Origin of the sequence: Chitinophaga sp. Cy-1792, assembly GCF_011752935.1 — a bacterium.
Lineage (GTDB): Bacteria > Bacteroidota > Bacteroidia > Chitinophagales > Chitinophagaceae > Chitinophaga.
In genome coordinates this window covers 230,686-288,356 of sequence record NZ_VWWO01000002.1, presented here as the reverse complement: position 1 = coordinate 288,356, position 57,671 = coordinate 230,686, and the positions used below count along the sequence as shown (strand labels likewise).

At 44.3% G+C, this 57,671-nt stretch carries 42 protein-coding genes and 1 tRNA gene (2 of these 43 only partly in view); 12 read left to right on the top strand and 31 right to left on the bottom strand.

What is annotated here, in order from left to right:
- Positions 1-170: the 3' portion of a hypothetical protein gene (locus tag F3J22_RS15545; protein WP_167018877.1), read on the top strand. It extends 181 nt beyond the left edge of the window; only the last 170 of its 351 coding nucleotides appear in the window; its start codon lies beyond the left edge, outside the window; it ends in the stop codon at positions 168-170.
- A 209-nt stretch (positions 171-379) separates the two neighbouring features.
- Here the strand turns inward: F3J22_RS15545 and F3J22_RS15540 are convergent, their stop codons facing one another.
- From F3J22_RS15540 to F3J22_RS15515, 6 genes are all read right to left on the bottom strand, one after another.
- Positions 380-2,599, bottom strand: coding sequence for a peptidase domain-containing ABC transporter (locus F3J22_RS15540; RefSeq protein ID WP_167018876.1), 2,220 nt, complete (start codon positions 2,597-2,599; stop codon positions 380-382).
- A complete protein-coding gene (locus F3J22_RS15535) occupies positions 2,596-3,111 on the bottom strand; it encodes a redoxin domain-containing protein (RefSeq protein ID WP_167018875.1) in 516 nt (171 codons plus the stop codon). Before F3J22_RS15535 ends, F3J22_RS15540 begins: the two co-directional genes overlap by 4 nt.
- Before the next feature lie 2 nt (positions 3,112-3,113).
- Entirely contained in the window at positions 3,114-3,755 is a 642-nt protein-coding gene (locus F3J22_RS15530; protein WP_167018874.1) for a hypothetical protein, read from the bottom strand.
- Between the two features lie 18 nt (positions 3,756-3,773).
- The gene (locus F3J22_RS15525) at positions 3,774-4,478 is read right to left on the bottom strand and encodes an ATP-binding cassette domain-containing protein (RefSeq protein ID WP_167018873.1); all 705 of its coding nucleotides are present in this window, start codon (positions 4,476-4,478) and stop codon (positions 3,774-3,776) included.
- Positions 4,479-4,480: 2 nt separating this feature from the next.
- The gene (locus tag F3J22_RS15520; RefSeq protein WP_167018872.1) at positions 4,481-5,974 is read right to left on the bottom strand and encodes a DUF5687 family protein; all 1,494 of its coding nucleotides are present in this window, start codon (positions 5,972-5,974) and stop codon (positions 4,481-4,483) included.
- Positions 5,975-6,112: 138 nt separating this feature from the next.
- Positions 6,113-6,256: a hypothetical protein gene (locus F3J22_RS15515; protein WP_167018871.1), complete on the bottom strand. Its 144-nt coding sequence runs from the start codon at positions 6,254-6,256 to the stop codon at positions 6,113-6,115.
- A 525-nt stretch (positions 6,257-6,781) separates the two neighbouring features.
- Here F3J22_RS15515 and F3J22_RS15510 point away from each other — a divergent pair.
- Positions 6,782-7,444 (top strand): hypothetical protein, encoded by a 663-nt coding sequence (locus F3J22_RS15510; RefSeq protein ID WP_167018870.1) that lies wholly within the window; start codon positions 6,782-6,784, stop codon positions 7,442-7,444.
- A 32-nt stretch (positions 7,445-7,476) separates the two neighbouring features.
- Here F3J22_RS15510 and F3J22_RS15505 read toward each other — a convergent pair whose 3' ends face one another.
- On the bottom strand, positions 7,477-9,027 hold the full coding sequence (locus tag F3J22_RS15505) for an alpha/beta hydrolase-fold protein (protein ID WP_167018869.1): 1,551 nt from the start codon (positions 9,025-9,027) through the stop codon (positions 7,477-7,479).
- Positions 9,028-9,348: 321 nt separating this feature from the next.
- Here F3J22_RS15505 and F3J22_RS15500 point away from each other — a divergent pair, with 321 nt between their 5' ends.
- From F3J22_RS15500 to F3J22_RS15490, 3 genes are read left to right on the top strand one after another with little or no spacing between them, the layout of a single operon-like run.
- Positions 9,349-10,323, top strand: coding sequence for a YjgN family protein (locus tag F3J22_RS15500; RefSeq protein ID WP_167018868.1), 975 nt, complete (start codon positions 9,349-9,351; stop codon positions 10,321-10,323).
- An 11-nt stretch (positions 10,324-10,334) separates the two neighbouring features.
- Complete coding sequence (locus tag F3J22_RS15495) at positions 10,335-11,396, top strand: M48 family metallopeptidase (RefSeq protein ID WP_167018867.1); 1,062 nt, start codon at positions 10,335-10,337, stop codon at positions 11,394-11,396.
- A gap of 53 nt (positions 11,397-11,449) precedes the next feature.
- Positions 11,450-12,049, top strand: a complete 600-nt coding sequence (locus F3J22_RS15490) for a hypothetical protein (protein WP_167018866.1) — start codon at positions 11,450-11,452, stop codon at positions 12,047-12,049.
- A 3-nt stretch (positions 12,050-12,052) separates the two neighbouring features.
- Here F3J22_RS15490 and dxs read toward each other — a convergent pair whose 3' ends face one another.
- Positions 12,053-13,987, bottom strand: a complete 1,935-nt coding sequence (gene dxs / locus F3J22_RS15485) for a 1-deoxy-D-xylulose-5-phosphate synthase (protein ID WP_167018865.1) — start codon at positions 13,985-13,987, stop codon at positions 12,053-12,055.
- A gap of 79 nt (positions 13,988-14,066) precedes the next feature.
- Between dxs and F3J22_RS15480 the strand changes: the two genes are divergently transcribed.
- Together F3J22_RS15480 and F3J22_RS15475 are read left to right on the top strand one after the other, a co-directional pair.
- Entirely contained in the window at positions 14,067-15,473 is a 1,407-nt protein-coding gene (locus F3J22_RS15480; protein ID WP_167018864.1) for a PLP-dependent aminotransferase family protein, read from the top strand.
- 84 nt (positions 15,474-15,557) lie between these two features.
- Entirely contained in the window at positions 15,558-16,064 is a 507-nt protein-coding gene (locus tag F3J22_RS15475; RefSeq protein WP_167018863.1) for an N-acetyltransferase, read from the top strand.
- A 59-nt stretch (positions 16,065-16,123) separates the two neighbouring features.
- Here F3J22_RS15475 and F3J22_RS15470 read toward each other — a convergent pair whose 3' ends face one another.
- Together F3J22_RS15470 and F3J22_RS15465 are read right to left on the bottom strand one after the other, a co-directional pair.
- Positions 16,124-18,121 (bottom strand): hypothetical protein, encoded by a 1,998-nt coding sequence (locus tag F3J22_RS15470; protein WP_240155109.1) that lies wholly within the window; start codon positions 18,119-18,121, stop codon positions 16,124-16,126.
- A 10-nt stretch (positions 18,122-18,131) separates the two neighbouring features.
- Positions 18,132-20,315, bottom strand: a complete 2,184-nt coding sequence (locus F3J22_RS15465) for an alpha-galactosidase (protein WP_167018862.1) — start codon at positions 20,313-20,315, stop codon at positions 18,132-18,134.
- 213 nt (positions 20,316-20,528) lie between these two features.
- Here F3J22_RS15465 and F3J22_RS15460 point away from each other — a divergent pair, with 213 nt between their 5' ends.
- Complete coding sequence (locus F3J22_RS15460) at positions 20,529-21,650, top strand: hypothetical protein (RefSeq protein WP_167018861.1); 1,122 nt, start codon at positions 20,529-20,531, stop codon at positions 21,648-21,650.
- A 75-nt stretch (positions 21,651-21,725) separates the two neighbouring features.
- On the opposite strand, the gene F3J22_RS15455 is transcribed toward F3J22_RS15460, so the two are convergent.
- The 9 genes from F3J22_RS15455 to F3J22_RS15415 form a co-directional block, all read right to left on the bottom strand.
- Positions 21,726-22,043 (bottom strand): hypothetical protein, encoded by a 318-nt coding sequence (locus tag F3J22_RS15455; protein WP_167018860.1) that lies wholly within the window; start codon positions 22,041-22,043, stop codon positions 21,726-21,728.
- Positions 22,044-22,355: 312 nt separating this feature from the next.
- Positions 22,356-22,877, bottom strand: coding sequence for a hypothetical protein (locus F3J22_RS15450; RefSeq protein WP_167018859.1), 522 nt, complete (start codon positions 22,875-22,877; stop codon positions 22,356-22,358).
- 116 nt (positions 22,878-22,993) lie between these two features.
- Positions 22,994-23,437: a hypothetical protein gene (locus tag F3J22_RS15445; protein WP_167018858.1), complete on the bottom strand. Its 444-nt coding sequence runs from the start codon at positions 23,435-23,437 to the stop codon at positions 22,994-22,996.
- A 7-nt stretch (positions 23,438-23,444) separates the two neighbouring features.
- A complete protein-coding gene (locus F3J22_RS15440; protein WP_167018857.1) occupies positions 23,445-23,849 on the bottom strand; it encodes an Imm8 family immunity protein in 405 nt (134 codons plus the stop codon).
- A gap of 94 nt (positions 23,850-23,943) precedes the next feature.
- Positions 23,944-24,393 (bottom strand): hypothetical protein, encoded by a 450-nt coding sequence (locus F3J22_RS15435; protein ID WP_167018856.1) that lies wholly within the window; start codon positions 24,391-24,393, stop codon positions 23,944-23,946.
- Positions 24,394-24,536: 143 nt separating this feature from the next.
- Complete coding sequence (locus F3J22_RS15430; RefSeq protein ID WP_167018855.1) at positions 24,537-26,150, bottom strand: RagB/SusD family nutrient uptake outer membrane protein; 1,614 nt, start codon at positions 26,148-26,150, stop codon at positions 24,537-24,539.
- A 19-nt stretch (positions 26,151-26,169) separates the two neighbouring features.
- A complete protein-coding gene (locus F3J22_RS15425; protein ID WP_167018854.1) occupies positions 26,170-29,178 on the bottom strand; it encodes a TonB-dependent receptor in 3,009 nt (1,002 codons plus the stop codon).
- Positions 29,179-29,523: 345 nt separating this feature from the next.
- Complete coding sequence (locus tag F3J22_RS15420) at positions 29,524-31,251, bottom strand: RagB/SusD family nutrient uptake outer membrane protein (RefSeq protein WP_167018853.1); 1,728 nt, start codon at positions 31,249-31,251, stop codon at positions 29,524-29,526.
- Between the two features lie 18 nt (positions 31,252-31,269).
- Entirely contained in the window at positions 31,270-34,275 is a 3,006-nt protein-coding gene (locus tag F3J22_RS15415) for a SusC/RagA family TonB-linked outer membrane protein (RefSeq protein WP_167018852.1), read from the bottom strand.
- A 376-nt stretch (positions 34,276-34,651) separates the two neighbouring features.
- Here F3J22_RS15415 and F3J22_RS15410 point away from each other — a divergent pair, with 376 nt between their 5' ends.
- Complete coding sequence (locus F3J22_RS15410) at positions 34,652-36,265, top strand: DUF6377 domain-containing protein (RefSeq protein WP_167018851.1); 1,614 nt, start codon at positions 34,652-34,654, stop codon at positions 36,263-36,265.
- Between the two features lie 132 nt (positions 36,266-36,397).
- Here F3J22_RS15410 and F3J22_RS15405 read toward each other — a convergent pair whose 3' ends face one another.
- The 3 genes from F3J22_RS15405 to F3J22_RS15395 are packed head-to-tail and all read right to left on the bottom strand — an operon-like array spanning position 36,398 to position 40,635.
- The gene (locus tag F3J22_RS15405) at positions 36,398-38,689 is read right to left on the bottom strand and encodes an AAA family ATPase (protein WP_167018850.1); all 2,292 of its coding nucleotides are present in this window, start codon (positions 38,687-38,689) and stop codon (positions 36,398-36,400) included.
- Entirely contained in the window at positions 38,676-39,353 is a 678-nt protein-coding gene (locus F3J22_RS15400; protein WP_167018849.1) for an ABC-three component system middle component 1, read from the bottom strand. The genes F3J22_RS15405 and F3J22_RS15400 overlap by 14 nt, the downstream gene beginning before the upstream one ends.
- Complete coding sequence (locus F3J22_RS15395) at positions 39,346-40,635, bottom strand: ABC-three component system protein (protein ID WP_167018848.1); 1,290 nt, start codon at positions 40,633-40,635, stop codon at positions 39,346-39,348. Before F3J22_RS15395 ends, F3J22_RS15400 begins: the two co-directional genes overlap by 8 nt.
- 382 nt (positions 40,636-41,017) lie before the next feature.
- Between F3J22_RS15395 and F3J22_RS15390 the strand changes: the two genes are divergently transcribed.
- Positions 41,018-41,539 carry a hypothetical protein gene (locus F3J22_RS15390; RefSeq protein ID WP_167018847.1) on the top strand — a complete coding sequence of 174 codons (522 nt, stop codon included), beginning with the start codon at positions 41,018-41,020 and terminating at the stop codon, positions 41,537-41,539.
- Between the two features lie 4 nt (positions 41,540-41,543).
- On the opposite strand, the gene F3J22_RS15385 is transcribed toward F3J22_RS15390, so the two are convergent.
- The 6 genes from F3J22_RS15385 to F3J22_RS15360 all read right to left on the bottom strand — a co-directional run bounded on the left by F3J22_RS15385 (position 41,544) and on the right by F3J22_RS15360 (position 51,976).
- On the bottom strand, positions 41,544-43,811 hold the full coding sequence (locus F3J22_RS15385) for a hypothetical protein (protein WP_205195326.1): 2,268 nt from the start codon (positions 43,809-43,811) through the stop codon (positions 41,544-41,546).
- Positions 43,812-45,536: 1,725 nt separating this feature from the next.
- Positions 45,537-46,391 carry a hypothetical protein gene (locus F3J22_RS15380; RefSeq protein WP_167018846.1) on the bottom strand — a complete coding sequence of 285 codons (855 nt, stop codon included), beginning with the start codon at positions 46,389-46,391 and terminating at the stop codon, positions 45,537-45,539.
- Between the two features lie 5 nt (positions 46,392-46,396).
- Positions 46,397-48,049, bottom strand: a complete 1,653-nt coding sequence (locus F3J22_RS15375) for an AAA family ATPase (RefSeq protein ID WP_167018845.1) — start codon at positions 48,047-48,049, stop codon at positions 46,397-46,399.
- A 175-nt stretch (positions 48,050-48,224) separates the two neighbouring features.
- Positions 48,225-48,297 (bottom strand) — tRNA-Lys (locus F3J22_RS15370).
- A 99-nt stretch (positions 48,298-48,396) separates the two neighbouring features.
- Positions 48,397-50,820: a penicillin acylase family protein gene (locus tag F3J22_RS15365; protein ID WP_167018844.1), complete on the bottom strand. Its 2,424-nt coding sequence runs from the start codon at positions 50,818-50,820 to the stop codon at positions 48,397-48,399.
- Positions 50,821-50,872: 52 nt separating this feature from the next.
- A complete protein-coding gene (locus F3J22_RS15360) occupies positions 50,873-51,976 on the bottom strand; it encodes an 8-amino-7-oxononanoate synthase (RefSeq protein WP_167018843.1) in 1,104 nt (367 codons plus the stop codon).
- A 79-nt stretch (positions 51,977-52,055) separates the two neighbouring features.
- Here F3J22_RS15360 and F3J22_RS15355 point away from each other — a divergent pair, with 79 nt between their 5' ends.
- Positions 52,056-52,652 carry a tRNA-(ms[2]io[6]A)-hydroxylase gene (locus F3J22_RS15355; RefSeq protein WP_167018842.1) on the top strand — a complete coding sequence of 199 codons (597 nt, stop codon included), beginning with the start codon at positions 52,056-52,058 and terminating at the stop codon, positions 52,650-52,652.
- Here F3J22_RS15355 and F3J22_RS15350 read toward each other — a convergent pair.
- Positions 52,649-54,907, bottom strand: a complete 2,259-nt coding sequence (locus F3J22_RS15350; RefSeq protein WP_167018841.1) for a patatin-like phospholipase family protein — start codon at positions 54,905-54,907, stop codon at positions 52,649-52,651. The genes F3J22_RS15355 and F3J22_RS15350 overlap by 4 nt on opposite strands.
- Before the next feature lie 128 nt (positions 54,908-55,035).
- Between F3J22_RS15350 and F3J22_RS15345 the strand changes: the two genes are divergently transcribed.
- Positions 55,036-56,532, top strand: a complete 1,497-nt coding sequence (locus tag F3J22_RS15345) for an MFS transporter (RefSeq protein WP_167018840.1) — start codon at positions 55,036-55,038, stop codon at positions 56,530-56,532.
- A 111-nt stretch (positions 56,533-56,643) separates the two neighbouring features.
- Here F3J22_RS15345 and F3J22_RS15340 read toward each other — a convergent pair whose 3' ends face one another.
- Together F3J22_RS15340 and F3J22_RS15335 are read right to left on the bottom strand one after the other, a co-directional pair.
- Positions 56,644-57,627, bottom strand: coding sequence for a GSCFA domain-containing protein (locus F3J22_RS15340; RefSeq protein ID WP_167018839.1), 984 nt, complete (start codon positions 57,625-57,627; stop codon positions 56,644-56,646).
- 9 nt (positions 57,628-57,636) lie between these two features.
- Positions 57,637-57,671 carry the final stretch of a hydroxymethylglutaryl-CoA lyase gene (locus F3J22_RS15335; protein ID WP_167018838.1) on the bottom strand. Its footprint extends 817 nt past the window's final position, so the window shows 35 of its 852 coding nt (coding positions 818-852); its start codon lies off the right edge, out of view; its stop codon occupies positions 57,637-57,639.

Below are 57,671 nucleotides of genomic sequence, written 5' to 3'. Positions count from 1 at the left end.
AACGGGCACGTGCCACCAATAGCGCCTGTCCGGAAGGCATTACCACAGATTCCCTGGTAGAAGATTACGAGTTCCTGGAATTCGTTCAGTTCATTATGTTCACCAAATGGACAGAAGAGCAAGGCGCCAGCCATACTGAAATAGCTTACGGACAGTTACGCGCCAGCTGAGGCTTATTTCCGGGAAACCATAAAGACACAAAACCATATAGCGCGAACGTGTGAAGATAAATGTTACTGTCGTAGCTTAGTTCAGGACGATTAGAGAATGCCAGCATAGTCAACATCGGATCTCTATAAATATTTATTTAACCAGGAAATGCAGGAAGGAGATTCCCGCAGGGGCTTTTATTTCTATATCCTGATCTCACCTGAAGACGTTATCCCTGGCTATTATCTGTCATGTTAGCATAGAAATCTTTCCAGTAATTACTATAAAGATTGGAGGTCGTTAAAAGATGGGAATGGGCGCCATAGTGAACCGTTTCCCCATTCTCAAGGATGTAGGTTCTGTCGCTGAATGTCTGTAACAAATGTAGCCTGTGTGTTATAAAGATAATACCCATCTTTTCTTTTAACCGGAGGAGCAGGTCAATCACCATCTTCTCTGTATTCCGATCCATGGCGGCGGTGACCTCATCCAGTATCAGCAATTCCGGCTGATGGAAAAGCGCACGGGCCAGTCCGATCATCTGGCGCTGTCCGCCGGAGAGGTTAACCCCCTCTTCCCCCACCATGGTATACCAGGCATGAGGTAAGTCGTTAAAAAATGTTGTCAGGCCATTATTATTCAAAAATAACATTACCTCTTCAGGCGAGCTGGCGGCATCATTCAGAGTGACATTATCCAAAATGCTACCATTAAAAATATGTACCTGCTGAGGCACAACTGTAATGATTTTACGCCATTGCCCCAATGGAAAATCCTGTAAATTCATAGCTTCATTAATGATAACAGCTCCATTTTCCGGCGTATAAAATCCCTGCAGTAATTGCAGCAATGTACTTTTACCACAGCCACTTTCGCCGGTAACAGCGATAATTTCACCTTTACGGACTTCCAGCGACACAGCTTTTAACAATAAGCTCCGTCCCGGAAAACGGAAGGAAAGTGCCTTTACCTGTAACAATGCAAAGGGTGGCTGTGCATATGGCACTAGCTGATCATGGTGGAGCTTTTCTTTTTCAACCGTCAAAAATTCGAACATTCTGTTGAATGCGACTACCGCTTCATTAAAAGAAATAGACGCCAACGCCAGATCAGCCACAGCCGGCAATAATATACTGGCGCCTCCGAGGATAGCCATTAACTCCCCCATTCTGATATGGCCGTTCATCACCCCCATGCCGGTAAAGAGAATTACGGCAATAAGGAAAAGTATACCTGCGGTATTGGCCAGAAAACCAAGCCTGATACGAATACCGCCGAGCCGAAAAACACTATCCTGATAGTTGGTATATACCTGCTGGTTGAGCGCTGTAAATAATGGCTCTTTCCCGAAATTCTTGATGGCTTCCACCCCCGACAAAGTAGAAATATAGAAGCTCTCACTCTGTGCATAATCCTGCATAACATGCTGCTGGGCCCTGCTGACAGGTTTATAATAATACCTGATCAGGTAGAAATAGACAGGAACAAAGACCAGCGCCATCAATCCAACTATGATGGAGTAGAAAAACAGAAAGATCGTAAAAACGACTACAACAATTACATCGATGATAGTTACAGCAGCAACCTGGTTCACCACCTGCTGAATGCGGGTGGTGTCGTTCAGCCTGGACACCAGTTCACCAATCTTTCTGCTATCAAAAAAATATTTTTTGAGGAACAACAGGTTACCGTAAAACACATGGATGATACGACTGTTAAAGTTTTTCCCTTGTATCAACAGCAGGTGCTGTCGCAGGTAATTCAATAACTCTTTAATCATCAGCACAACTAATACCAGGCCTGTAATCAGTAAAAAATCTTTTACTTTTTTATCCGGTAAAATATGATCGATGAGTCGCTGCGTAAAAACAGCCATAACAGTTTGCATTGTAGCGGCCGCAGTTCCCAGCAAGGCGGCAATGCCCAGTAAATGACTATCCGGGATGAGTAATTTTTTCAGCCAGTCAAGTTTCAATTTATTGGCATCACCCACTTTAGCAAATCCATCTGTGGGAGTCAGGGTCAGACAGGCCTTTGACTTCCAGCAATGTTCAAGCGTTTCCGGCGAAAGTAAGGTAAGTCCATTTGCCGGATCACCGATGATAAATCCGGGGTTGGCCACCTCATTATTGGGGCCGTAGCAAACAACATAATGATGATCTCCTGGTTTCAGCTCCACATGTAATATTACGGGCGTTGTTTGTACCGCCAGCGCCCCAATCGTACCCCGTGCTCCTGCTGCATCAAAACCACATGCAGTAGCTGCCTGCTGCATTCCCAGCAAAGTAGTGCCACTAATGGTGGTACCACTTTTACGGCGTAATTCATTTAGTGTATGATCACCGCCATGGTAGCGGATCACCGATAATAAACAAGCCACTCCGCAATCGCTTTTCTCTAGCTGTTTTGTAAACGTACTGGAAATACGTTTGGGGAAAGCAGTTTTCATAATAAGCTTTTTAAAACAAGGTCCATTCTGGTTTCGCCGTTATATTGGTTTACGAGGTGCCTGTCGCTATTATAAATAAGGAAAGAAGGCGTCAGGACGACACCAAAATACCGGTATATATCTCCCGGGCCTGCTTTCAGCAAGGTAATGCCGCTCATAGCAGAAAAACCGTATTTGTCACCAAATTGCTTCATCGCAAGGATAGAACAGTCTGACACCAGTAGCAGGTGAATACTATCCAGTGAGGATTTATGCTGAAGAATATCTTTCGCTTCCTGGTTACAACTTTCACAGTCCGGCTGGTAAAACACAAACACCGTAGGGCCGTTCCAGTTAATATCCTGTGATGTAAAAGGAAGACTATCGACCGTATAGCAGCGGAATGCAGGCATTTCCTTTAATTTCGTTGTCATCTTTTTCTTCCACTGCAGCTGCTGAAATATTTTAAACGATAGCAGCAATACCAGCAGAAAGAGCAGCAAGGCGATTATTACTTTGAGACTTTTCTTCATGGTCATTGGATTGATACAGTAAAAAATACAATGATCAGTAACCAGATCAATAATCCAACACCATAGGTACAGCAGACAAACAACAAATTGGAGAGAAAGGGTTTGCTATTATTGTACGACAATAATTTTGCGAGCAGCAAAGCATAAAAAACCTCCCAGATATTGATCGTTTGCAGGGGATATAGCTGCCATTTTTCCAGGTGATGTTGCTTTAAGAGGTCGTAAAGCGAAAAGGGGATGATATTCAATTCTATGAGATCTGCCGGCATCCGGATGCATCCGAAGATAAACAGTTTGGTCAATAACATGAGTGCGAAGACGGCTTCAGCTTTAAGGCTGATGTTAAAGTACTTCATAAATGCCGCCTCATCGGATTTCAGGATACCACCGATGCTCAGGCATACTGCAGTATAAAGTACGCGGGATATTATCACCAGAGGTAGAAAGAGCAGCGATATCCATGCCCATCTTTTGCTTGTTTCCAGCACTGCTGCCACATTATCATCGGATAGTTGTGTGATGTAGGTCTGATGGATGATATCATAGTTTAAATAGTAAATATTGATGAGCAATGCATAAAGCATTGCCACAAAACAGATCATCCCAAAGTAGAAGTATCTGTTGGCAGCATTCAGGGTATCCATAATATAGGGATGGAAATGTTATTTAACTTGTTGCATAAAGTAATCTGTCAGCTCAGCAAGTGTGTCCGCATCTGTTGGCACATCTTCAATTATCTTTCCATTTTCCAGTAAAATAATTCTGCTGCACAATTCAGCAACATGTAACAGGTCATGACTGGATAAGAGTATGGTGATGCCCAGTTGCTGATTCATCTGCCGCAGGATTTGTTTTAGTCTGATCTGTGAGCTGGGGTCCAGGTTGGCAAATGGCTCATCCAGCACCAGGTACGGACAACCTCTTAACATAGCGCCGACAATGCCTATTTTATGTTTATTTCCGGTAGAGAATTCGCGTATATACTTCGTACCTGTTTTGAATGATTCATCGGTAAATGGTTCGATCAATTTCCAGGCTGTGTCCAGGAAAGTCTTGTCTGTTGCAGATATAGCAATGATAAAGTCGAAATATTCCTGCGGAGTGAGGTACCCGATTAAAAAATTTTCGTCCAGGTAGGCGGCCACCATTGACTTCCAGTCTTCCGTTATCCAGGTATTTAATTTTTCCACAAATACTTCTCCGGTGTCTGGCTGTGTCAGCCCCAGGAGTGTCCGTAGCAGCGTAGTTTTTCCGGCACCGTTATTACCGACAATGCCCAGCACCTGACCAGCTGGAATATCTAGTGATGCTATATTTAATACCGTTCTGCCTGAATAGCTTTTTGATATATCTTTTATGTTGATCATAATTATTTACCGTTTGATTTAAATGCGGCTGTCAGGAATTGTTTCTGTTCCATTAAATCCTTATGCAAGGATTTAATCACCGGCCTTCGTAGCACCAGTCCGGCAAGGCCAACAGTGAGTATGGCCATAATGCCGGCTTCTGGCTTTCCGGTCAGCCATTTTACCACAACGTATAATAGTAACTGTCCACACAACATGGACATATAAAATACCGTCTGATACAGCGTACTTTCTCCCCAGTTGATAATAGAACCTTCATTCAGTTTTATTTTCCGCTTATTTCTGTTGGCCATAAAAAGAATACATGGCGCAGAGATGCCAAGATTAAAAATAAATACGGCAGTACTTATCAACAATATATGATACCCTATAAAAGCAAAAGGGATGGCGACTATATACATAATACCGTAGAGTATATACAGCAACAGGATTTCTGCCTTTATGAAATTAACCGAGTTTCCGGGGAGCAACATTAACAGGTCCATGTATTCTCCTTGCCAGCCATACATGTACTGTCCGTAATTTAGTGCCAGCACACTATTCAGCAGGAAGGAGAAAAAGCATAGCTGCCCCCAGCTACTGGTGAGGCTATGTTTCGAGAGCATATAAAACAGATAAATACATAGTACCAGGGCCACCGCAAAAATCTGCCTGGTACGCTTATTTCTTACAATCAGTTTCAACTCATTACCTAAGTATAAACCAACGGGGGTATTGTTATTCCGGAAAATAGCGGAAAAATTAAGATGTAGCCATTTACGCCGGGGTTCTTCCTGCAACTTATCCCAGTTATGTAATACATACCTGAGCCTGTGGCTGACCATCAACCAGATCAATCCGGCCAGCATCCATATTACTGCAATGAGGCAGACAGTAAAAGTTATATTTTTCGAGAAAATGACCAGGTAATTTTTAATAGGCAGTAGCTGGAAATGATCTGTCAGCAGGAGTATTATAGTCAGGATAGGAATACCTGAAATAAAAACAATCGTTTTTTTGTTCTGGAGCTTTATCCACACCATCAATAGATGATTGAGCAGGGCCACACTCATGATAGCTGTAATCCATAAGGCAGACAGTCCAATTCCATATGCAGGCAGCAGCATTGAAGGCAGCATTCCTATCAGTGGAAAAAGGATATAGATATTGAGATAGGAAAATAGTCCAATCGCCATAAACACCGCTGCTATGGTAGCCCGTTTGACAGGTAGTAAGGTATACAGTTTAAAATTAAATTCAGGCAATTGTTGCAGCAACAACCGGATGTTGATATCTAACAGGAGGAAGTAGAAAAAAGACCGGTTCATTAAAATCAACGGATCTTCTCCCGGAAACATCATTTGGAATAAGGGTTTCACGGCTGTGCCGAATAGCCATAACTCCAGGCTTACCAACAGGTAAATTCCCAGCCTGACCCACATCATAACACTCTTACCACCTCCGCTTAAACTTCTGATGAATGCTTTTCTTTCTACCGACAGCATTGTCTTCAGCATATATATCTAGTAGTTACAGGTTAATACAGCAATAATGGTTATCTGAAAAGGGTTTATAAACAGCTGATTACAATGCCCTTTACATTGTAAGAGGACCCGGTGTATTTAAATCGGTACACCGGGTCGGGGCTGATTGAATTACTTCAACTTGGTTGTCAGCATACAACCTAATGTTGTGAGGCCACCAACCAGGGGATTCATGCCAGCGCCAATACCAGCGGCCAGGCCAAGCATTGCACAGCCATAAGAAGCACCTGCTTCGCCACCTAAAATAGTTTCCATTTGGGATAATTCAAGTTTCTGCATTTTTTACAGGATTTAAAAAGTATACGGGTCGTCTTTATTAGGCATACACCCAATACTCCCTTACAATGGCCATTGAAAAACTTTTGCTATAATATAATACTAGTAAAGAAGAAGGTTAAACTGGGTTAAAAAATCCTCTCGCCGCTCAGGAACGATAACGATATTAAAATTTGATTAAAAAGCAATTCAGATAATGGTTTTAATATGACCAAAATAAGCTAATTGTTTTGTAAATGCCAAAAAACAAACAGGCTTGATAATTATAAAATAGAAATAAAAAATATATAATCAAAATACGCACTCCTAACTAATTTCAAATACAATATCAATACATTCAAACGCAACAAAAGAAAAACAATACATCAATATGTAAGCAATAGCATATCTTAAAAGATGTATGAACAAACCGAAAGGCAAGTCTGGGCCTAAGAAAATTCTTTCAGCTATAACTATTGTTTTATCCATCCCTTTTCTCTTACTTGCAACCCTTATCACTATCCTATGGGCTGGAAATTATATGCGACTTTTGTTTCGCCAACACATGAAGTAAACTTTGACGACTTGCTGGGCAGGCTGGAATTACCACCACTCACTCCCATTGAAGACGAACCTTTTGAAGTAGCGCTTTATCCGGATGAAGGGCAGATATACATCGGCGAACACAACAACTGCCTGATTATTACCAACTACGAGCTTACAGATGCCTGCATGACCAGTGAATTTTCTCCGCTGGAAGAGGTGCTGATGGCCGAATTTCCTGATGCCGAAATATGTACACTGGTATTACATTCTGTTGTTAATTACTTTGGATATGCTGTCATTAAAAACGGAGAGAAAATAAGGGTAAGAGCGGGAGATTCTGAGTATGGCGTGGGCATAGATGAAGGTAGTCCTTTGGAGGAGGAACTTCCCTTCCTCCATTCCCCCCGTTTCAAGGATGACAACAGCCGTAGAATAAGCCGTGATGGCAACAATACCTATGTTGACTGGGATGGAGAAGGAATTGTTTTTGCCATTGCCGGCCGCTATTTTGGTGAGCCGATGGACAGAAACGATGCACTACTTTTCGAGACCAACCTTAAAGGCTTTAGCTATCCGGTTGCCGACCCCATCAAAACAGCAGCTGCCAACACGGCATCAAAGCCATGGTGGAAGTTCTGGTAAACGTATAGCCGTTCGGGTTTCACCGGAGCATATCATTTACTCCCGGCGTACAGCATATTTAAAGGCACTGGAAAGTCATCCGCATCTTCCGGTTTAATATAGAGTGGTTGCGGATTATCAGTACCCTTTATATGCAGGTATTCTATGCGCAGCGCATGATATCCTTTATCCAGTGGCACCATATAAAACTCGCCGATATTGGTGATATGTTTACCCAGATACTGGCGGTTATTTAAAAACATCCTGAAATCCTTTCCACTCTGTTCGAAGATGTAATATCCAGCCTTTTCGATTTTAATATAGCCTTCCATGGCAAGCGCATAGCCCGTTTGCGGTGGAAGTGCCGACAGATCAAATTGCTGGCCGGTATTACCGCTACGTACAGGCGTCAGGGTAGTAAGGTCTGGTAATGTTGTCCAGCTGCCTTCATAGTAGCGGTACTGCAATCCCCCCGGTTGAATACCTGCCGGCGGCGTTACCGCCCGGATGACACCCCCCAGCTCAAAAAAAGCGCTGTCTTCACGGTTATATTCCGGCCTTACACCTATTGACTTGTACCTTATCAGCGTGCTTTTATGCAGCGTTAGCCTGGTCTGTTCTCCTGATAAAGACGGAGACATAGCTGTAGGCACGGAGCCATCGGTCGTATAGTGTACGTACGGACTATCAGCCAGGTTGGAGCATACCAGGTTAAAAGGCTTGCCTTTAAGGATCAGCCCACCCTGTGGTTTAATCAGCAGCTGGCGGGAACTGAGATATCCATGCGGCGACGCATAGAATCCGCCATAGGAAAATTTAAGTCCGTCCCAAAGACCTTTAAACTGCGTAGAATAATGCGTTTCATTATAATACAGCTGTCGTTTCCACGAGAGTCCGGCCAGTTTTTTTACTGATAAAAGGGAATCCATTTTCGCCAGTCCCATGAAATGAAAAGGGCTTCCTTCGCGGCCCGCCAGCCACAGGGAGTTTTGCAGATGACCTAAGTTAGGCGTGAACTGATCGAAAGATCTGCACAGATAAAAATCATCCCACCACAGGCTGGGATCTACTGCTATGTAGGAAGTAAACAACGCAGGCTCCTTCAGGAAAGCATATACAGCGAGCAACCCGCTGAGCGAGCCACCATAAAGGGAGTGGCCGCTGCTCTTCACGGGGTAGTGCTGTTGTATATAAGGCAATAATTCTGTTTTCAGAAATGCCAGGAATTTATCAGCGCCACCAGTTTCGCCGTAGGTATGAGTAGGCGTAAAATCACGGTCACGCATATCCGTACCATTTTTGATGGTGTTGGGTAAGCCTACCAGTATCAGGTCCGGAATAAAGCCTTCGTTGTTGAGCAGGTTATACTGCGTCCGGGCAAAGCCAGGGATTCCTTCCAGGCAGTAGAGCACTTCATATCTGGTGTTGCCGGCAGGATTATATCCTTTAGGATAAAGAATGTCGATTTTTCTTTCTTCCTGTAAGATATTTGAGTAGATAGAATCTTTTGCCTGTAGCGGGTCCTGGGCGAATGCGCCGATGGTAGCCATGGTAAGCAGCAGGAAGGATAAGCAGGAAAGAATAGTGGTTTTATTGATACGCATAACCGGTATACTATTTATCTTTTGCCAGATATTTACAATATAATTAATGATCATTTACCTGATGGCGCGGTTATGATGCAGGGCGAAGTGTCGTGATGAGCATCCGCCTCTTGATAAGATAACTGGTGGTCCCTATACGAAAATTAGCATTTTCCTGGCAGAGTGTCAGGATTTTGCCTGCGAAAACAGTCGGGCAGGCGGCAATAAACCGTTATTATTATCCAGTGAGGCCTTAAATAATCGTTACCAGCAAGGAAAACTCGAAAAAAAACAATATACTTGCCGTTTCACAGATTTATTAACCTATTACCTAGAACTACTATGCAGCAAGTTTACACGCCCCCGCCAAAGGGAGGGCTCCTGTCGTTCCCTAAGCTAAAATTTACCGGCAACGGTGGCTCCTATTTTGGTATCCTGATCGTCAACGCACTGTTATGCGCCATTACTTTAGGCATCTATTATCCATGGGCCAGAGCAAAAAAACTGGAATTTCTCTATTCTTCTACAGAGCTGGAAGACTCCCCATTTGTATTTAGCGGTACCGGCTATGAGATGTTCAAAGGCTTTATCAAAGCGGTGGGTATCCTCGCAGTATTCTTCATTATTGAAGCACTCCTTGCCAGAGCGATGCTTATACCGGTTGCCGCTGTGGTATACCTGGCATTCATCCTGCTGATTGTTCCTTTTGCCATCCATGGTGCCATGCGTTACCGCTGGTCCAGGACTTCCTGGAGAGGTATCCGTTTCGGTTACCGTGGCAACAGAGGCGAGCTGATGAAACTCTTTGTAAAAGAATTCTTCCTGACCATCATCACCGCCGGAATTTATGGTTCCTGGATGCTGATGAACCTGCGTAACTATATCATTGGCAATATTCGTTTCGGCAGCGGCGAATTCAAATATAAAGGCGATGGCTGGGAATTCTTTGTACTTAACATTAAAGGATATTTCCTTACCATCATTACCCTGGGTATCTATGGTTTCTGGTGGCAGGCCAATATGTTCAGATATTACATCGACAACATGACCTTATCCAATAACGGCAAAACTTTCACCTTCCGCTCCACTGCCACTGGTGGTCAGTTTGCCGGCCTTATCCTCCTGAACCTGCTGATCGTTGTCTTTACCTTAGGTATCGGTTTTGCATGGGCAGAAGTAAGAACATTCAAATTCGTTTGCGATCATATCGAAATTGAAGGTGATGTGGTGCTGGACGAATTACAGCAAACAGAAGAAGAATATACCAATGCTATGGGCGATGATCTCGCTGATGCACTGGACCTGAACCTCGTTTAAGCAAAAGCGCAATGTATACCGGCAAGTATTTCGATAATAAAACCGCCGTGCTGACGAACGCCGATATTCAGCTTCACGCCGAATACCTGGAATTCAATACCGGCAGAGATACGGCAGACAGCCATTTCTCCTGGCTTTACAAGGACCTTGATATCCGCATGAGTGGTAAAACACTACGTATCAATCATCCTTCGGAAGGCGGGTTGGAAATACATGACAGCGTATGCATTGACAGTCTTTTAAAATTAGTATACCCTAACCGGCGCTACTCCATCTATAACTGGGTACGCCGGTTAGGTAATAAAGCGGCGCTCTCCATAGCTGCTTCCCTGATGCTGATAGCAGCGCTATGCTATTTCTACGTACTACCTGCACTGGCAGAACATGTTGCCCAACATCTTCCTAAATCCTTCGATGAAGAACTGGGCAAACTGGTCAGATCCACGATGGAAGAGCCATCCGATGCCAAAGGGAGCCGGCTGCTGACGGCCTTCGCCAGTAAGATCAATTGGGAAAATGGCGATAGTTTAAGCTTTTCGGTGTCGCCAAGGGATATCGACAACGCCTATGCAGTACCAGGCGGAACAATCGTGGTATACCAGGCCTTGCTGAAAAAGATCAAAACGAAAGAAGAACTGGCCGCATTGCTGGCACACGAAAGTTCACATATTAAGTTCAGACACTCTACCCGCAAGCTTTGCAAGCAGATGAGCGCCTCCATACTCATCCAGCTGTTTTTCGGAAATATAGGCGCCTTCTCCACCCTCTACTCCAATGCGGATGCCATCAATTCCCTCAGCTATTCCAGGCAATATGAAAAAGAAGCCGACCTGGAAGGCCTTACCCTGCTGAGAGATAACAAAATCGACCAGCACGGCATGTTGCAGTTAATGCAGATACTTTCCGGCATCAAACATAAAGTAGACATCCCTACTTTTTTAAGTACACATCCACTCACCCAAGACAGGATAAAATATGTGGATGAACAGATAAAGGCCAACCCTGCTCCCGTTACACCACATGAAGACCTGGAAAAGATTTTCAGGGAGATAAAGGCGTTATATCCTTCCTGATCATCGCACATACCGGATTCCGCAACTTACTATCTCCCTAAAACCAACTACCTATGGGTATCTCTTACCACCACCTGAAAATTGTTTCCCCCGATAAAAAAACTTACAGACATAATTACCTGGAGCTGGATAAATTACTGACAGATGTCCCCGAATTTGTGGCAAAAAACGGGCATCTGATTTCCATCATGAAATTTTCAACAAAGGTATTCGTGATCTACTTTTTTATAGATGAAGCAGAACGGCTGGCATACATCAGTAAAAATGGTAAAAGCAAAGACGAAATATTCCTGATCGGCTCACCGGATGAACATACTGCTACCATCCATGCTATTGAAGAAGCGCGCCAGCTTGATGCCGGCATCGCCTACGATCACATCCGGAAAAATGAATATAGCAGAAGAATTTATCCGTTGCACCAAACCGACATGTTTGTTATGTATTATCAGCAGGTGGGACATATGAAATACGCCATGACAGACCCTTTCTATGATGAGTTCGAACAGCTAAAGTACTACTGGAAAACGGCAGACATTCTGAAAGCCGCTACCTATGTATACTACGACGAAATTGATGATGACTGGGTCCAGGAATTTCAGCGCGACTTCGTTGATACCTGGGAGGAAGGAAAAAGTATCTTCTATCATTATTAACCACTACATTTCTCCTATCTTTTCTTTGTTGTTTAATATAACATTAGTTTTATAAAGACCTGCAGCCAGTTGTTTTATCCGGGAGATGATCCCCTGCGTGTCATATCCATATAAGCGATGAAGCTCCTGCTGGGTGCCCTGTTCAGCGAATGTATCCGGCAAGCCAAGCCGGCTGATACCGGCCCTGTAGCCATGTTCCAGCATAAATTCCATCACCGCCGTTCCCACACCACCGGCTATACAGCCATCTTCCACGGTAATAATTGCGGCATATTTACGGAACACTTCATGCAGCAATGCTTCATCCAGCGGCTTGAAGAACCGCAGGTCATAATGGGCTATATCTAACTGAAAATCTTCCAGCTCCTTACAGGCAGCTATAACGTATGCCCCTACAGGCCCGAGGGACAACACCGCGATATCTTTACCGTCCCTTATCCGGCGCCCCTTTCCAATGGGTAGCTGTCTGAATGCGGTATCTGTCCCTGCCGGGATTCCAGCTCCTTTGGGATAACGGATAGCCAAGGGGCCCAGACCGCGTGTAGCCTGTGCCGTATAAAGCAGGTTACTGAAATCTTCCGGATCCATGGGAGCCGCACCGGTAATACCTGGAATACAACGCAGGTAGGCGATATCAAAAGCGCCGTGATGCGTTGGGCCATCCTGGCCTACCACACCGGCCCTGTCTATACAGAACACCACATCGAGTTTTTGCAGTGCTACGTCATGTATCACCTGATCGTATGCACGTTGCAGAAAGGTAGAATAGACCGTGCAATATGGCAGCATGCCATCAGCGGCGAGGCCTGCACAAAAAGTAACTGCATGTTGTTCTGTAATACCTACATCGAATACACGTTCCGGCATTTCCTGCTGCATCCGCGTTAAAGCACTGCCGGAAAGCATGGCCGGCGTTACCGCCACAATACGTGGATTACTACGGGCAAGGGTCATCATCGTATTTCCGAAAACGGTCTGGAAGGTACTGGCAGCAGGTGTTTTATCCAGCTGCTCACCGGTCAGCCGATCAAAAATTTTAGGGGCATGCCAACGGGCATGGTCTGCCATGGCGGGCGCAAAGCCTTTTCCCTTGGTAGTGACACAATGCAGCAGCTTAGGACCGGGTATATGCTTCAGCTTCTCCAATACAGGTATCAGCTTGTTGAGATCATGTCCGTCTATGGGCCCGAAATAACGGATATTCAGTGCTTCGAACAGGTTGCTGTAACGTAGCAAGCCGCCTTTCAGCATTTTCTGCAGCTTGCGGACCATTTCTACCGGCCATTGGTCTGTATGGCCCGGGCGCGCCAGTAAGCGCCGTATATGCCCCTTTAATGCGTTGTAATGCCTGCCGGTAGTCAGGCCGGTGAGATAGTCCTGCAAAGCGCCTGTATTGGCGTCTATCGACATATTATTATCGTTGAGCACTACCAGCATGTTGGGCTGTTCATAGCCGGCGTTGTTCAACGCCTCAAATGCCATTCCTGCTGTCATGGCGCCATCACCTATTACGGCGATATGCTGCCGGGTGTGATTGCCGTTATGCCTGGCAGCACAGGCCATGCCCAGTATAGCCGATACCGAAGTGGAAGAATGGCCTGTGCCGAAGGCATCATATTCGCTTTCTTCTCTGCAAGGGAAACCACTGATACCGCCCAGCTGCCGGTTGGTATAAAAGCGGCTTCGCCTGCCGGTAAGTAGCTTATGCGGGTATGCCTGATGTCCTACATCCCACACCAGCTTATCTTCCGGGGTATTAAACACATAATGCAAGGCCACCGTTAATTCTACTACGCCCATACTGGAACTGAAATGCCCGCCATTGGCCGCCACATGATCTATTAAAAAAGTTCTGATGTCTTCACAGATAGCAGGCAGCGCCGCTAACGGCAGGTTCCGCAGTTCCGCTGGTGTATCCACCCTGTAATTGCTGGTCATTGGGTATTGATTTCTTCAAATTTAAATCGCTTAAATTTGCCATACAGATACAGAACAGGTAAAAATAACCAGTACAGATATGAAGGTCTATAAATTCGAAGCCTTTACCAACGCCATCGCCGAAAGCATAAAAGAAGGCATTTTCAAACCCGGACATAAACTACCTTCTGTCCGGGACCTGAAAGTGCAGTACCAGACAAGCATCAGCACCATACAACAGGGTTACGAATACCTGATAGACCTCGGCCTGGTGGAAAGCATCCCTAAATCCGGCTACTATGTACGCAACAGACCGGATTTATCGCAGCAGCAGGTAAAGTCCAGGCAGCGGCCTGTTGTCAGGGATGCTACCTTTAAGCACCACCTGGGGCTCACTACTGCAGGCAAAACGGGTCACCAGGCGGCCACCTTCAATGTGGCTGCCCCTGGCGATCTGCTGATGCCGCAGAAGCTATTGCTACGCACCATGCAGCAGGTGATCCGGGAACAGGGCGCCGGATTGCTGCGCTACTACCCCTCCGGCGGCGCCACCAACCTGAAAGAACAGATCCTGAAGAAAGCTGCCGTACATCAAACCCTGCTCCACCCGGATGAACTGCTGATCACAGATGGCGCGCTACAGGCGCTATACATCGCCCTGGCATCTGTATGCCAGGCAGGTGATGTGATTGCCATCGAGAGCCCCTGCGTGTTTTCTGTACTGGAAGTCATCAGGGTATTGCAGCTACGGGTAATTGAAGTACCGGTAGATACCCGTAGCGGTTTCGATATCGACTTCTTTCATAAAGCCTGTCGCAGCAATAACATCAAGGCGGTAGTGGTAACGCCCAATTTCCACAACCCTACCGGCACCTTACTATCAGATGAACAGAAACAGGCATTGCTGGCAGTAGCACAGCAGCACCATGTTGCTATCATAGAGAATGATATTTATGGAGATCTGTACTTCCACGGACACCGGCCTTCCAACATCAAAAGTTTTGACGACAGCGGGCTGGTATTAACTTATACCTCCTACGCCAAAACACTGTCGCCCGGCATCAGACTGGGATGGCTTTCTGCCGGCAAATTCATGCAACGTGCGGAGCAGATCCGGTTTGCATTGGGCAGCACTGTATCCCCACTATACCAGGAAACAGTTTGCCGGTTATTAGCTGGCAATAGCTACGACCGGCACCTGCGGGCCTTCAGGATGCAACTCGCAAAAAATGCATATATGGCCATTAACCTGCTGGCAGCACATTTCCCGGAAAATACCACCTTCAACACTCCTGCCGGCGGATATAATATATGGGTGAAGATGCCCGACCATACGGACATGGCCAACTTCTACGCCCAATGTGAAAAAACAGGCATCCGGTTTACGCCTGGCTATACCTTTTCCTTCACCAATGCCTTCGATAAATACTTCCGGCTTGTATTCGCAGACAAATTCACTACTAAGCGCAAAGCCGCTATCCGGAAGGCCGGACAGCTGGCACTGTAGCAACTGTACTGCATAATTGTTCAGACTGTGTACTGCACGTGATGGCAGCATACACGATAATTTTGTGGTATAATTTTACAACACATGAATATCACCACGAAATTCGCCGTAGTCAACAAACAGGGAATGGATGCCCTGCTGATGCTGACTAAAACACTGGCAGAAGAAAAGTATGCCACCCTGATCAAACCAAAAATACTGGCAGAATATATCTCTGTATACTACAACGAGCAAAAGCTGATCTCAGAAATTAACAATTTCTCCAACCAATGGCTGATCGTATATGCAGATAATGAACCTGCCGGTTATGTACGACTCAGCTCCAAGGGACAACGCCCACCTTCACTGGAAAGCAGGCGCGCAGTACGTGTCGCCGACTTCGGCATACTAAAAAAATATCCTGAAGCCGAGGTAAGAGATGCGCTGTTCGAAAAATGCCTGTCTGTAACGAGGCAATACAGCAATGCCTGGATGATAGAATATGCAGGCAATCCGCTACTTTCCATATTCGAAAATAAAGGCTTCGTTCGATCGCCGGAATCCGCATCACTGGAGGGTTTACCGCTGGAGGCAGTATGTCTGATTGCGTAAAATAAAAATTCCCGTCTCTACAACATAGATACGGGAATTTTTATTTATCAATATTACAATTATTTCAGTGTCACACTAAGTGGCTGTTTACCATCCCAGCTTAGTTGTTGCGCTGCACCATTTTTTTGTTTTATGTAGATGCTATACATTTTATTTTTTCTTTCAACCGCGATATCAAAATCGTCGTTCAGTGCGCGAATATGTTTCAGCGACATTTTCTGCCAGCCCTTCGGCAGGTAAGGCTGGAACTGGAATTGATGGAATCCGGTCACCCTGATTCCAAACAATCCTTCCGTGATAATCCGGCAATAGAGGCCACTTTCAGCAGCCAGGTGTCGCTGGTCTCCTTCCGGCCATGCCTCGATCGCATAAGGCACATGTTCGCCCAGTAATCGTTTACGGGAATATTCCTGCAGGTATTTGGTAGCGCTGTCAGTAGCGCCAGCATAGAACGTTCCTCTGAGGCCATAGAGCAGGGCCCTGTCCCAGAATGTTTTAGAGCCGGATTCTGTCAGCATACCGTTGGAAGTCCATAGCAGCGGTGAATACATGGCTTTCAACGTACCTTCTTTCCTGTCGAAGATGCCCATCGTTAAAGGAAGTCCTATCCAGGCACGTAATTTATCGTTGCCATCAAAGTAGCGATAGGTAGCATATCCCTGTACGGTGCTGCCGAAATATTTTTCAATATTGGCTTTTAACGTTACTGCCTCAGCGGCTAGTTTTTTGGCGGTAGCCGCATCATTCAACGCCATGGCCAGATCGGAAGCACTCTGTAATGCGCCATAGGCCAGCGTATTGGTACTGAGGTTGATCTTACCCGCCGGAAAACGGCCTTCCAGCTCATCAGCATCGGACATAATCACGCCTTCGCCGGTAGTTTTCCTGCGCAGAAATTCAAGGCACCATTCTATTAATGGCCACAACTGTTGTGCGGTATATTTATCGCCATAGGCAAGCGCAAAACGGGAAGCGCCATAGGCTATCATCGCCTGGTCTCCTCTGTCGCCGGCGCCGGCCCAGATGCCGGTACCTTCTGCGATGATGGAACTGGGCAACGCCTTATATGCCGGGTTCATATAGCTGGCAAATAAGCGCCAGCTGTTCAACGCTGATTCATTGCCTTCAATATTTCCCAGGAACGGAAAGAACGGGTTGGCATATTCCGCCTGATCATTTGCCCAGATAGCAGCGTAATAGGCACCACCACCAGGACCATGCATCAGCCCACCTTTGGTATCATAAATACTTTCCGTTACGCGCAGTTTGGCAAAATCAAACATCTTGTTGATAACAGGATCCGGTGTTTCCAATACCAGCTTATCTGCAATACCATCTGCCAGCTCCAGCCTCTTTTTATACTCATAGGCGGCGGCATAGGTATATGGCTGGTCACATGTTTTGCGACCGGAGTACACAATAGCATACTTTATCATATCGCCCGGCTTTACATCGTAGGTACCGGCGCCATATACTTCTGTGCGCAGCACATAAATACCATATACACCTTTTTCTGCCTTCGTACTGTCGGAGGCACTGGTATTTGGTACAACAATACTTACAGGGACACTACTGTTATTGGTAATGCTACATTCTTCTATAACAGCGGCCTTATCTATTGAAGGGAACAGGTGGCGCGTAAAGCTGATATCTTTTCCCAGCGTGGACTGCATCGTCAATACACCATTGAAACTAATAGCAGTTACGGTTTCCACCGCCTCCTGCCGGTTGACAGTAACCACGGGCGTATGCTGTTCATCTACCGCCCATTTCAGACTGGCATGTGTGTTATTGGGAATGGTGCGCAGCATAGGAAATATAATGCGCTTTTTGACAACGGCTTGCTGTGCGGCGCCAGTCCCATAGGAGATAATCGCAGATACCTGTTTACCGCTCATTTCTATCTGATCGGTGTGGGAAGTATCGGCATTATTGATTTTCCAGGTGATACCCTCGCCGGCATTAATTTTCCACCTGGTATCCTGGGCGGCACAGGTTACAGTGGCGATGCTGCAAAGCAGCAATAAGGAAACATTCTTCATCGTGGATGACAACATTAATATGGTTTTAGATGGCTGTTACTTTCAGTATAACACTGGTACGGCGTGCAGTTGCTTCAGGATTGAAACCTACCTTCATCAGGAAATCGCCGGAATACGTTGGTTCACTGTTCACGGGCGACTTTGTACCTGGATAGAGATTGATCTCTCTGACACTATATTTTTTTGAAGGATCTAAACCCTTCATTTTTATTGGCAGATTAATAGGCGTTTCAAATTTCGTACTTACGTAATAGTTAAATATCACGGCTTCCAGTTTATCCGGACTTACGTAGGCAATAGCCGCAACTTTATTGTTGTAAGGGTCCTGCAGACGGTATTGTTCTCCATGCCATACCAGGTGTTTGATGGTATCATACACCTTTACGGCCTGCTGGCAGAAAGTCAGGTCATCTGGTGTCAGCTCATGCACTTTCAGATCGAAGCCCAGCTTGCCCATCATGGCAACATCTGTTCTGAATTTAATGGGCTGCTTACCCATTTCGGTTACGTGATTATCTACTGCAATGGATGGAAAATAATAGGAATACTCCCACTGGATAAAGATCCTGTCGTAGGCGTTGGTATTATCGCTTGCCCAGAATTCCGTGAAGTATTCCAGTGATTTATAATCGACCCTGGTACCACCGCCCGCACATAGCATCATCGGCACGTCCGGGTGTTGCTTGCGGACCTTTGCCAGCACGCTGTTTAGCCCACGTACATACTCCAGGTAGAAATGGTCCTGATTTTTAAGATAGGGAGAATAGGCATTGTAGATAAGCGAATTACAATCCCACTTGATGAAAGCCAGCTGCGGCACTTCTTTAAACAGGTTCTCTACGGTGTTATATACGAATTGCTGTACGGCCGGATTGCTGAGGTCGAGCACCAGCTGATTACGCATATAATATTCTTTCCGGCCAGGTTCTTTCAAAACCCAGTCGGGATGTTGTTCATATAATTCGCTTTTAGGGTTCACCATTTCCGGCTCGATCCATAGGCCGAGCTTTACGCCTTTTTCGGTGGCTTCTTTTCCCAGTGATGATATGCCATTCTTTAACTTCGCTTTATTTACCTGCCAGTCGCCCAGGCCGGAGGTGGCGCCGTTGCGGGGATATTTATTACCAAACCAGCCATCATCCAGCAGGAATACATCAGCACCTAATGTTTTGGTGTCGTCCAGGAGGTGTGATAATTTCTGGTCATCAAAATCGAAGTAGGTAGTTTCCCAGTTGTTGAGGATGGTGAGCCTGTCTTTGGTGCCGTTGCAGAGGCGATAGTCTCTGGCCCAGCGCTGAAGGTTGCGGCTGGCCTGTCCGCGGCCTGTGGTAGAAACAGTATAGACGAATTTAGGTGTGGTAAAGGTTTCGTTGGGTTGCAGCGTGTAGGCGCTGGCGTAGTTATTAACGCCGGCGGTTATACGCAGATAATACTCGTCGAATGTTTCGAAGTCGAGGCGGAAGTTACCGTTCCATTCCAGCGATCCTGCCAGGACGGTGCCTTCGTCTTCAGTTGCGGGGCCATCCATGCTGACCATAAAGGAAGAAGAATGCAGCAGGTTGGTACGGGTGCCCAGTTTGGAATCGATGGTACGTATTCCATGCAGGAGTTCCTGTTCTTCCGGCGACATTTCCTGTCCCCAGCCATTGCGCTGGTTTTTCAGGAAGAATTTATTGCCGCTGAGGGTCAGACATGCAGAAGCATATTTATTAAGTACGACCGCTTTCTTTTGATGATGGAGGATTTCCGACCATTGTTCTATCACGTCCTGATTTTCATAAGTATGATAGAAAAGCTTTACCTCAAACTGGTATTGGGGATCTGTCAGTAATATTTCTGTGAGGGTCTGGTTGGCATCTATCCTGTTTACCTTGCTGGAAACATAATGGAGTACCAGTGATTTATCACCATTGCTTTGGGTAACTGCCAGTGCGGGTTCCAGGAGGTTGACCGAACCGCCGGTAACATAGGCTTCCCTTCTGTTGAAGAGGTCATCATTGCCGGGCTTATATTTATCCAGTGGCCTTACCTTCCGGTATTCATCTGCCATGGCTAATTTTTGTCCGAAATAAGCTACTACCAGGTTGTTGTCGGCATCTTTCTCTAAAGCTAAGGCCAGATTTTTGGTTGAAACGATGATCGTCTCCTGGGCATGTGCAAGCTGGCATGCCAGTAGCAATGCCATCAGGCTTGACATAATTTTTTTCATAACGACGGTTGTGACTTAGGTTGTAAATGTAGTATTAAGAGTCAATAATACACTTATTATTACATAAACGGTACCAGGTAGAAAGAAAAAAAATTTATCCCTGAGATATTACAGCAGTTGCACATGGTAACTTCACGCCTCAACCTATAAAACACTTAGCAAAAGCCCTGATTATTTGAAACCCGATTATTAAAAATTCCCTCAAACAACACTATGCGTATTAATTCCCGCTATGTTGCAGGTGGCATTGCCATACTGCTAATGTTTGGTGCCTGTACCAAGCAATTAAAAAACGATCCTAACGCTACTGCCAATGCAAACCTCGCTGCGAGCGCTGCTGCCGCACCTACTCCTGATCCTGACGGATTAAAGCTGCATGAATTCCTTCGTTCCAATGGTCCGGGATTTGAAACGGTGACATTCAGCGGACAGGAAGGAGCCACTATACGCGTAAAAAGTGGCAGAATCTACACCATCCCACGTAACTCCCTGTTACTGCCTGATGGCAGTCCGGCCACCGGCACTGTTACTCTTTCTGTAAAAGAAATCAATGATGCAGCATCCATGATTTTTGCAGACAGACCTACCGCTACCAATACCGGTGCACCACTGGTATCTTACGGTGAATTTTTCGTAACAGCCAACCAGGGCGGAAAACCACTGCAGCTGCGTAAAGACAGCGCCATCAAAGTACAGGCGCCTGCCAAAGTGGAATTCCAGCGTATCCCAATGTGGAATGGCGACACCACCGTTACCTACGATCAAAGCGGTTACAATTACGTAAATCAGCTGATCACCATCTCTACTACCATCAGTGCAAACAAAGGTATCGACTGGGACCCGGTAACCAATCCGGCTTCTGCCTATGCCCTGTTTGATGGCACCAACGGCACCCTCAACTTCAGACTGGATAGTCTGATCAAATGGGTAAACTGTGACGCCCTGATGAGCCTTCCAGGTACCAAAACCACTGTGCTGGCATACTTCAACGCCAATTACAATCCGGCTACCAACACCAGCTACATGGGTGAAGAACCTACCATGCTGTACTTCAAACCTACTGGTGTAAACAGTATCATCAAATTCTATAACACCATCTTTACTCCTCCTCCAGGATATGAAGGCTTCCTGAGCTATCAGAACGCCATCCCTGTAGGACAGAGCGGCACATTCCTGGCCATCTCTTCTATCGGCGGTCAGTTCTATGCCGAACAAAAAACTGTGACCATCCCGACTCCGGCCGCTGGCGCTACCTATACATCGTTAACCTTTAACCCGGTTCCCGTAAGCGCCGCCACACTGGTATCGTTGATCTCCAGTATGAATACCAAATAATCAGGCAAAATAAAATAGCCGTCAACCGGGTTGATTGGCGGCTATTTGGTTTGTTTAAATATGATTTCTATTAGCTTATGGCACCCAATGATCAATTAACAGCTCAGAATTTTTAGGATTTGGGGGATAATACATGACATTATAATGCTCACCTATCTTAACGTTTATGCCAATGTCCAGATTCAGGTAACCACTATAACGTTTATTATCTACTGTATACTCAAAAACTGCCGATGGAGACCCTTCAGAACCTGTCACTACATCGATAATCGTTCCTCTTGTAAATTCATGATGTTCCCTTAATAGATAAGGGTTTATAAAAAGAGGACGCAATATTATAAAGTACAGCAATACCAAACCTATGATTGGCCCTATAAACTTTTTCCATTTCATTAGTCAGCGATTTTCTTTTAATTTTTGATGAAATTATCTTCCCACCAAAACTATAAGGAGCGGTCAAGATTGTAGAATATAAAAACTCACTACTCTTACTCATATCAAATAAATCCAGCTCCGAAGGCTTAAATCCGCTTGCAACAAGCTGCCCTGCAGCATCTAATGCAACCTTGGTACTGTATCGTTGATCTCCAGTATGAACACCAAATAATCAGTGAAAATAAAATAGCCGTCAACCGGGTTGATTGACGGCTATTAGTTTTGTTTATGGATAAACTTCTGTTGAAACTACTTTAATGACGGAAACAATCAACCATTCCAGCCGCTGAGCGCAGCCATCAACCTTTCTTCTTCCTCTTCCATTAATTGTTCATTCGTTTTATTTTCACTCCAGTTCATGGAACTATTTTTTAACTCACCGATGGTATCATAAATTCCATATACTTCTGCCAGACCTATTCCATCATAAGTAAACTTTTGATCTAAAATACGTATATCTGTAAAAGATAAAATTTTGTGAAAGATAAAATAGCACCCGTCACAAACATCTATTTCTCTTTTTAATATTCTGTTTCTCAAACCTCTTACTAACAGCAATGCTGCCCGCTTTTTCCCAGACAAAACCTCCGCCAGCTCTAATTCCTGAATAGCCTTTTCAAAATAATCATTCATTACAAAAGAGCTTTCATTTTTATCAAGACCCGCTAAAATCACTAAGGCAGGTGTATCATAACCTTCCCTTAGTCCTATTACAGCAATATCCGGTAAGTCCGAATACTGACCATTTCTTACAATATGAAATGCTAAATGTTCTAAAAAATTGAATTCCATATCGCCTTATCTTTTTATCATAAAGAGTCACCTTAATATTGCATAATATCTGCTTCTTTTTGTACTTATTAATTCCACGAAATACTACTTAATATCCGGGATGTTGTAAATGGAAATTATATCTCAAATGAATCACGTGCTTCCACTTCAACATCACTTATTTCTGCATACCTATTGTTAACAGCTTCATAAATATTCATATCCAATGATGCTGATTCCTTACCGGTTTCTGTTTTATTATAGATCATCAGGCGCTGATAGCCAGACCCATCCAACATAAAATATATCTGCCCAACATCTCCGTCGGTTGTTTTAAAATAGAATATAAACAATCCATCAGATTTTATGGACTCAATTGTTATGCATCGGTTTGGGGTCTCCGAAATATAATCCCATCGCTCAAATGCAGCCGGAATCGGATTACCGCCAGGTAAACTAAAAAAATCCATCCCATCAAACCATAGATAGCTATTCTCCAAACTATTTACCAAAATAATCTGTAAACATCCCTGGTCATCATTCCAAATGTAGGCATCATCAAATGTCTGAGGAAAAATCATAGTATGCTTATTTGGCAGACAGATTTTTAAATAATGAATTCATTACTTCCATATCATTGGAATACTCCCAATTAAATTTTTGCAGAATTCTTAATAGTAATTCTTCAACTGTCTCACCTGAAAATGATTCTATTTCATTTTTGACGAAATCTATTATCCTACCGTCATCATACTGTTCGAGCACTATAAATGAAGAACTGATATCTATACTTTTCATGAATTTATTAGCCATGGCATAAGATAAAAATCCAGCAATTCCATCAGGAGTGCCGGCATGAATGGAAAAATATTCTGAACTTTCCATTTCATTATTTTTATCATGCGCATAATAAATCACCACCAGGCAAAAATCTTTTATACCACAATCAAGATAATTTTGAATATCATAATCCTGGACAAATATCTTATTCATATTAATTTAAACACAGGTATTTAAATGTTATTTAAAAATAAGTAAACTACCTACAAACCCTTACCCGAAAGCGCCTTTAACATCTTCTCATAAATCAATCCCGGATGGCAAAATATTTTTTCCAGTAGTAATAGCATAATAATCCTCCTATAATTTTCAATTCCAAACCGGAAGAAGCAATTTCATCTGATATTTGAATAATCCATGGTAACTCAACCTGTGCTATCTCTCCGACCTTTCTGTCATCAATCATTAATATGCGACGCTGCGATTTGAGCCGTCCCAATTCATATAGTTTATCATTAAAGGATGTGCTATATCTTGATCGCCAAAATCCATTTTTGTACCCATCCAAATAATAACCGACACCACTATCATGAAATTTTATTGCACATTGGTCGTAATTAAAACGGTCAGCCAAAACAGAGAATTCCGGTATTTCATTTTTTGAAGCGTATATAGTTGAATCCTCTATTTTGATATCAAATAAAATACCACCCCGTAAACGCCGCATTACAGCTGTATCCTGCGTTAAGTATTCCATTAAAAACTCCATTTTCGTAGACTATTGAGTTGCTTACAGTAAATATTATATTATTTTTTCAACATACGATATAATTATTAAAAAACAAAAAACCTGCGACCAGCGCAGGTTCTTTGTACATTATTCCTTCCACGAAATACTACTTAATATCCGGGATTCTGTAGAAACTCATTCACTGTTCTATCAATCTGATCTTGTGGGATCGGACGTAATACATGCGTAGGTTTAATATTCGCGCGGGCTTCATTATTATGCAGCTTTACGCGCTCCAGCAGTTTATGCGTTCTAACGAGATCGAACCAACGTAGTTGTTCACCAGCCAGCTCTCTTCCTCTTTCATCCAGCAGATAATCGATGGTCATCATACCAGGGGTAACCTGCATGGCTGTACGATTTGCCTGTGTTTCCGCATCTGTGGCCCCGATACGCGCTGCACGCGCTCTCACCACATTCACCAGGTTTGCAGCGGTGGTTGCATCGCCCTGCATCAATGCCGCTTCTGCTTCTATCAGGTAAGTTTCTGCCAGACGGAAAGATATAAACGGTCTTACGCCGGAAGCCTGATTATCTGGCCTTAGTGCATCAGCAAATTTATTCAGTGATGGATACAGTTTTTCTGTATACAATCTTGGTGGCACCATCAGATACTTTTTAGTGGCGATAACAGCGTCTGTCACATTATAGCCGGGAAGATAAATAGCTGTATCTCCCAGATTCAGTGTAGCCGTAGCGGAGTTCGTATACCAAACGGTAGTAAACCATTTTTCATAACGCACATCGTGTACACGGTCCTGATAGAGCGTATCCAGCAGGAAGCTGGTTGGCCTGAAACGCTTCCATGGCGTACCATTCGGCAGGTCGCGCTTCATACCTGGCAGCACATCGTACTGCATCAGGAAAAAGCGGCAGGCATTGTTATCAGGATAGCCGTACAGCGGATCAGTAGTATACTGCGCTGCCCAGATGGTTTCACTGTTATTTTCTTTTCCCTGTGCCCATACCATTCCGGGATCATCCAGCAGTTTGAACCCATAATTTTTGATGACCATATCTGCATATTTAGCAGCATTGGCATAGTCTGTCGCCTGCGCCTGCGGCGATGATGCCCTGGTGAGATATACGCGTGCCAGCAGGTGTTCTACAGCAGGCTTGGTGGCCCGGCCCCAGTCGGTCTGCGATGCCGGCAAATCTTTTTCTGCTGCCAGCAAATCGTTGATCACCGCATTGTAAACAGCTGAAACGGAGTCGCGATGCGCCTCCCGCAGTATCACCGCATTTTCTTTTAAACTTAATGGAACCGCTCCAAACATCTCCATTAAAATAAAATGATAATGGGCACGGCAAAACTTCGCTTCTGCCACACCTACCTTTTTAGAAGCAGAATCCAGGTCTTTTACCTTATCTGCCCGATCGATGGCCACATTACAGGTGTTGAGTGTCTGATAAAAACTATTCCATACCTCGCGTACATGGTCGTAGCGCGAATCCAGCTGTGAAGTATACTGACTGGTAAATTTATAGTTGCCATCAGAGCCGTTGGTCATGATATCGGTGCCGGTTTCTGTCAGGGTTATACCACGTTCTGTGCTATAGAAGTTACGCATGGACACGTAGGAGCCATTCACTGCCGTCTGAAAACCAGCTTTGGTATTGTAGAAATCATCTGTTACGTTGGTAACAACCTTCTCATCCAGCATTTTATTACAGGAGGCTGTAGCCAGCGACAGCAGCAACATAGCGGGAATTATATATTTCATAACGTTTTTCTTTTAGAGATTAAAACTTCGCGTTAATACCGAATTGCAGCATCCAGGTGGCGGGTGCATCGATACCGATCGTGTTCACACTTTCAGGATCTATTCCTTTCCATTTCTGGCGATAAGGCGCAATAATCAACGGTTGCTTTACGCCTACGGTGAAGCGCAGATCGCGCACGCCCCAGTTGCTGATCACTTTGGCAGGCATCGCATATGCCAGTGTGATATCGCGGATTTTAAAGAAGGAACCATCGAAATAGCTGAGCGACTGGTAGTTGCTGGGCCTTTCCTGGTTGGCGTTTGGCCGTGGGAAGTCGTTGGAAGGATTCGCTGGTGTATTATAGTTTACGTTGAGGTTATTATAACGTCCGAATAAAGTGTTATAGTTGGCGTAAAAATCACTCTTGATCATACTACCCCAACGCATAAACGCTACGATAGATAATTCAAATCCTTTATAGGAAAAACGCTGTGTAGTACCTGCCTGCCATTTAGCCTGCGGAGAACCCAGGATCTGGCGGTCATTTTTCGCATCGATCACGGAATCTTTGTTAACATCTTCCAGCCTGATCTCCCCTGGTTTCACACCATATTTGGCCGCTGCCTGGGCGTCTTTATCCTGCCAGACACCAATCTTTTTGAAGTCGTAGTACACATAGGTAGGCTGTCCTACAAACCATGCATTACCGACATCGGCCGTTCTGCCATCACCCACAGACAGGATCATGGACCGGTTACGGGAATAGTTCACGTCCATGGTCCAGGAGAACCCACGGGGGTTGTCGATCAACCTGGCGGAGATACCAATTTCCAGGCCTCTGTTGCGGCTGGTACCGAGGTTCATCAATACCTGATCGAAGCCATTGCTGTAAGGCAATGACAACGGCATCAGCAGGTCGGTGGTACGCTGATTGTACCATTCAATGGAACCGTTGATACGACCTCTCCAAAATCCGAAATCGACGCCAATGTCCGTAGACGTAGTTGTTTCCCAGGTGAGGTCAGGGTTACGCAGCGCAGAAGGTACATAGCCGAGGAAGCCTTTGTTGCCAAATGAGTAAGGAATTCTTGTGAGTGAACCTTGCGTAGCATATGGACTGATACCGGTATTTCCTATGCGGCCAAAGCTGGCGCGCAGTTTCAGGTTATCAACGAATTGCTGGTGCTTCAGGAAATTTTCGTTCATCATGTTCCAGGCTACGGCCACAGAAGGAAAATAACCCCATTTTTTGCCGGGAGCAAAACGGGAAGAACCATCCGTACGCATGGTCAGCGTCAGCAGGTAACGTTCGTCGTAGCCATAATTGATACGTCCCATATAAGAGAGGATCGTCCATTGACTGAGTCCACTGCTTACACCCGTTACATTCAGTGCCTGTCCGAGGTTATAATACTGCTGCCATTCAACAGGAATCCCCCTTACGTTGGTACCCGACTGGTCGGTGGTCTGGCGCTGTACACTATACAGGCCTGTTACCCCGATACTATGCTTCTTAATCAGCTTATTATACGTAAGGACGTTTTCGATCGTATATGCCAGTACGGATGCACTGTTTTTAGTGGCAGTAGCATCTCCCCCGCCAATCAGGAGATTGGTATTATTTTTCCCCTGAAAGAGGCCATAGTTATAGGATTGAATATCCGGGCCCACGTTGAGGCGGTATTTCAGTCCATCTATAATATCTACTTCTCCATATAAACTGGTGAAAACACGCAAACGTTTGTTGACTTCCACACGGTTACCAGGCACATAGTCGAGCAATGGATTGGGTTGCTGGTTATCACCGGTAGGATAGATAATCAGGTTACCCTTATCATCGTATGGCGCGGCGATAGGCAGCATTTTCAGGGCATTGTCGATACCGTTATAGGTTTCACCGTTGCGCTGCGTGTAGCCACCCAGCAGGGAGGCGCCTACTCTAACGCGGTTGCCTATACGCTGATCGATAGCCACATTGAAATTGTAGCGTTCAAAGCTCTGCAATTTCAACACACCCTGATCTTTAAAATAGCCCAGCCCCACGCTATATTTGGTATTCTCAGAGCCACCAGCCACATTAATACCATGGTTTGTCTGGTAGCCCTGGGAGATCATGAGCTTCTGCCAGTCTACATTCACGCCTTTCTGAATATTGGCATATTCTGTTGAGTTAAAGATTTTTTTGTCAGATGCATCCGGATTGCTGTCATCGTATTTGCCGATGGTACGGTTAGCTTCACGGCGCATGTTGGCAAACTGGGTGGCATTCATCATATCTGTTTCTCCCAGCTGCTGAACGATGCCGTAGGAGCCGGAATAGGCAACCACCGGTTTACCGATCTTTCCTTTTTGTGTGGTTACGAGGATAACACCGTTAGCACCTCTGGAGCCATAGATGGCTGTCGCGGAGGCATCTTTCAGAATATCCATCGATTGTATTGTTCCAACGCCGATATCGTTGAGCGTACCTGCGTATGGGATCCCATCCACTACATAGAGCGGATCGTTGCCTGCATTGAGCGAGCGGGTACCGCGGATACGTACCTGCGGTTCATCACCGGGCTTGGTGCTGACGTTAATAACTTCCACGCCTGGTGCACGGCCCTGTAAGGCCTGTTGCGCGTTGGTTACAGGCACATCCTGTATGGTCTTTGAATTGACAGAAGAGATGGCGCCCGTCACGTCTTGCTTACGTTGTGAGCCATACCCTACCACTACTACTTCGTCCAATTTTTTGCGGTCCTCCGCCATTATAACGCTAATGGCTGTACGACCATGAACAGGCTCTTCCTGTGTGACATAACCAACAAAAGTAAATACCAGTACGGCATTGCTGGCATCGGGTATCTGCAGCCGGTAATGACCTTTCAGGTCAGACTGGGCGCCGATACTTTTGCCCTTAACGGCAATGGTTACCCCAACCAATGGATTCTTCTGTCCATCGAGTACATTACCCTCTACTGTTACAGGCTTACTTTGCCCCCAGGAAAATTGATACAATAGCAGACAAGCTATCAAACAAAGAAGACATGAAAAAGGCTTTTTCATAACGCTAATTTTGGAATTGTGGATTAAATACGGGTCGGGTCTAAATCAGATTTTGGTCGCTCACTAATTCGGTTCTTCAGTTAACAAAATAGTAAAACTTTACATTCTTGCAATCGTTTGCAATAAATTTTTATTAACATTATTTAACACTTCGCCGGATTGGCACAACTGGCAGGCATTTCCCCGGAAGAACCTGCCATAAAACATTTATTTTCATATAGATGTACCGGTTTTTCAACAATAGTCAAAAACGAAAGACCCGCGCCAGGCGCAGGTCTTCGTGCATCACCAACGGCACGGACAGTGCCACGTTTCATGATTTACAAAATCGTGTATCCCAACACGTTAATAACCTTTATTCTGTATAAATTGAGGGTTGGCCCCCATAATATCCCGGCCAATCGGAAATATCTCCGTATGATTATCGGCATCAGGCTTCTTATCCCACCAGGTCCCGGTACTGAATAATCCCCAGCGGACCAGGTCTGTACGCCTGCGATTCTCTCCCAGAAACTCACGTCCCCACTCATCCAGCAGCTCCTGGTCGGTAAGCTGTGAGCCGTCCGACTTATACAAACTACTGGAACCTGCCGGATAGTTACGCTGCCGCACGGCATTCAGCAACCCTGCCGCACTAACCTTATCGCCTGCACGATATTTACACTCTGCCAGCGTATAGTATATCTCCGACAGCCGGATCTCTCCATAGGCAGAAGTGATCCGGTTCGGATCTGCCGTAGGATATAACGGATATTTCAGGAAGAAAATACCAGAGTTGTGGTCCGCATGGTTCATATCGGATTCCTTGTCTGCAATACGCGTTCCTGGCTTCGCATCCAGGAACCAGCCCACCTGATCACGGATAAACAACGGATAATCTCCCTTATTGCCCCGAACGGTATCCTGTTTCATACTGCCGTTTACGTTATGCTGATAGGGAAGATAACCAAACAGGAACATCCCCTCCCGCTTGCTGTTACCCAGGTTTTTATAAAGGGTAAGCCGATAGTCGTCCGGATAATGCTGGAACTTTACAAATGGCTTCCCTAACTGGAACGGATACTCGACGCTGTCTACATCCCTGCCCGGCTGCAACGCATACTTGGGGTTCGCCTGACCGAAATCTGTAAACCCGCAATACAATGGCGCGGCATCATAGGTCATCGCCCAGAAAAACATACCACCATCATATTGCCAGTGCGTACGGTTAAGGCTACACGGAAAGCCATAGATCACTTCGGAGGTTGTTTTACTGTTGGTATAATCAAATGGTGCATCCCAGCGGGTATCCAATGCATAGCTACCATATTTGCCATCAATGATATCCTGGCATAACTGAGCACATTCGGTGAACTTATCAGTACCTATATAGACCTTAGCATTCAGGTACAGCCGCACCAGCAGGGAAGCCGCGGCAGCCTGCGTCCACCGGCCTATGCCCTGATCGCCAAGATCAGCGCGTTTGGGCAGATCAGGAAGCGCTGCCTTCAGCTCAGATTCAATGTAATCAAAGGTTTCCTGCGGTGTAGACTGCTTATTCCCTTGTGTGGCATGTTTTACATCTGTGACGATTTCTATGTTCCGGTAGAAATCAAATGCACGCAGGTAAAACCAGGCACGCAGTGTTCTCAGTTCTGCTTTGAAGTCGGCCATTTCTGTTACGGTAACATTCAGTTTAGCCGGGTCCGTTATACTCTCCATATCTTCCAGTGAATTGGTGGAAAGCACAATCCCCTGGTAGAAGGCCGTCCAGGCGCCGCTGGTAAAATTATCCTGGGTTGTCCAGGTATGATAGTGCATGCGCTGATAGTAGTTCCCATCCTGCCAGTCGCCCTGCCTGTTAAAGGTGCCTATTTCATCTGTACTGTTTTCTCCTACGGCATAGATGTCATTTCCCTGGATACTCCAGTAGGCATGTTCGAATGGGCGTAAAAAGTCAGTAATCACATCCTCTCTGCGGGTGAGGAACTGCGATGCATCTACTTTGTCGTATACATGTTCATCCAGTTTGGTGCAACTGCTCAGCAGCAGTGCAGTAAACAGTATGATATTTCCTGTAAGTTTCATTTTCATGTTGTGCCGGTTGATGGTTTAGAATGTTACCTGTACGCCTCCGATAAACTGTGAGGTGGCCGGATAGAAATTGAGACTACCGCTTCCGTTAACGGTCTGCACGCCTGGCGTTAGTCCATTAACGGGATACAGATCCGGGTCGCCTCCTTTAAAACTGGTAAACGTATGCAGATTGGTGGCAGCGGCATAAACCCTGAAACGCTGTATATAGGCCGATTTCAGGTTCATGGAATACCCCAGTGAAATGTTGTCGATCTTTAAGAAGGACCCATTCTCCAGGAAGTAATCGGATGCAATGGAAGTGGTGGCGTTATTGGTCAGCTTCGAATACTTGCTGCCCGGATCATAGGCAGACCGCAGGGTATTGGCATCATTCTGCGTTGCAGGCGTACCCAGATAAAATGCCTGCATATTGAACAGCTTGTATCCGAAATTGCCGCGTAAGAATATATTCAGGTCCCAGCCTTTATAGCTAAACTGGTTACCTATGGCGCCTGTCAGTTTAGGTAAGCCATTGCCTACAAATTGTTTATCATCTGCGCTGGCCTTGTCGCCGGTGATAACTGTTCCATCTTTTTTATAAACCAGCAAGGCGCCGGTTTTATCTACCCCGGCCGACTTCAGCATATAAAAATCACCAATACGGTGCCCTTCCTGCAATCGCTGTATGGTACCGGGAGTACCCGGACTTGGCAGGCTGGCCACATCCTGGAAGGTAGCTCCCTGGTAAAGTTTGTTGGAAAAGGAAACAAATTGGTTGTTGTTATAGGCAGCTGACACAGAAATATTATAGGTAAATGCTCCGCGTTTTACTGCTGCAACATTTGCCTGTAGCTCAATACCCGAATTCTTCATCGTACCAACATTGGTATAGGTCTGTGACTGCGAATTCGGTGGCAGCGGCACATTATAATACCCCAGCAGGTCTTTGTTGGTACGCTTGTAGTAGTTCAGCGAACCTGACAACCTGCTGTTAAACATTTCAAAATCGATACCCACATTGAAGTTGATGGCTTTCTCCCAGCCAAGCGCAGGGTTCACGTTCTGTGAAGGGCCATACACCTGGTAAGAGGTGCCATTGTAAGGGAAGTAACCGAAACCGCCATACAACAGCAGCGACAGATAACTGGCGAAATCCTGGTTACCGGTAACGCCATAATCCGCTCTCAGCTTAAGGTCATTCAGCCAGCTGGCTTTCCCTTTCAGGAAATTCTCTTCAGAAATACGCCATGCCGCTGATACCGCCGGGAAATTGCCCCATTTATTGTCTGCACCGAATTTAGAAGAACCTTCATGCCGCAGACTTGCCGTCAGGATATATTTATTATCGAAGTCATAATTGATCCTGCCGTAAAATGCCGCCAGCCGCGAGTCGTTCTGCGTGGAAGACACGGCAGACTGCCCATTGCCCTCACCACCGCCGTTCCAGGTACCTGAGCCCAGGTTATTCCATAGGAAGGCATCGAATGGAAAATCGTAATTATTGGCACTAAACTGCTGATAATTGAAATAACTGTAGCTATATCCTCCCAGTACCTTAAAATGGTTCTTCTTCAGGTTCAGCGCATAATTTACCGTCCACTCCAGGTTCTGCTGGTCATTGTCGATCTGTTCCTGTGAAGCATAGTTCCTTTTGGTCACAGCATTGCTATGCACAATTGTGGTCAGCGTAGATGGTCTGAAATTCAGGTTTTTGTAAGATGATTTTATGTTGGAGATAGTTAATGTTGAATAGAGATTTTTCAGAATTTTTACTTTCATCGAACCGCTCATATCCAACTCTTTGATCTCCGCCTCACTCTTTATCAGCCTTGCGTTTTCTACCGGGTTATTGGCAAAGAATCCCGTATTCAGGTAGTGGTAGTGGTTGGCACTATCATACACCGGCTGCGTGGGATTGATGGTAATGGCGTTATTGAAATTTCCCTGGTCTGCATTACTGGTATGCATATACCGCGGCGCCACGTTCAGGGATACCGTGTAGACCTCACTTTTAGAGGTGTGGTTCACATTAAGCCGCGCGCCATATTCTTTTTTATAGGCACGGAGATCTATACCATTGGCATTTCTGTAGTCGGCTGATGCAAAATAGTTATCATTGGCACTACCTCCTGAGATTTGTATGGTATGTTTTTGTCCGAATGTGGGGGAACGCGTTACTTCCTTCATCCAGTTGGTGCTGGCGCCATAGTCCTGCCCATGCTGTGTGGCTACCCGATATTTACGGAACTCATCAGCACTGAGCAGTTTAGGCGCATTTGTCAGGATATCCGCGCTGAAATAGCCGTTATATGCCAACATTCCCACACCTGCAGTACCTTTTTTAGTAGTGATGATGATCACACCATTACTACCGCGGGTGCCGTAGATAGCAGAGGCGGCACCTCCCTTCAGTACATCAATGGATTCAATATCATTCTGGTTGATATTATCCATGTTTCCGCCAGGTACGCCATTGATCACATATAGCGGCCCTAATCCCGCACTGCGGGACGACACGCCGCGTAACTGTATGCTGGGCATGGAGTTAGGGTCGGCAGTGGCAGTGTTGGTGATGGTGAGGCCAGCCACCTTACCCTGCAATGACATCAGCGGACTATTCCCCGCAACGTTTTTCAGTTCGCTGGCCGTGATATGCGTGATAGCACTCGATACTTCCTTTTTGTCGATGGTACCATAACCTACACTCACCACTTCCACCCCCTTGAGGTCATTACTGGAAAGCAGCAGTTTCACCTGCATGTTACTTTCCGCCGTAATAGGAACGGTTTGCGTGATATAGTTAATGGAAGAGATGACGAGGGCGCCGGCATTGCCGGTAACTGTTAACCGGAAAGCACCATTTCCATCCGTAGCAGTGCCGGTACTGGTTTTCCCTACCCTGACGGTAGCACCAGGTATCGGACTGCCGGTACCGGCATCGATGACCTTTCCTGTAATAACCCTCTCCTGGGCAAAGGCCGGGTAAATTTGCGTGAGTGTCAGGACGAGACAACTCAATAGTGATAGCAATTTTTTTAGCATAACGGGTCTGCTTAATTAGTTCTTGAAACGTGGATATTTTGTCCTTACATCGCTGCAGCTGATGAGTGGTATGCCAGTGTTGGATTGGCAGGATCAAAATACATCACCCCGGAGCCGGGTGAACCACTACGGAAACCCATTTGCGGAAAATATAGATGCTTCAAAAATCATACTATTGACTATCAACATCTTATTATATAACTTGTCTTTAAAAATCCAGACGTATTCCTCCATATCAGGAACGCCTGAACGAAAAAATCAGTCGCTGACCATATCGGACGAGTTTGTTAATGGCTGCTTTCGCGTTATGAAATCGGGGAAACAATTGACGCCCGTTAACCAGAGAAAATGTTGCTACCGGAAAATTTGCTTATATATGAATAAGAAATTATTTACCATATTGCTTTTATTGATTTTTGCAGATGTACATGCACGAAGCATACCATCAGACAGCGCCTTTCAGCTACTGAAATCAGAACTCTCCAAAGAACATATCTACGATAAGGCAAAAGAAAAAAGGATCGCCCGGCTACAGCAAACGCTGCAACATACCGGCAGCAGCGAAGCGGAAACCCGCTTCCATCTGTACAGCGACATTTTCGGGGAATACAGCTACTTTAAATTTGATTCGGCCTATGTATATGTCAATAAAATGATTGCTACAGCAACACAATCCGGTAACCGGGATGAACTAATAAAAAGTAAAATTCTGCTGGGAAAAACCTTGCTATGCACCGGCTTTTACAAGGAAGGATTTGATGTAGCCAATAATATCGATACCACCACGCTCACCACCACATTAAAAACAGACTATCTCCTGCTACGGGCAAGATTAAATACCGGTATCGGCGACTATGACAACGATGCCTATTTCTCGCAGGACTATTACCGCCAGGCAGCTGACGACTTCAGGCGGGCGGAAACGCACACACCTTCCAGCGAATTCGAGAAAATCATCGACCTGGCCTTCCTCCCCGATGCGGTAAAATCGCAGCACCTGACCACGGATTATTTCCTCCGGCATCTCACCAGCAGCGGACTAACACCACATCATATAGCAATGGCTGCAACCCGGCTAAGTTTCGCCTTTACAGATGATAACCGGCTACTGTTTCTCGCCATCGCGGCCATCCATGATATCCGCTCTTCTACCAAAGAAACACTGGCCATCTTCTTACTGGGACAGGAGTTATTCAAAGCCGGCAAAACAGAAGCGGCCTATACCTGTATGCAGGTTGCCGCCCGCAATGCCAGCTTTTACGGTGCCAGAAACCGCGCCGCACAAATAGAAACAATGCTGCCACTGGTGGCTGCTAAGCTGCTGGACGAAAAGCAGCACCAGCACGACCGTCTGCTCATCGGCATGCTGCTGTTTTCCATGATAGCCGTCGTATTATTCTTCCTGCTGGTCATATACCGCCGGCAGCTGCGATGCATTAAAGCCAATGAACAAACCATCAAAGAAAAGAACAGTGAACTGGAAATGGTAAACGAAAAACTCTGGGCATCTACCAAAATAAAGGAAGAACTAATCGGGCTCTTCTTCAAAACCTGTTCTACCTATATTGATACACTGGATAGATTAAAACGCGAAGGTCAGCACAGGATCAAACTGGCGAAATATAATGATATCAGCCAGCTGTTGAAAAACATTCCGGTAGATCAGGAAAAAGGAAACCTCTATCACATGCTGGACACCGTTTTCCTGACCATGCTCCCGAATTTTATCCATTCCTTTAATGCCCTGCTAAAGAAAGAAGACCAGATATGGCCTAAGTCAGGAGAAACACTGAACGCTACCCTCCGCATTTTTGCGCTGATGCGGCTGGGAATTACAGAAAACGAAACAATAGCCAAAATCCTGGATTATAGCGTAAGCACTGTCTATACCTATAAAACCAGGATTAAATCGCGGGCACTCGTACCCGCCGCAGACTTCGACCAGAAAATAATGGAAATAAAATTTATGGATGGGCAGGGAGGGGTGTAAATTGAAATGTGAGTGAAGATACTAAATACAAGGAACGGTGGAAGGCCGGCCAACAAGTCGGCCTAAGGCAACAGCCTTCTATTTACAATATCATTAATCAACGATTCTTATAGCGCTCGTATAAAAATCAACTTATACTGATAATTCCTTCAGGTTAATACGCTTTTCTTTAAGATTATAGTTTTTAAATTTATATCGCATGAAAGCGGACATCATGTCCTCATGAGTGGACATCAGGATTTGGTTATCACTAAATTCATTCCGTAACAGATCAATAAATCCATACATATTTAGTTCATCCATTGTCTGAACCGGATCATCAATCAGCACCATCTTATTCTGCGAATATTTCTTATGAAGTGCTAACGTGAAAGCTATAATAAGAGCAGATAGCTGGCCTGAACTCATGGTAAAAACAGCATCATATGCTTTCCTTGCATCAGTCTGAAACCTTATGCCATTATCAGGAAAAATGAATAATCCAATGCCACCCTGAAATGATTGCATAATCCTGCCCGAGAAAACATGAAAGACAATCTCTATATCTTTAATTATTTGTTGCTGATATTTTTTTAACGAATTAGTATAAGTCTTTCTTAACTTATCTAAGTTCTTACCTAAGGTATTTGCTTCTTCCCAAATTACAGTGATCTCTTTCAGCTTAGCTGACTTCTCTTGTAACATTGTATTCTGACTAAGATACCATTCATGTATCAGATATTTTCTCTTTGCCTCAATATTTTCAACTGATAGAGCGTCCAATTGATTGAATTCATTATTAAAATATTCACGGAAATAATTCGAAAAATAATTCTCGATCAGCTCATCACCTTCAGTATTCTTCAGTAGGAGCAGTTCATTCCTGAGGCTTTCGAAGGCTGCTGAAACATCTCCCAATTGTTCATTGCTAAGGTATTTCCCATAATCAACTTTTAAAAATGCCAGTGATCTGAGAATATCACTAAAACTGTCTGATTCTATTTCCAGCAGTCTGGATATAAATTCCTCATTATAATGAAGGCTTGATATATTTTCAGTGATAGTGTCCATCAAGCGTTGAACAAGTCCGGTTTTAAATATGAGTAAAGAGGCTTGTAACTGATTATTCTTCTCAGAATTAACCTTTCTCATCTCTTCAGATTTATTTTGAATCTGAAGCAACAACGCTTCTACATTTCCCCAATTGTACCCGCACAGCATACAATCAGTGACTGGGGATCCGACATCCTGCAAGTTTTCGATTTCGATCTGCAACTCATTTCTGGATCTGAAAATATCCGAATAAATTTTATCTAAACCCGAAAGTGCCGAAAATTCTGATATCAGTCCCTGCTTTGCATTGGCAAATGCTATTTTTAAATCCTCCGGAATAAATTCAAAAGACGCTAAATATACTTCCTGATCAAGATTATCACTATTCAAAGATCCTAGTTGTTTTACCAGATTTCTTTGCTGAATTACTGTTGTCCGTAAAGTACGTAACTCTTCTTTATTCTGTAAAAAATTGTAAAATCTTAAGAAATCTCGCGTCAGATTTTCCTTATTTAATAGATAATCTACCACACGATTAATCCTGTATTGAGAAAAAATTATCTTTCTTTCAACAAGCTTTTTAAGTTCATCCAGGATACCATCAGCACCAGCAACATCCAGGTAGTTAAAAGCGTTTGGGTCTGTAGTTTCTTTATCCCAAACGACCTCTATACTTTCGAACAATCTGATATAGGCCGTTGGCTCCGTAGTTCTATCCAGATTACTCTTTAAGTTTGTAATCTCAATTTTTAATCCGGCAATTTCCTGTTTCCTGATAGTATTAACACCTTCGATTCTCTTTTTTAATTGTCCAATTCTTTCGATTTTAGCTTCAAACGCTGTTAAATCAAACAAATGATCAATATGATTCTTTCTGGCCTTGTCAGGATGTTTCAACAGAAAGTTACTTTCTTCCTGTTCCACATAATTCAGAAACTGAAAATTTGAGCTATAGTCATTTCCCAATAAGTCCTTCAGGAACAATCCTTCATCTTCAATAAGCGTTCCTGCTTCCGCTAAAAAATGATCTTTTTCAAACAACTTATATACAGAAAAATCTATCCCCCTAATGCGCTCTGTTTTAGCCAACCGCCCCAGGACATATCTCTTTTCATTTTTTGTAAATTCAATGGTTATAACAATATCTTCTCCCACTCTATTTTCATGTAGGAATGGATGTGCCAAATCGACCTCTCTTCCATCTACTACTAAATTCTTTAGATCCAGATATCTCCTTATTTTCCCCGTAAATACCAGTTCAATCGCATCATAAATTGTTGTTTTACCAAAACCATTGGGGCCATCAAAAACAACAATATCTGAAGCGTTCATGTCTAACGTAATATCTTGAAAAACCTTAAAGTTCTGGATTCTTATTTTATCTATTTTCATCCGTATTTGTAGTTCTAAGCTTATTAAGGATATCAGCCTCTGTCATTGCAAGAAATTCACTATCACTGATGGATAATAAATCTTTTTCTAACAAATCATTCAGTGGATTATCATCAAGTGCCTGTTTATTGATCGATTCCAAGGATTCGAGACTATTTATCTGCCCTATCTTCATCCTGATAAACGGTATTTTGATAGCCATCCGATAGACCAACGACTCGAAATCATTGCTATCAAACTCATTTTTATGCTTTTCAAATACAGCCTCCGTCAATATCAGGGTCTCGATAGTGTCTAGTACAGGTAAGTCTCCGATCTTATTGCGCAGATTGTTCAATTCACCTTCCGTATAGTAAAGAATGGTCTTTTTAAAATTATAAGGATCCTCTTCAACCTGTAACAAACTACCGGGTATTATATCCGCAATTGACTGGTATCTGCATAATATCAACAGATTTGCATTCTTATCAAATGTAGGCGCTTGAACTATTTCACTCGCCTTTATGAATATATCTATCTGCTCATCGATAATTTTACCAATATTATCACATTGAATAACTACCCAATAATTAACACGGTCTTTTACCGCGTAAACTTTAAAATCTACGCCCCCTCTGTCTTCAAACCCAGCTGCCTGGAATATCTCACTAATCAGCTCAATCATTATTTAATATATTTTTTGCCGTTTCAAGATCAATGAGACTAACCTTTTTCCATTGTGTTATTTTATTCCTCCTTTGAGCATCTCCTGACAAGCTATCGGCATTAAGACATCCAATATGATTTGCGCAGGCTTCCAAGTCATCTACATTACATTCACTAGTGATTAGATAGTCAGAATTAAATGGTAGGTCTATATCCTTATTCAATATTGTTTTTAAAATGCGTTCACTTGCCTTTTTTTTGTAGCCAGGCGAATTCGAATAGTTGATGGAAGTTGGGTAGTAGTGTTTGTTCCCAGCACAAGTCCAGCCAATTCTTCTATTATTATTTGACTCCTTTATGATCATTAATATCTCCAAAAATGCGTCTTTTATCTCATCATCGCTCAGGCAGTCCGTATAGCCTTCCAGACTGTCATAAGATATCGATTTATGCGGCCTTATACTCTGTATAAAGGATTTAAAATCAGCACCTTGATAAGAGTTCAACAGGTATAGGTAGTTATCCATTTTCACTTGTATTTCATTAGTCACCAACCCTGCATCATAATTAACGCAGAAATCCTGATAATAACGATTCAAATCCATTTTAATCCTTCGCTCAAAGAACTTCTCATCCAGAATATCCGCTGTTAAATCCTTACTTATTTCATCCAGGAATTCTGATAAGCATATAGGATTGTCGAACGCTGCATCTGCTATTTTTATCCCTCCATGATTGAGCGAGTGGATGTAAATTACCCGATCCACTATTTTCTTTTCCGCTAATTCACTTAATATTCTGACATTATTATCATTATGACTACCAGGAATATTATGTTTTTGTAATGCCTCGACCAACATACTCCTGATCTTGTTATCAATTTCAGTTAAAGGGCAAAATCCATCACTTTTATAGCAGTATATTTTCAACGTCGGATGTAAATGCTCTATAGCATCAGGGGTATAGTCATTTTCAACACATAAATGAAAATATGCCGTATCACCAGTCATGCCATAAGTTCTCTTCTTTTGCTCGAGTTGTTCAAAAGCATCTTCATAAGTAGAATAAAGATGACTATTAACCGCCTTCACCTGGTGAATTGTTACAGGAATAGTGTTCCCTCGTTGGACATTTACAATGGCAAAATCTTCTAAAGAATCAATCTGCAAATGGAGCGCATCTAATTCAGCTTTGGTTTTTTCAGCTATGAGTTTCATAACATGATAAAGTGCCACTTTACCCTGGTATATAAATCCACTCCAGGTTGCTGCTGCAGTATGCGGAAGGTTTTGGGTGTTCATTTTATAGCCTGGTCTTACCTTTTTCGACAGTTAACGTTCCTTGATTTAATTCAAATACATTTCCTTATTCCAAAATGACAAGCATTTAGGTGTAAAAATCGATTCAATTTATGTAGGGGTGGGTAACCAGTATTGCTACTTCTCTTAGGATCTGAAGTAGAAAAAGTAGTACTATATACGAATAATTACAATAAAGGGATTTCTAAATCCCTGTTACTTTAACCAATACCCTACTATTCTGGAAATACCACCAACGACAAGTATATATATTGACCATTATTCAGATTAATATGGTATTGTATAAATCAAATAAGTTATTTTCAAATATTAATGTTAACCTTGTTGGCTATAATCTATATTACCCAACGAACTACACCCACCTATGAACCAAATCCACGAACTGGAATCTGAACTACAAACTATCCTGGACCAACTAAAAACTATTGACTTAGGTAATGGGGTCGGTGATATCTTAGCCTTGACAGCACAAAAAAGAAAGCTGCTCATAGCAGTGCATCAATTAAAATGGGCGCAGAGAAATCGCGCAGAAAGGCGACACTATCGGGAAGAAGAGCTATTAACGACCTACAAATACTTCCAGCGGTATGGGGAAGAAATCAGGGATGGCCTGGAATACAGGAAAACCTATCTGGCGATGATGGAAAGTCTTGAAAACTTACAGGAACACAGTGCAGGAGAGTTACATATACTTTACACCATCATCTGGGAAATACTGGACAGTAATTCCTTTGTAAACGTGAAAGAAAACCTCGCCTTAAAAATCTGCTTCAGGATGCTTGCTGAAAAAGTGGCAAGGGAACCTGAGTCACAGGTACTGCTGGATCAATATGCAATACTGATCCCATTGGAATATCCACTGCGTCATTCTGTTATAGGATCCTAACGCTTTACTTTCCTTTTACCAATCGTGCATATAGCTGCTGCGATCCATCGCTGCTTACCTTATACAACATCCATACATCAGCACCAGCAGCTTCCAGGTGGAAGGTATTTGCCGGATCCGCCAATGCAGCTTTGACCCAACGCGGAAAAGCATTGGCAGCCCTGGCTTTTTCCCAGGTGCTGATCACTTTAAAGATGGCCTCCTTCTGCGGACAGCCCTCTACATCTTTCTGGTTAAGGTAAAGACTATACGTAGTTCCTACTCCTACAGAAATGGCTTGTATATGCTCATATGCTGCCGGTGTAGAGGTAGCAGTTATTGGAAAATTACCGCCCATACCAACAGGGAAATAATTGGCATAGGTAACATCCCTGAGGTCCTTACCCTGACTGGTGGTACTTCCCCATTCCCTCGTAGTGGCGTCGTACAAATTTTTACCACCACCTACATTCCAGATACTCTGATAATGCCAGGAACCTTCCGACAAAGTAGCGCCGGTAAATCGAATGGAAGGCAAGCCTAATTGGGCAGCCCTGTCAAACATCCGGTGAAAGAAGCGCTTGGCGGAATAATAACCATGACCATTGTTAAATAAAAACTCCTGTCCGTCGAAATCATAATAGCCCAATCCATTGATAGCACATACGTTGGCATAATAGGCAGCTATTTCATCTTGCAAGGCCATATTGGGAATAATACCATCATAACCATAATTGACGGTCACCTGTAGCTTATAAATGGTATCACCGGCGCTATGTGCGCTGGGTGATGTACCCCAATAACCCCGCTGCACCTGCAGCAACCGGTATGGCGCCTTATCAGAAACACCCAGGTAATGTATCAGCTCCTTACCGATTTTAACCATGTTAAGATTGGCGCAATGCCCTTCCCAGCTGGCAACCTCTTCAAGATATCGGGGATCGTTTACCAGGATAACGGTATCTGCCGGTTGAATGCCAGCTACCAGCAAACGCCTTTGCTGATAACACAAACTATCGGATGGTACCGGACTGGCATCCATCGTTCCGGGGGCCAGCGAATTGGTGATGGTAGTCCGCCCGATTGTAATGCCAGCCTTTGCGGCCAGTGCAGAAAATGCTTTATGTGACATATTCCCTGCTGTCAGATGAATAGGGCGCTGCTCAAAGTCTTTTCCGTCAATATATCCGCCATTGCCGCGATCAGGCCGCAAAAATCCCTGATCATACAGACTAATCGTTTTGAATCCCAGCCGGGAAGTATAAGCGATGATACTATCGTTCAGATTACCGCTGGTAATAGCATCCGGCACATAGGCAGCAGGATCCTTTACCCACCGGCCATTGATGGTCGGATAAGGCAATCCTTCTGACAAAACAATGTTTTGTACCACATCCAGCAACGCCGTACTGTCCGGGCTTCCCCACAAGGCAATGGAAGATCCTATATAATCCACGCCTGGTAAAGGTTCTACTGCTATATGATTAGGAATATTGGCAGCCATATGCGGAATCAGGGAATAATTTACTTCGCGGGGAATAGTCCTGTCGCGGGACTGATACGTAATAGATATCCTTCCCTTACTATCCACTTCGGCAGCATTGCCGTACATGATGCGATACCAGGGTTCTTTATGACCATAGAACGCTACATCACTGATACCATCTCCACCCAGCGAAAACACCTGTCCCTCGTGTAATGTATCCGGCAAAGGATAGCGAATGGCGTCAGGAGAATGGATAATATATTGAAATGGCGCGGCATCAGCTTCCGTTGCAGCAGTACCACCCAGTGTGTTATCATTCAGTGCCAGCATACCTATGGCATAGTTAACAGCAGCACTGGTATCTCTGCTTACGCCAATAATCTCCCCCAACAGGTTAGTGATATTGGTATGATACCCACCCCATTGAATGACATCCACACCATTTTTCGGCGCCAGCGATTGCAGGGTTAGTTTTAAATATTTTTTATAGGGTGAGATGACCACCTTCGCCACAGATCCATTGGCATAACGCAGCCGGATGGTTGCATCTGCTTTTTGATAGGTTGCCGCCACCGGCTGATAATAAACATGCTTTCTGCTGTCATACAAACTCATTAGCGGCGAAGGCTTATCACCAGGACTAAACTCCCTGGCCGGATGTACCGTAGTATTCTGCATACTGGTAATCCATCCTTTGTTGTTGATTTGAATTTTGAAATAGGAAGTGCTAAAGTCGGCCTGACCATAGCCGGCAATAGAAAACACCACGCCTATGAGTAAGGCGCAGATTTTTTTTACAGACATCATGCTTGCTGTTATTGTGGAATACATTGTTCACCGTCTGTCAATGATGGCATTGACAATATCAAATATAAATGCAATATGGAAGTAATACCAGTTCTATATTGACTGATTCAGGATGTAAATTGATTAGCAGGATGATGGAAAAAATGCTGTAATACCTGGCCATGTTTGTTACCTAAGTGTTAACGTGGCGTTAGTCTCTGCTATGGGAAAGGATTTCCGTTGATAGCGGCTCGAATTTGATTTGTCATGTCGTGATATACCCTTCACTGCCTGCTTCTGCGATGCAGCATGATTTTGTTTATCGACAACGAACTATCGCTGGTTTTAATTTTTAACACTCGATTGAATTAGGCTCATACAGGCCAGGAGCCTGCATCTTGTACTATCTGACACGCGGGAAATTTTGTTAGCTAAGTGTTAAATCTGGGTTAAGGCCAATCCAACCGGAGTATTTATGTTGAGAATGGGAATTCTTTTAAGATAGGGATATCTGTGTCCTGTAAAATGATACAGGTCAGATAATCTGAAGTTCTTATGATAAACCCGGAAAGTCTTAACAGAAAAAGTTTGAACAGGGTGCATTATTCGGGAATAATATTTATTTATAATACAGTATATCCGAACGCACCACCAAACTATTAAAAAATATATAATGATATATATGCTATTAGATAACAAAACAATTACTTAACCGGCTTTAATAACGACATTCAATTTGAAGTATTTTATTAAAGCCAGCCCCAGGGCCGGGGCCGACTTATAAATAGAAAAAATATGCATTTTTTCCAAATACTTGAATATTATAGTTTTCGTTTTATTGTAGATATCCTTTTTTTTGTACTTGAAAACAGAAGACTGCTGATCAAAGACCCATCAATATTCAAAGCGATACTAACGGATTTTATTACCGAAAGATGGTGTAAAAAAATATTGGTGAGATTAATCATTGAATTGGTAACGCTCCTGATTCATAAACAGTTTTAACTTAATGGCAAGGGAAGTGTCAAACCGACATTTTCCTTGCTATTTTCTTTCATATCATCAAGAAAAGAAGTTATGACAATTTTCTTAAACAACAATATAAGCCATGAAAGCTAAATTGTAGTCATTGTTTATGCCAGCTATAAATAAAAATGACGCTCCCGGCATTTTTATAAAAACTTTCTCCCTAATAGAATACCATAAATATAAGGTAAATCTGAAAACCAAATTACCACATAAGCGCTGCCCCTTACCAAAGGCTGTAATTTCTCACCAGGTGCTGGAGTATTGTAGGTTTGATATCTCCGATTATTATATTTTAACCATATCAATCAAGTCTCATGAGGCTGCTATAATGAAAGCGAAGCCAATAAATAATTTTACTTAACAAAAGTAATGGTGAACAATGAAGTCTTTTTCCGTTTATTTTTCCAATTTCTAAAATAATGTCTAATCTTTTTTAAATAACTCTCCTAAGGCTAAAGCATTCAATAACATACAAGGTATACATTTATTCCAGGTGAAATTCTTCTCAGGTCTGTTTCATCGGGGTGTAAGTGTATTTTCCGGCTTTTATTTCATTTTTGCGCATATCTGGGTAATATTGCAGCTAAAGCTTCTATTTTATTCCACGGACTTGACAATAGCCACTACAATAAGTATGACAACTATTAAATACAAAAGCGTTTAATATTCACATCGTACTATTATTCACCCAAATTAATCAGGTACGCCAAAACGTCTTTATAACTTTCCTGCGGCGTATAGTCCATACACCTTGCCTGCGGCTTGTTTTTGTTTGGGAGGAAGGGGATCTATGAAAAAGCGGGGGAAGTGATCGATAATATTTTGTCCTAATAAGGAATACTTCATATTTGCAACATTCAATTTTTCCAGGTCCTTAAAAAACAATTTAAATGAGAACCTAACGTTATCAAATGAACGCGACTCAAAAAGCTCCAGCAGTATTTCCTGAAGCCTGCTAAACAAACCATCTATTATCTTTTTACGATCTAACTTTAAAGCCTCCCTGTTTAAATCACAAACCTCAATGGTAGCTTTCCCTCTATCCGTGACACCAATTATTGACCCATCCGGATCAAAACCAAAATGTGCTTCCACATCATCGACTTCCGGATTTAACAGCCTGGGATATTCTGCAATTAACATTGCTCCTGTAATTAATCTACAGCTGTCGTTGACCTTATTTGCCGCACTAAAGAGTGGGTGATAAATCCTTGTTCCATCTATGGGAAATTTATTTGATTTACTCAAATTACACTTTTCACATATCAGGATCAGGTTAGACCATTCATATCCCAACCAGTAATATCCTTTCGATTGAGCATCATCTTTAACATTACACTTTGGCCGGAAATGATCTACCCTAAAAGATGCCCCGGCGAGCGTATTTGTCTCGCAAAAGGCACATTTGCAGTGGTAGATCAACTCTAATTCACTGATGCATGAATCTCTGTAATAATAGGTCGAAAACTTATGACCCTCTTGGGAAATAATTGCTTCTTTGATTTTTTCCTGGCAATTGGGACTAATCAACCTTGCTGGTGGAGTAACAAAATCTTTAACTATCCTTCGCATAGCAATTAACTGATTTCAGGAAAATCAATATCACTGTTTTCTATATCATCAAGTTTACGTTTGACATCCTGCACTTTACTATATTCATCAAACGAATCTTCTGTACTTACGTTACCAATATTTTCATTGTTGATCTGGGTAATATTATCCATATCAAACAGCGAGGAAGTTAGCAATACATTTGGCAACAGATGCTCAATATCGATAAATACTCTTTCTACAGTGGCATCCTCATCCGGCTGTTTCGAAACTTTCAGAAACACAGAATTTTTGGGTGCTCCAAGGAAAGGAATGACACTGTGGGTCGTAACAATAAACTGAATATCTGGAAAGGTTTGTGATAATAAAGTTGGTAATTGCCGCTGCAATTTGGGATGCAGATGCACATCTAATTCATCAATCAATACAATACCTGCAAAATCCCTGGGGTCATCTAACTCTGGTTCGATATTAAAGATCCTGCAAATCATATCACCCACCATTGCAATGATACTTCTTGTACCTGATGCAAGCAGGCTAAAAGAAATGTATCCATCATTTCCTTCAGATTTTACATCTCCATCCAGATATACAATTTGTTTTACAGCCGAATCATATTTTATATCTTTCAGATGAGGAATTATTGTGCAGAATATATTTTTGACAATGTTAAACCTGGAAGGATTTTCGAAATGCCATAAGAGTAAAGGATACTCTATATTCATCAACCTACCATCCGGATGAAAAAGGGAATAATGCTTCAAACCATAGGCAGATTCTTCGTTTTGGCTGGAATTCGCCTGAATTAAAAGACGGGAAGGGCCATAGGCTAAAAGATGACTCAAGGAGTAAATTCTGCCTTCAGAATTATTGATTAAGTTGACACTTTCACATTTAAATTCGACTCCAATCTTAGTTTCAGATACATCTACCAAAATCCTGTCTTTATCGCGTGGCCCATTCAAACCAATGAATATTGCTTGTAATAACGAAGATTTTCCTCGGCTATTCTCTCCAGTAATAAAAATCCATGGTGCATCGATGGGCAGTTCACTAATTTTAACATTTCGCAAACCATTATAATTTTGAACTGCAATCGTTTTAATCGCATAAGTCATAACTGCAGAGGCCTGCGTAAAAACATCCGGGGTGAAATCATGCAGTAATGCCCGATCCATTGCTCTTTTTTCAAACGCAATGACTTTGTCTATGTAAAAAAGAGCTGATTCCCGAATTTCGTTTTCATCTGCTCCCTCTCTGCTAGAAATATTCATTTCTAATCTAGAACCCTCTGTCTTCAGATCAATTGCCCTTAAATCATTATGAAATACCCGATGCACCTTTTTCACCTTCTCCAATTCCTCCTGAGACCATTTACCGTATAACTCCATCGAGGATAATAATCCATCCAGTTTCAATCTTGCATTTTCTAAGATATCCAAATTTACAAAACCCTTCTCTTCAATAGAATTACCAGATTTATTTAACTCATTGGCTATAGGATTTGTCACAACATTTTGCTGAAGGTCTTGCATCGCCGGTTCCAATTCCTTATTCCACCCTTCAAGCGTCTCCACAGGAATATCTGAAAAAGTCTTCACCAACTCTTCATATGACAAGCCATCATTCTTCAGCTTGATGAAATAATTATGCGCCTTATGTAATTGATTTTTTTCCATTTTCGAGAATTTCAATATGATTGAAATACTCCCAAATATATCCTATTTAGTTTAGAGCGGGAGCTGTGAAGGAGTATAAATTTGATCAAAGAAAATTAGCATTATCAGATCCAAACTAATCAAACCTGCTAAAAATAAAAAAGGCTAAATCTCTTCAGATTTAACCTTTTCTCTGTGATCCCGCTGGGACTCGAACCCAGGGCCCATACATTAAAAGTGTATTGCTCTACCAACTGAGCTACGGAATCAATCACACCCGTGTTTGTAACGGGAGTGCAAAGATAGGAATTACCTGATTCCTGCCAAATTTTTTTGAAAAAATATTTAAATATCTGAAAATGAGCTGTTTACTTACCGGTGAAAATAGCCTTGTATCGTATCACCGGATCATCCTTCTGCGAAGCATCCAGGATATGTAGCTGGTTATATTTCCCCGCTACCCAGTCCGCTACTGTATTATCATAATACGGCGATCCCGGATTACCACTCTGTCCGCCAGGATAAATACCATACGCTTCCGTTTTCCCTGTCAGCTGTACAATCATCCTCCACGAAGGACCATGCGTCTTCTTGGTAGCATTCACCACATTGGCGCCACCACCAGTGTTCAGGTTCATCGCACTGAAAGCCGGCAACGCACGCGTTAAATGACGGATGTCTGTGCCGCGGTACTTACCCCAGGCCAGCTTCCCTGCTTTATCTACCGGCGCGAGGTCTCTTACTGTGGCAATAAATGATTCATATACCAGGTCCGATAATGTCTCCTTTGCCGGTGTATGTACATTATCAATAAAGTGATTGCTGGTATCTTTCAGCAACAGCATCAACGTAGCGGTCGATTGCGGGAAAGGCAACGCCACACTATCATTCGGCTGCAGGTTATCCAGCCATAAGGTATCTTCAAAATGTGACCACATCACATTGAAAAGTGTGCCGCCGCGACTATCCGCCGACTGCACCGCATCCCAGTTAACCAGCTCCTGCCAGTAGCCACGCTGCTGCGCATTTAAGCCAGCGGTATCCATATGCTGCCTGAACAACTTGATCGCTGTAGCGGCAAAAAGATTCTTGTTATCGTTCTGTAACCCCATCATATCCTGCGGCGTAATACCCGACATCTCTGCCAACCGCTCATTGATCCGCTTGCCACGGTACAGGTCAAACTCCCCATACAGATTGTACGGATAGGTATCATCCGTTGCACGCTGATTCGCCGAGCTGACAAAACCCCTCGCAGGATTCTTAATATGCGGCAACTCTCCGTGCGGAATATATCCCTGCCATGCGAAAGTACTGTCGCCACCAGGCATGATAAATTTGCCCTGGTCTTTCCAGCGTGCAGGATATTGACCATTATGCCAGATGCCTATATCGCCGTCTTTATCCGCAAATACGAAGTTCTGGGCCGGACACTGATACGTACTCAATGCATCCAGGTAATCGTCGTAATTCTTAGCCCTGTTCAGTTTCAGAAAAGTAAGGAATTCGTTGCTGGGGTCCAGCGCTTTCCAGTGCATCGCCAGGAAATGCTGCCCGGTAGTTTTCTCAGGGAAGGTGTTATCAAACATCACAGGGCCCCAAACCGTATAGGCAACGGTATCATACACGGTAGTACCGCCGCGCACCAGGATCTTTTCTATACGCAGGTCCGCCTTGCGATAACTGCCGTTAAACATATATTCCGATTTACCGTTACGGAAATCCATACGGTAAAAATCTTTCACATCTTCCTCTCCATTCGTTACGCCCCAGGCTATATGGTCGTTGAAGCCGATGATCACACCGGGTGCTCCCGGCAAACTCGCGCCATATACGTTCATGGCAGGGGTATGTATCTGTACTTCGTACCATAAACTTGGTAAACTCAATCCCAGGTGCGGATCGCTGCAAAGTATAGGCGCGCCCAGCCTTGTTTTGCTGCCGGCCACCGCCCAGTTATTACTGCCATTTGCAGGATCTGGATTATTCATCTTATACTTCATATAGGCCGCATCCAGCGCCAGAATACTATCCGGCGGCGCTGTAACCTTCACCGTAGCCGGCGGATACACCGTCCCTTTCGGAATGATAGGATCTGTGCTATCCAGAAAATCCGGGTACATCAGGTTGAAGTCCCTGATATCAAAATACTGCCGCGCTTTCGTATAGCCAAGATCGTTAGCAAAGCCCGACAGGTCATGTGCCATATATTTCAGCAGGTATGCTGCATTGATCAGCTCCCATTTCTGAGGCTTGTAGTCAAGCAGTTTATATTCTACCGGCAATGTAGCATCTGTTAGTGTGGAGATATAGGCATTTACGCCTGCGGTATAGGATTCCAGGGCCTCTTTGGTGTCAGGGTTGGCCATCATCATTTTCAGCGCCTGCTCCGCACCATAGCCCATCCCTCTGCGGCGGGCCTCCCGGTCGTAATCGATCATCTTAGGACCCAGGATTTCTGATAGCCTGCCGGCAGAAGCAAAAGTCTGCAACTCCATCTGCCATAGCCTGTCGCGGGCAGTTACATACCCTTGCACATAATAGGCATCGGCAGCATTGGAAGCGAAAATATGTGGCACCATGCGGTCATCGAACCATACTTCTGCACTGCCTTTAAAGCCTGGTAACCTGATCTCCTCCTTCTTCTCATCTATAGGCTCGGCATTTACCCAGAAACCCTGTTGCGGGCTTAACAACTTTCCCAGTGGAGGAACAGACCCTATTTTGGTGTTCAGCGCCCAGGTCAACGACAAGGTGATGGCGCCGGAAATTACTGCGGGGATTATTCTCATATTACTTCATGGAATGTAATATGTAAAATACATCAAATTTGTTTGAAAACCATTATTGTTTTAAGACGCCCAGCAACTGATCTATTTCTGCAGTGGTATTGAAACTATGCAACACCACACGCAACCGCTCTTCCCCTTTAGGCACCGTAGGATGTAGTATGGGCCGCACATCCAGCCCCGCCGCCTGCAAGGCTGCCGCCACTGTTCTCGTATATTCGTTCCCTTTAGTAATGATCGCCTGTATGGGTGTATCGCTGTTAATCAGGGTCAGATGCGCGGCGTTCTGCCGGAAATAGTTCCTTAATGTCTCCAGCTGTATCCGCGCGTCCGGCATATACGGGAACAGACTGTATGCTGCCTGTATAGCCGCCATGGCTGCCGGCGGCAAAGCGGTAGTATAAATAAACGCCCTGCAGAAGTTGATCAGGTAATCACGTAAGATGGTGGAACCCAATACTACCGCACCATGACACCCAACTGCCTTTCCGAATGTATGTACCCTCGCAAAGCATTGCGCCGCCAATCCCAGGTGCTGCACCAATCCCTCTCCCCTGCTGCCTATCACACCTGTTGCATGTGCTTCGTCTACAATCAGCAGACAATTCAGCTCTTTACACATCGGCGCTAGCAGCGCCAATGGCGCCATATCGCCATCCATCGAATATACAGACTCCACTACCACAAATATATTCCCGCTCCCGCGTTCTATTTTCTGCTGCAAATCGATGATATCGTTATGTTTAAATGCCCAGGATTGTGCATGGGATAAACGAATGCCATCCCTTATACTGGCATGTATCAACTGGTCATAAATAATGGTATCACCTTTCTGCGGCACCGTGGCAAATAACCCCAGATTGGCATCATAGCCGGAATTAAAGATCAGCGCTGCCGGCGCCTGATGAAAGGCGGCCAGGTCCTGCTCCACTTCTTCTATCCAGGGGTAATTACCCGCCAGCAGCCGGGAACCTGTACTGCCCATCCCATAAGGCCGGTCCTGTAAAAGATTGTGCACCGCTTCCTGCATAGCCGCACTGCGGGCCAATCCCAGGTAATCGTTGGAACAGAAGTCTGTCAACCCGCCCGACACACGCAGGCTACGGAAAGAATGCTGCTCCCGGCGCTCCTGTAGCTGTTTACGTAATATATCTTCCATAGTGCTGATTCTTATGCCAAACCTGGCAAGTTAACCGAATGACGCGTATCTTCGCAAAAATTATCTCACTGCTGATATTATGAGTAAAGTTTCTATATTAGGCCTGAAACTCCCTTCGGATCCCCGCTGGGTCAATCTCGCCGCCATTTCCCTTCAGGATATCCTCACAGACCACGCCTATTGCGAACAAAAGGCAGCCTCTTCTGCGATATCCCTTATCCAGCGCAACCCCGACAGAGAACGACTGGTAGCCGAACTGGCGCCCATAGTTACTGAAGAATGGGGACACTTCCGCCAGGTACTCGCCGAACTCAAAAAGAGAGGGCTCCCTCTGGGTAAACAAAGAAAGGACGAATATGTTAATGCCCTGCTCAACTTTAAAGTAAAAGGCGGCAGCGCAGAAGATTCCCTCCTCGACAACCTCCTCATCTTCGCCCTCATCGAAGCCCGTAGCTGCGAACGCTTCCGGCTGCTGAGCGAAGGCCTCGAAGATGAATACCTCCGCGAATTCTACCGTAAGTTCATGATCTCTGAAGCTGGCCACTATCGCCTGTTTATAGATCTGGCCAATGAATATTTTCAAGAAGATAAAGTAAGAAACCGCTGGCAGGAATGGCTCCTCCAGGAAGCGGAAATCCTCAAAGAAATTGAAGTACGTGGCGACAGAATGCACTAGAAATTAAAGCCCAGGTTGACATAAAACGCCACCTTACCGCTTTGATCACTATACATAACAGTACCTTCTATCGGCCCGAGCCGGCTACTATAGCCCGCTCCCAGCCCATAGCCACTCAGATATTTATATTTACCGGAGGTGCTGGCGTTTAAATCATAAACGGCAGCACCTATCCTTGGTATCGCAAATACATTTCTCAGAAACTCCCACTGCCACGCTACCTGCACCGCACTGATACTCGTAGTCGTCACCTGCCCCTCATACAGCCCCACAAACGGCACCTGGTTATGCATCACATCATTCATCCCACCCACAAAATAGGTATTCACACCAGACACCTCTCTCCCGAAATTAACCATACCTGTAGCATCTAACTCTAAAACAGCTCTATCATTAAATGGTATATAATACTTCATCTTCAGATTCGCATACTGAAAATTATTAAAGGTAATCCCCGCACTGTCCACATCTATCGGCGTACCATTGGCACTTACCCTGATACCGGAATGCTGATTGTAGATATACCCCGACTGAAAATTCAATAACATTCCACGTGTCGGATAAATCTTTCTGTCGAGGGAGTTGATTCCAAAATATCCATAGGAATTCATCTGATTGGTGCTGCCTCTCAACTCAAGATAAGGACTGAGCGTAGGTTTATACTTGATATACTCCCAGTTGGTTCCCGCTCCAATAGCCATGATACCGTTAAAGGCAAACTGCACGTTCATACCCACCCTGGCAAACTTATTCCGGTATTGCTGCATTTTGTCGAAATGCTCGTCATAGAAGATGATACCATTATTTTCGTAATAGGTATTCAGGCCGAAACCGAAGTTACGCCTGCGTCCCAGGTATTTGAAATATTCTGCCTGCAAACGCGGATTTTCACTGATACCCAGCGATACAAAGGAGCGCGAGTTTTTAATGATAAAATTTCTTTGGGTCAGGTTGATAATCGCCATTGCATTGGTAAACGTATTATAGTTCAATGCAAACTTCACAGACGTAAGCGAATTCTCTTCCGCGGTAATATCCATGCGGCTTTTACCATATCCTTCCGGCGACAAACTATACGTGATCAATTTATAAAAGCGTGTCCCGAAAACATTATCCACGGCATTTTTCAGCTGCTCTGCGCTGTAACAGCCACCAGGCTTCAATCGCAGACGCTGAATAAAAAACTTCTCATCTGAATGTACCAGTCCGCTCACGTGTATACTACTCAGTTCTATATCTGTCGAAAATGGTAAACGATTGCTGACAAAGGTTTCCGGCTGAATTTCATTCAATGAATCAGCCAGATGTTTAAAATAAGGGTACATCTCCCGACCTACCCGTTTACCGGCTTCTATTATGGAATCTACACTACCGAAACTGGCTGCTGAATAAGGTTCCAGCTCTTTTTGCAGGGAGATATACACATCACATAACTTCCGCTCCATTTCAAAATCTGCTGCATCTTTATAAAAGCCTAACTGGTAAATAATATCTATCGGCGTAATCAGCTGGTCTGCTTTTCTGAGTCCACCGCTTACATTGGAGCCGATGACGATATCTGCTCCCATCTCTTTGGCGGTGATCACCGGGAAGTTACGTACAACGCCACCGTCTACCAGCTTGCGTTTCCCGATGGTAACAGCGGTAAATACAGACGGAATGGCCATGCTGGCACGCAGGGAAGTCACCAGCTCTCCACTGTCCAGCGTTACGATCTGACCGGTGGCCACGTCTGTGGCAACGCACTTAAAGGGAATATTGAATTTGGTGAAGTCTTTTTCATCTTTTGCCGGCCAGCATAATTTGGCCAGCTGCAGCCACAGCGCCTCCCCGGAAATCACGCCGGAAGCCAGTTTTGGCCTGCCGTATTCAAAAGGAATCTCTATGATATATTTGTTGTACTCTGCTTTTTCTTCGTAGGCGATATCCCGGATATTGGGCTGGTTACTGAAAAGTGTATTCCAATCCATCTTCCGGGCGATGGACTCAATAGAATCACCGGAATACCCTAACGCATACAACCCTCCGATAATACTCCCCATACTCGTCCCCGTTAGATAGTCAATTTTTAGCCCTGCACTATCCAACGCCTCCAGTATACCAATATGAGCCAGGCCTCTTGCGCCGCCACCACTGAGGGTAAGGCCCATTTTAGGACGTCCACTCCCCTGCTGCCCGTAGGCAACGGTATACACACTAAATAATACGATCAGTAAAATGTATCTGTTGATTCGGTAACGTCGTCCTGGGTTCATGGTTCTGATTGCACTATTCTAAAGATAAAGAAAGATTGTATGCGGACTTCTCCTTTTTCCTGTTTGTCACTCGATAAATATTTATTAATTTATGCAGATATCTTATTCCACTATCCATTTACACGTTTATGGAAACACTAACCAGATCTAAGTCCATATCTGCCACGCAAAATATCTGGCAGGTTATCCTGGCTTCATCGGCCGGTACACTGATAGAATGGTATGATTTCTACATCTTTGGTAGTTTATCAGCCATTATTTCAGAGAAATTTTTTCCACCGAGCAATCCTGACCTGGCGTATATCTCCACGCTGGCCTTTTTTGCTGCCGGTTTCATTGTAAGGCCTTTCGGGGCCATCGTTTTCGGCCGCCTGGGTGATATTGCCGGCAGGAAATATACGTTCCTGCTTACCCTACTGATCATGGGAGGCTCCACCTTCGCCATAGGCCTCATTCCCAGCTATAAGACCGCCGGGATCATAGCCCCCGCGCTGGTATTGCTGCTACGGCTATTGCAAGGCCTCGCCCTTGGCGGAGAATACGGCGGCGCCGCCACCTATGTTGCCGAACACTCCCCTGCCGATAAACGCGGCTACTATACCAGCTTTATCCAGACAACCGCCACACTGGGCCTGTTTGTATCGCTGGGCGTTATCCTGGCCACCCGCACCAGCATGACCTCCGACGCCTTCAACGCCTGGGGATGGCGTATCCCCTTCCTGCTCAGTATACTGCTGGTGATCATGTCTTACTATATACGTATACGCCTGCACGAATCGCCTTTATTCGCACAAATGAAAAAGGAAGGCAAAACCTCCACCAACCCCATCAAAGAAAGCTTTGGCAACAAAGAGAACCTGAAACTGGTACTCATTGCGCTTTTCGGCGCAGCCATGGGACAAGGGGTGGTATGGTATACCGGCCAGTTCTATGCATTGTCCTTCCTGCAAAAAACAATGAACATAGAATTTGTGCAGTCCAACCTTATCATTGCAGCCGCACTGCTGCTTGGCACTCCATTCTTTATTTATTTCGGTAGCCTGTCAGACAGAATAGGCCGTAAAAAGATCATGCTCAGCGGTATGCTCATTGCAGCATTGGCTTACTTTCCGATATATTCCGCCATGGACAACATCGGTAATGTCGGCAGAAAAACAGAAGATGTTACACAATACCGCATAGAAAGCAACTCTCATACAAATGATAAAGGTGAACAGGTAATGGTATCTACCAAAATACACACCTACACCGACGGCACCATCCTGAAAACAACCGGTAGCAAAGAAGAAAAGAATGAGAAAAACGAAATCACGGTGAGTCGGACCAATATGATTTTCCTGATACTGCTGGTGTTCGTACAGGTATTTTTTGTAACGATGGTATATGCACCGATAGCGGCATTCCTGGTAGAATTATTCCCTACACGGATCAGGTACACCTCTATGTCGCTGCCGTATCATATCGGTAATGGGGTATTCGGCGGATTGCTGCCAACCATTTCTACAATTCTTGTTACGGATTATAAACATCACCTCGCAGGGCTCGTATACCCCATCGCGATTGCATTGATCTGCTTTGTTGTGGGGATGTTTACCATCAAAGATAATAGAGGCGCTGCGCTATAGCGCTGTTTTTATTTTACTTCTTTAAACGGGAAAGGGTTGCCTTCGGCAACCCTTTCCCGTTTAAAGAAGGGATCCCGCAGGCCTTCGGCCTGCGGGATCCCTTAAACCCTACTATAAAAGTTGTTGCTGAAACGCTGTCAACAGCGACTCCAGCTGCAAATCAGCATTAGTTGCCTGCAACTGATTTATCTTACCTATATACGTTTTAACAAACTGCTGATGTTGCGGCGTAGCCGGATTGAAAGGCCTGTGCGCCGCTGCCCTGCTGATATCCGCAATGGTATGTAATATCTCCTGCGAAGCAGGATGAATACAGTTTTCCACGACTTTATCCCAGACATAGGCAATGGCCTGCCCATTAGGATGTACCATATCTTCTTTATAAAAGCGGTAATCCCGCAGGTCATCGATCACCAGCTCATAGGCCGGAAAATAATACAGCCGGTCAAATTTGTTGACAAGATGATGTACCGCCTGTAGCAGCACCGCTTTGCTGAGGTTATTCTCCACCACACCATCCCGGATATATCTCACCGGACTCACGGTAAACAGCAGCTTCACTTTTTTGTTGCGGAAAAACAGCCGGTGCATCACATTATCCAGGGCGGTAATAATTTCTTCTGCACCTATCAGCTTTTTGTAGAAATGACCTGCAGGGACCTTGTGATTATTGGCGACCAGTTTATTATTCTCTTTCAGAAAATGTGCATGTGCAGATCCCAGGGTGATTACCAGCCAGTCTGCCTGCTCCAGGTAAGCCGCGGCCTCCTGCTGATGCCTGTTAATCCGCTCCAGTACTACATCTGCGCTGGTATCGGAAAATCTGCTGTGATGGTCCCAGCTATGCCAGAGATCATTATGCAGGAAGAGATCATTTTTCGTATATACTTTCCCGTCGAGATAGGAAGTAAGTGCATGGGTGATACTCAGCGGATTGAAGAGGATCCCATGCGGATTGATCATCGTATTGAAACGGTGCGATTGCAGCTCCCCGCCTATTTCTTCTGCGAAGCAGGAGCCCATCAGCAACAGCTTGTCGCTGTACTGAATGGCCTCTTCCAAAGGCGTAATAGGAAAGCTCAGGTGAAATTGCATGTAATGCTGTTAATCTTTAAAAACTTTGTCTGCCAGCGCCTGTG

Excerpts from the sequence above, each read along its gene's own strand:
- F3J22_RS15470 (WP_240155109.1), bottom strand. The coding sequence starts at position 18,121 with ATGTTGTCATCCACGATGAAGAATGTTTCCTTATTGCTGCTTTGCAGC.
- F3J22_RS15500 (WP_167018868.1), top strand. The coding sequence starts at position 9,349 with ATGCAGCAAGTTTACACGCCCCCGCCAAAGGGAGGGCTCCTGTCGTTC.
- F3J22_RS15445 (WP_167018858.1), bottom strand. The coding sequence starts at position 23,437 with ATGATTTTTCCTCAGACATTTGATGATGCCTACATTTGGAATGATGAC.
- F3J22_RS15340 (WP_167018839.1), bottom strand. The coding sequence starts at position 57,627 with ATGCAATTTCACCTGAGCTTTCCTATTACGCCTTTGGAAGAGGCCATT.
- F3J22_RS15405 (WP_167018850.1), bottom strand. The coding sequence starts at position 38,689 with ATGAAAATAGATAAAATAAGAATCCAGAACTTTAAGGTTTTTCAAGAT.
- F3J22_RS15390 (WP_167018847.1), top strand. The coding sequence starts at position 41,018 with ATGAACCAAATCCACGAACTGGAATCTGAACTACAAACTATCCTGGAC.
- F3J22_RS15375 (WP_167018845.1), bottom strand. The coding sequence starts at position 48,049 with ATGGAAAAAAATCAATTACATAAGGCGCATAATTATTTCATCAAGCTG.
- F3J22_RS15490 (WP_167018866.1), top strand. The coding sequence starts at position 11,450 with ATGGGTATCTCTTACCACCACCTGAAAATTGTTTCCCCCGATAAAAAA.
- F3J22_RS15440 (WP_167018857.1), bottom strand. The coding sequence starts at position 23,849 with ATGAATAAGATATTTGTCCAGGATTATGATATTCAAAATTATCTTGAT.
- F3J22_RS15360 (WP_167018843.1), bottom strand. The coding sequence starts at position 51,976 with ATGGAAGATATATTACGTAAACAGCTACAGGAGCGCCGGGAGCAGCAT.
- F3J22_RS15400 (WP_167018849.1), bottom strand. The coding sequence starts at position 39,353 with ATGATTGAGCTGATTAGTGAGATATTCCAGGCAGCTGGGTTTGAAGAC.
- F3J22_RS15525 (WP_167018873.1), bottom strand. The coding sequence starts at position 4,478 with ATGATCAACATAAAAGATATATCAAAAAGCTATTCAGGCAGAACGGTA.
- dxs (WP_167018865.1), bottom strand. The coding sequence starts at position 13,987 with ATGACCAGCAATTACAGGGTGGATACACCAGCGGAACTGCGGAACCTG.
- F3J22_RS15530 (WP_167018874.1), bottom strand. The coding sequence starts at position 3,755 with ATGGATACCCTGAATGCTGCCAACAGATACTTCTACTTTGGGATGATC.
- F3J22_RS15535 (WP_167018875.1), bottom strand. The coding sequence starts at position 3,111 with ATGAAGAAAAGTCTCAAAGTAATAATCGCCTTGCTGCTCTTTCTGCTG.
- F3J22_RS15365 (WP_167018844.1), bottom strand. The coding sequence starts at position 50,820 with ATGAGAATAATCCCCGCAGTAATTTCCGGCGCCATCACCTTGTCGTTG.
- F3J22_RS15510 (WP_167018870.1), top strand. The coding sequence starts at position 6,782 with ATGGGCTGGAAATTATATGCGACTTTTGTTTCGCCAACACATGAAGTA.
- F3J22_RS15385 (WP_205195326.1), bottom strand. The coding sequence starts at position 43,811 with ATGATGTCTGTAAAAAAAATCTGCGCCTTACTCATAGGCGTGGTGTTT.
- F3J22_RS15345 (WP_167018840.1), top strand. The coding sequence starts at position 55,036 with ATGGAAACACTAACCAGATCTAAGTCCATATCTGCCACGCAAAATATC.
- F3J22_RS15540 (WP_167018876.1), bottom strand. The coding sequence starts at position 2,599 with ATGAAAACTGCTTTCCCCAAACGTATTTCCAGTACGTTTACAAAACAG.
- F3J22_RS15450 (WP_167018859.1), bottom strand. The coding sequence starts at position 22,877 with ATGGAATTCAATTTTTTAGAACATTTAGCATTTCATATTGTAAGAAAT.
- F3J22_RS15475 (WP_167018863.1), top strand. The coding sequence starts at position 15,558 with ATGAATATCACCACGAAATTCGCCGTAGTCAACAAACAGGGAATGGAT.
- F3J22_RS15435 (WP_167018856.1), bottom strand. The coding sequence starts at position 24,393 with ATGGAATACTTAACGCAGGATACAGCTGTAATGCGGCGTTTACGGGGT.
- F3J22_RS15430 (WP_167018855.1), bottom strand. The coding sequence starts at position 26,150 with ATGAAATATATAATTCCCGCTATGTTGCTGCTGTCGCTGGCTACAGCC.
- F3J22_RS15515 (WP_167018871.1), bottom strand. The coding sequence starts at position 6,256 with ATGGAAACTATTTTAGGTGGCGAAGCAGGTGCTTCTTATGGCTGTGCA.
- F3J22_RS15425 (WP_167018854.1), bottom strand. The coding sequence starts at position 29,178 with ATGAAAAAGCCTTTTTCATGTCTTCTTTGTTTGATAGCTTGTCTGCTA.
- F3J22_RS15520 (WP_167018872.1), bottom strand. The coding sequence starts at position 5,974 with ATGCTGAAGACAATGCTGTCGGTAGAAAGAAAAGCATTCATCAGAAGT.
- F3J22_RS15455 (WP_167018860.1), bottom strand. The coding sequence starts at position 22,043 with ATGAAATGGAAAAAGTTTATAGGGCCAATCATAGGTTTGGTATTGCTG.
- F3J22_RS15495 (WP_167018867.1), top strand. The coding sequence starts at position 10,335 with ATGTATACCGGCAAGTATTTCGATAATAAAACCGCCGTGCTGACGAAC.
- F3J22_RS15480 (WP_167018864.1), top strand. The coding sequence starts at position 14,067 with ATGAAGGTCTATAAATTCGAAGCCTTTACCAACGCCATCGCCGAAAGC.
- F3J22_RS15410 (WP_167018851.1), top strand. The coding sequence starts at position 34,652 with ATGAATAAGAAATTATTTACCATATTGCTTTTATTGATTTTTGCAGAT.
- F3J22_RS15355 (WP_167018842.1), top strand. The coding sequence starts at position 52,056 with ATGAGTAAAGTTTCTATATTAGGCCTGAAACTCCCTTCGGATCCCCGC.
- F3J22_RS15505 (WP_167018869.1), bottom strand. The coding sequence starts at position 9,027 with ATGCGTATCAATAAAACCACTATTCTTTCCTGCTTATCCTTCCTGCTG.
- F3J22_RS15460 (WP_167018861.1), top strand. The coding sequence starts at position 20,529 with ATGCGTATTAATTCCCGCTATGTTGCAGGTGGCATTGCCATACTGCTA.
- F3J22_RS15465 (WP_167018862.1), bottom strand. The coding sequence starts at position 20,315 with ATGAAAAAAATTATGTCAAGCCTGATGGCATTGCTACTGGCATGCCAG.
- F3J22_RS15415 (WP_167018852.1), bottom strand. The coding sequence starts at position 34,275 with ATGCTAAAAAAATTGCTATCACTATTGAGTTGTCTCGTCCTGACACTC.
- F3J22_RS15420 (WP_167018853.1), bottom strand. The coding sequence starts at position 31,251 with ATGAAAATGAAACTTACAGGAAATATCATACTGTTTACTGCACTGCTG.
- F3J22_RS15395 (WP_167018848.1), bottom strand. The coding sequence starts at position 40,635 with ATGAACACCCAAAACCTTCCGCATACTGCAGCAGCAACCTGGAGTGGA.
- F3J22_RS15380 (WP_167018846.1), bottom strand. The coding sequence starts at position 46,391 with ATGCGAAGGATAGTTAAAGATTTTGTTACTCCACCAGCAAGGTTGATT.
- F3J22_RS15350 (WP_167018841.1), bottom strand. The coding sequence starts at position 54,907 with ATGAACCCAGGACGACGTTACCGAATCAACAGATACATTTTACTGATC.